At 74.6% G+C, this 56,820-nt stretch carries 54 protein-coding genes and 2 tRNA genes (1 of these 56 only partly in view); 24 read left to right on the top strand and 32 right to left on the bottom strand.

The features are described from left to right. Positions 1–630, top strand: a 630-nt coding sequence (locus tag GC157_07245; GenBank protein ID MBI1377261.1) for a hypothetical protein, incomplete at its 5' end; no start/stop codon positions are given. A 97-nt stretch (positions 631–727) separates the two neighbouring features. Here GC157_07245 and GC157_07250 read toward each other — a convergent pair. Continuing rightward, a tRNA-Gln gene (locus GC157_07250) sits at positions 728–807 on the bottom strand. A gap of 280 nt (positions 808–1,087) precedes the next feature. Here GC157_07250 and GC157_07255 point away from each other — a divergent pair. From GC157_07255 to GC157_07265, 3 genes are all read left to right on the top strand, one after another. Further along, positions 1,088–2,125 (top strand): acyl-CoA desaturase, encoded by a 1,038-nt coding sequence (locus tag GC157_07255; GenBank protein ID MBI1377262.1) that lies wholly within the window; start codon positions 1,088–1,090, stop codon positions 2,123–2,125. Between the two features lie 148 nt (positions 2,126–2,273). After that, complete coding sequence (locus tag GC157_07260; protein ID MBI1377263.1) at positions 2,274–2,876, top strand: TetR family transcriptional regulator; 603 nt, start codon at positions 2,274–2,276, stop codon at positions 2,874–2,876. A gap of 58 nt (positions 2,877–2,934) precedes the next feature. Then, positions 2,935–3,441: a MarR family transcriptional regulator gene (locus GC157_07265; GenBank protein MBI1377264.1), complete on the top strand. Its 507-nt coding sequence runs from the start codon at positions 2,935–2,937 to the stop codon at positions 3,439–3,441. Between the two features lie 32 nt (positions 3,442–3,473). On the opposite strand, the gene GC157_07270 is transcribed toward GC157_07265, so the two are convergent. From GC157_07270 to rsmA, 4 genes are read right to left on the bottom strand one after another with little or no spacing between them, the layout of a single operon-like run. Then, positions 3,474–4,607, bottom strand: a complete 1,134-nt coding sequence (locus GC157_07270; protein MBI1377265.1) for a SidA/IucD/PvdA family monooxygenase — start codon at positions 4,605–4,607, stop codon at positions 3,474–3,476. Positions 4,608–4,653: 46 nt separating this feature from the next. Beyond that, positions 4,654–6,516, bottom strand: coding sequence for an ATP-binding cassette domain-containing protein (locus tag GC157_07275; GenBank protein MBI1377266.1), 1,863 nt, complete (start codon positions 6,514–6,516; stop codon positions 4,654–4,656). Then, positions 6,516–7,439, bottom strand: coding sequence for a 4-(cytidine 5'-diphospho)-2-C-methyl-D-erythritol kinase (locus GC157_07280; GenBank protein ID MBI1377267.1), 924 nt, complete (start codon positions 7,437–7,439; stop codon positions 6,516–6,518). Before GC157_07280 ends, GC157_07275 begins: the two co-directional genes overlap by 1 nt. 54 nt (positions 7,440–7,493) lie before the next feature. Next, positions 7,494–8,363, bottom strand: a complete 870-nt coding sequence (gene rsmA / locus GC157_07285; GenBank protein MBI1377268.1) for a 16S rRNA (adenine(1518)-N(6)/adenine(1519)-N(6))-dimethyltransferase RsmA — start codon at positions 8,361–8,363, stop codon at positions 7,494–7,496. Between the two features lie 27 nt (positions 8,364–8,390). Here rsmA and GC157_07290 point away from each other — a divergent pair, with 27 nt between their 5' ends. Continuing rightward, the gene (locus GC157_07290) at positions 8,391–9,164 is read left to right on the top strand and encodes a maleylpyruvate isomerase family mycothiol-dependent enzyme (GenBank protein MBI1377269.1); all 774 of its coding nucleotides are present in this window, start codon (positions 8,391–8,393) and stop codon (positions 9,162–9,164) included. Between the two features lie 4 nt (positions 9,165–9,168). On the opposite strand, the gene GC157_07295 is transcribed toward GC157_07290, so the two are convergent. From GC157_07295 to rsmI, 3 genes are read right to left on the bottom strand one after another with little or no spacing between them, the layout of a single operon-like run. After that, positions 9,169–10,074 (bottom strand): YchF/TatD family DNA exonuclease, encoded by a 906-nt coding sequence (locus tag GC157_07295; protein ID MBI1377270.1) that lies wholly within the window; start codon positions 10,072–10,074, stop codon positions 9,169–9,171. A 13-nt stretch (positions 10,075–10,087) separates the two neighbouring features. Beyond that, complete coding sequence (locus GC157_07300) at positions 10,088–11,686, bottom strand: methionine--tRNA ligase (GenBank protein MBI1377271.1); 1,599 nt, start codon at positions 11,684–11,686, stop codon at positions 10,088–10,090. A gap of 41 nt (positions 11,687–11,727) precedes the next feature. Continuing rightward, on the bottom strand, positions 11,728–12,621 hold the full coding sequence (gene rsmI / locus GC157_07305) for a 16S rRNA (cytidine(1402)-2'-O)-methyltransferase (GenBank protein MBI1377272.1): 894 nt from the start codon (positions 12,619–12,621) through the stop codon (positions 11,728–11,730). A gap of 9 nt (positions 12,622–12,630) precedes the next feature. Here rsmI and GC157_07310 point away from each other — a divergent pair, with 9 nt between their 5' ends. Continuing rightward, on the top strand, positions 12,631–14,271 hold the full coding sequence (locus tag GC157_07310) for a phospholipid carrier-dependent glycosyltransferase (GenBank protein ID MBI1377273.1): 1,641 nt from the start codon (positions 12,631–12,633) through the stop codon (positions 14,269–14,271). Positions 14,272–14,286: 15 nt separating this feature from the next. Here GC157_07310 and GC157_07315 read toward each other — a convergent pair whose 3' ends face one another. Further along, positions 14,287–15,303, bottom strand: a complete 1,017-nt coding sequence (locus tag GC157_07315) for a sensor histidine kinase (GenBank protein MBI1377274.1) — start codon at positions 15,301–15,303, stop codon at positions 14,287–14,289. A 42-nt stretch (positions 15,304–15,345) separates the two neighbouring features. Beyond that, entirely contained in the window at positions 15,346–16,086 is a 741-nt protein-coding gene (locus GC157_07320) for a response regulator (GenBank protein MBI1377275.1), read from the bottom strand. A gap of 112 nt (positions 16,087–16,198) precedes the next feature. Between GC157_07320 and GC157_07325 the strand changes: the two genes are divergently transcribed. Further along, positions 16,199–17,746, top strand: a complete 1,548-nt coding sequence (locus tag GC157_07325; GenBank protein MBI1377276.1) for a molybdopterin-dependent oxidoreductase — start codon at positions 16,199–16,201, stop codon at positions 17,744–17,746. 4 nt (positions 17,747–17,750) lie between these two features. On the opposite strand, the gene GC157_07330 is transcribed toward GC157_07325, so the two are convergent. After that, positions 17,751–18,581 (bottom strand): alpha/beta fold hydrolase, encoded by an 831-nt coding sequence (locus tag GC157_07330; GenBank protein MBI1377277.1) that lies wholly within the window; start codon positions 18,579–18,581, stop codon positions 17,751–17,753. Between the two features lie 92 nt (positions 18,582–18,673). Between GC157_07330 and GC157_07335 the strand changes: the two genes are divergently transcribed. The 3 genes from GC157_07335 (at position 18,674) to GC157_07345 (ending at position 21,880) form a co-directional block, all read left to right on the top strand. Beyond that, complete coding sequence (locus tag GC157_07335; protein MBI1377278.1) at positions 18,674–20,332, top strand: response regulator; 1,659 nt, start codon at positions 18,674–18,676, stop codon at positions 20,330–20,332. Continuing rightward, positions 20,332–21,723 (top strand): cyclic nucleotide-binding domain-containing protein, encoded by a 1,392-nt coding sequence (locus GC157_07340; GenBank protein MBI1377279.1) that lies wholly within the window; start codon positions 20,332–20,334, stop codon positions 21,721–21,723. Before GC157_07335 ends, GC157_07340 begins: the two co-directional genes overlap by 1 nt. A gap of 84 nt (positions 21,724–21,807) precedes the next feature. After that, a tRNA-Ala gene (locus GC157_07345) sits at positions 21,808–21,880 on the top strand. Between the two features lie 188 nt (positions 21,881–22,068). Here GC157_07345 and GC157_07350 read toward each other — a convergent pair. Then, on the bottom strand, positions 22,069–23,307 hold the full coding sequence (locus GC157_07350) for an amino acid permease (GenBank protein MBI1377280.1): 1,239 nt from the start codon (positions 23,305–23,307) through the stop codon (positions 22,069–22,071). A 107-nt stretch (positions 23,308–23,414) separates the two neighbouring features. Beyond that, a complete protein-coding gene (locus GC157_07355) occupies positions 23,415–24,008 on the bottom strand; it encodes a TetR family transcriptional regulator (protein ID MBI1377281.1) in 594 nt (197 codons plus the stop codon). Positions 24,009–24,204: 196 nt separating this feature from the next. Between GC157_07355 and GC157_07360 the strand changes: the two genes are divergently transcribed. After that, a complete protein-coding gene (locus GC157_07360) occupies positions 24,205–25,590 on the top strand; it encodes a DHA2 family efflux MFS transporter permease subunit (GenBank protein MBI1377282.1) in 1,386 nt (461 codons plus the stop codon). Positions 25,591–25,623: 33 nt separating this feature from the next. Here GC157_07360 and GC157_07365 read toward each other — a convergent pair whose 3' ends face one another. The 4 genes from GC157_07365 to GC157_07380 all read right to left on the bottom strand — a co-directional run bounded on the left by GC157_07365 (position 25,624) and on the right by GC157_07380 (position 29,092). Further along, on the bottom strand, positions 25,624–26,634 hold the full coding sequence (locus GC157_07365; GenBank protein MBI1377283.1) for a hypothetical protein: 1,011 nt from the start codon (positions 26,632–26,634) through the stop codon (positions 25,624–25,626). Positions 26,635–26,734: 100 nt separating this feature from the next. After that, positions 26,735–27,340 (bottom strand): GNAT family N-acetyltransferase, encoded by a 606-nt coding sequence (locus tag GC157_07370; GenBank protein ID MBI1377284.1) that lies wholly within the window; start codon positions 27,338–27,340, stop codon positions 26,735–26,737. A gap of 16 nt (positions 27,341–27,356) precedes the next feature. Then, positions 27,357–27,794 carry a cyclic pyranopterin monophosphate synthase MoaC gene (gene moaC, locus GC157_07375; GenBank protein MBI1377285.1) on the bottom strand — a complete coding sequence of 146 codons (438 nt, stop codon included), beginning with the start codon at positions 27,792–27,794 and terminating at the stop codon, positions 27,357–27,359. A gap of 50 nt (positions 27,795–27,844) precedes the next feature. Next, a complete protein-coding gene (locus GC157_07380; protein ID MBI1377286.1) occupies positions 27,845–29,092 on the bottom strand; it encodes a molybdopterin molybdenumtransferase MoeA in 1,248 nt (415 codons plus the stop codon). Positions 29,093–29,128: 36 nt separating this feature from the next. Here GC157_07380 and GC157_07385 point away from each other — a divergent pair, with 36 nt between their 5' ends. After that, a complete protein-coding gene (locus tag GC157_07385; protein MBI1377287.1) occupies positions 29,129–29,791 on the top strand; it encodes a 5-formyltetrahydrofolate cyclo-ligase in 663 nt (220 codons plus the stop codon). A 9-nt stretch (positions 29,792–29,800) separates the two neighbouring features. Here the strand turns inward: GC157_07385 and GC157_07390 are convergent, their stop codons facing one another. From GC157_07390 to GC157_07415, 6 genes are all read right to left on the bottom strand, one after another. Beyond that, on the bottom strand, positions 29,801–30,448 hold the full coding sequence (locus GC157_07390; protein MBI1377288.1) for a hypothetical protein: 648 nt from the start codon (positions 30,446–30,448) through the stop codon (positions 29,801–29,803). A 62-nt stretch (positions 30,449–30,510) separates the two neighbouring features. Further along, on the bottom strand, positions 30,511–33,072 hold the full coding sequence (locus GC157_07395) for a penicillin acylase family protein (protein ID MBI1377289.1): 2,562 nt from the start codon (positions 33,070–33,072) through the stop codon (positions 30,511–30,513). Between the two features lie 30 nt (positions 33,073–33,102). Next, positions 33,103–33,486: a fluoride efflux transporter CrcB gene (locus tag GC157_07400; GenBank protein ID MBI1377290.1), complete on the bottom strand. Its 384-nt coding sequence runs from the start codon at positions 33,484–33,486 to the stop codon at positions 33,103–33,105. 11 nt (positions 33,487–33,497) lie between these two features. Further along, entirely contained in the window at positions 33,498–33,905 is a 408-nt protein-coding gene (locus GC157_07405) for a fluoride efflux transporter CrcB (GenBank protein MBI1377291.1), read from the bottom strand. Between the two features lie 79 nt (positions 33,906–33,984). Further along, entirely contained in the window at positions 33,985–34,782 is a 798-nt protein-coding gene (locus GC157_07410; protein ID MBI1377292.1) for a hypothetical protein, read from the bottom strand. Further along, complete coding sequence (locus GC157_07415) at positions 34,779–35,747, bottom strand: ATP-binding cassette domain-containing protein (GenBank protein MBI1377293.1); 969 nt, start codon at positions 35,745–35,747, stop codon at positions 34,779–34,781. The genes GC157_07410 and GC157_07415 overlap by 4 nt, the downstream gene beginning before the upstream one ends. Before the next feature lie 511 nt (positions 35,748–36,258). Between GC157_07415 and GC157_07420 the strand changes: the two genes are divergently transcribed. The 3 genes from GC157_07420 to mscL all read left to right on the top strand — a co-directional run bounded on the left by GC157_07420 (position 36,259) and on the right by mscL (position 37,917). Then, on the top strand, positions 36,259–36,618 hold the full coding sequence (locus GC157_07420; GenBank protein ID MBI1377294.1) for an FmdB family transcriptional regulator: 360 nt from the start codon (positions 36,259–36,261) through the stop codon (positions 36,616–36,618). 51 nt (positions 36,619–36,669) lie between these two features. Next, the gene (locus GC157_07425; GenBank protein MBI1377295.1) at positions 36,670–37,386 is read left to right on the top strand and encodes a hypothetical protein; all 717 of its coding nucleotides are present in this window, start codon (positions 36,670–36,672) and stop codon (positions 37,384–37,386) included. 147 nt (positions 37,387–37,533) lie between these two features. Then, complete coding sequence (gene mscL / locus GC157_07430; protein MBI1377296.1) at positions 37,534–37,917, top strand: large conductance mechanosensitive channel protein MscL; 384 nt, start codon at positions 37,534–37,536, stop codon at positions 37,915–37,917. A gap of 35 nt (positions 37,918–37,952) precedes the next feature. On the opposite strand, the gene GC157_07435 is transcribed toward mscL, so the two are convergent. After that, positions 37,953–38,177, bottom strand: a complete 225-nt coding sequence (locus GC157_07435) for a hypothetical protein (GenBank protein ID MBI1377297.1) — start codon at positions 38,175–38,177, stop codon at positions 37,953–37,955. Between the two features lie 158 nt (positions 38,178–38,335). Here GC157_07435 and GC157_07440 point away from each other — a divergent pair, with 158 nt between their 5' ends. From GC157_07440 to GC157_07455, 4 genes are all read left to right on the top strand, one after another. Continuing rightward, positions 38,336–38,983, top strand: coding sequence for a TetR family transcriptional regulator (locus GC157_07440; GenBank protein ID MBI1377298.1), 648 nt, complete (start codon positions 38,336–38,338; stop codon positions 38,981–38,983). 144 nt (positions 38,984–39,127) lie between these two features. After that, positions 39,128–40,615: an aspartate aminotransferase family protein gene (locus tag GC157_07445; GenBank protein ID MBI1377299.1), complete on the top strand. Its 1,488-nt coding sequence runs from the start codon at positions 39,128–39,130 to the stop codon at positions 40,613–40,615. A gap of 33 nt (positions 40,616–40,648) precedes the next feature. Next, complete coding sequence (locus tag GC157_07450; protein MBI1377300.1) at positions 40,649–41,590, top strand: 3-methyladenine DNA glycosylase; 942 nt, start codon at positions 40,649–40,651, stop codon at positions 41,588–41,590. Positions 41,591–41,633: 43 nt separating this feature from the next. Continuing rightward, positions 41,634–42,113, top strand: coding sequence for a hypothetical protein (locus GC157_07455; GenBank protein MBI1377301.1), 480 nt, complete (start codon positions 41,634–41,636; stop codon positions 42,111–42,113). Between the two features lie 33 nt (positions 42,114–42,146). Here the strand turns inward: GC157_07455 and GC157_07460 are convergent, their stop codons facing one another. Beyond that, positions 42,147–43,307, bottom strand: a complete 1,161-nt coding sequence (locus GC157_07460) for a hypothetical protein (GenBank protein ID MBI1377302.1) — start codon at positions 43,305–43,307, stop codon at positions 42,147–42,149. 38 nt (positions 43,308–43,345) lie between these two features. Then, entirely contained in the window at positions 43,346–43,897 is a 552-nt protein-coding gene (locus GC157_07465) for a hypothetical protein (protein ID MBI1377303.1), read from the bottom strand. A 545-nt stretch (positions 43,898–44,442) separates the two neighbouring features. On the opposite strand from GC157_07465, the gene GC157_07470 reads away from it, so the two are divergent. Then, the gene (locus GC157_07470) at positions 44,443–45,039 is read left to right on the top strand and encodes a cytochrome B6 (protein ID MBI1377304.1); all 597 of its coding nucleotides are present in this window, start codon (positions 44,443–44,445) and stop codon (positions 45,037–45,039) included. Next, positions 45,036–46,016 carry a hypothetical protein gene (locus GC157_07475; GenBank protein MBI1377305.1) on the top strand — a complete coding sequence of 327 codons (981 nt, stop codon included), beginning with the start codon at positions 45,036–45,038 and terminating at the stop codon, positions 46,014–46,016. The genes GC157_07470 and GC157_07475 overlap by 4 nt, the downstream gene beginning before the upstream one ends. A 69-nt stretch (positions 46,017–46,085) precedes the next feature. On the opposite strand, the gene GC157_07480 is transcribed toward GC157_07475, so the two are convergent. Continuing rightward, positions 46,086–46,961: a pirin family protein gene (locus GC157_07480; GenBank protein ID MBI1377306.1), complete on the bottom strand. Its 876-nt coding sequence runs from the start codon at positions 46,959–46,961 to the stop codon at positions 46,086–46,088. A gap of 179 nt (positions 46,962–47,140) precedes the next feature. On the opposite strand from GC157_07480, the gene GC157_07485 reads away from it, so the two are divergent. Continuing rightward, complete coding sequence (locus tag GC157_07485; protein MBI1377307.1) at positions 47,141–48,616, top strand: glutamate--cysteine ligase; 1,476 nt, start codon at positions 47,141–47,143, stop codon at positions 48,614–48,616. 9 nt (positions 48,617–48,625) lie between these two features. Here the strand turns inward: GC157_07485 and GC157_07490 are convergent, their stop codons facing one another. The 3 genes from GC157_07490 to GC157_07500 form a co-directional block, all read right to left on the bottom strand. Then, positions 48,626–49,774, bottom strand: coding sequence for an amidohydrolase (locus tag GC157_07490; GenBank protein ID MBI1377308.1), 1,149 nt, complete (start codon positions 49,772–49,774; stop codon positions 48,626–48,628). Between the two features lie 103 nt (positions 49,775–49,877). Beyond that, positions 49,878–50,780 (bottom strand): universal stress protein, encoded by a 903-nt coding sequence (locus GC157_07495; GenBank protein MBI1377309.1) that lies wholly within the window; start codon positions 50,778–50,780, stop codon positions 49,878–49,880. Positions 50,781–50,912: 132 nt separating this feature from the next. Further along, on the bottom strand, positions 50,913–52,088 hold the full coding sequence (locus tag GC157_07500; protein MBI1377310.1) for a DUF1524 domain-containing protein: 1,176 nt from the start codon (positions 52,086–52,088) through the stop codon (positions 50,913–50,915). Between the two features lie 630 nt (positions 52,089–52,718). On the opposite strand from GC157_07500, the gene GC157_07505 reads away from it, so the two are divergent. Continuing rightward, positions 52,719–54,185 carry a helix-turn-helix domain-containing protein gene (locus GC157_07505; protein MBI1377311.1) on the top strand — a complete coding sequence of 489 codons (1,467 nt, stop codon included), beginning with the start codon at positions 52,719–52,721 and terminating at the stop codon, positions 54,183–54,185. A gap of 581 nt (positions 54,186–54,766) precedes the next feature. Here GC157_07505 and GC157_07510 read toward each other — a convergent pair. Continuing rightward, positions 54,767–55,192, bottom strand: a complete 426-nt coding sequence (locus tag GC157_07510; protein MBI1377312.1) for a hypothetical protein — start codon at positions 55,190–55,192, stop codon at positions 54,767–54,769. 257 nt (positions 55,193–55,449) lie between these two features. On the opposite strand from GC157_07510, the gene GC157_07515 reads away from it, so the two are divergent. Next, positions 55,450–55,629, top strand: a complete 180-nt coding sequence (locus GC157_07515; protein ID MBI1377313.1) for a hypothetical protein — start codon at positions 55,450–55,452, stop codon at positions 55,627–55,629. Between the two features lie 309 nt (positions 55,630–55,938). Here the strand turns inward: GC157_07515 and GC157_07520 are convergent, their stop codons facing one another. Beyond that, positions 55,939–56,820, bottom strand: partial view of an AAA family ATPase gene (locus tag GC157_07520; protein ID MBI1377314.1) — the final stretch only. It continues 1,803 nt past the right edge of the window; 882 of the gene's 2,685 nt are visible here — the last part of the coding sequence; its start codon lies beyond the right edge, outside the window — the gene reads right to left on this strand; it ends in the stop codon at positions 55,939–55,941.

A 56,820-nucleotide genomic window follows, 5' to 3' on the forward strand; every position in this document is an offset into this window, starting at 1 on the left:
CAGACCGAGCTGCACGTCGTGATGGACCTCGACACCCTGCGCGGCGAGCGCGACGGCCTCGCTCTCCTGAACGGCACGCCGATCCCCGCACCCATCGCCCGTGAGGTCGCCGCGGTCGCCGACTGGTGGCGGCGTCTGGTCGTGGACCCGGTGGACGGGCACCTGCTGGACTACGGGACCCGCCAGTACCTGCCGGCCGCGCTGCGTGAGCACGTGCTGCACCGCGACCCCATCTGCCGGCGACCCGGTTGCACCCGCCACGCCCAGCAGATGGACCACGCCCTCCCGTACCCCGAGGGATCCAGCGACACCGCCAACTGCGGCGGGCTCTGCTCCCGCTGCCACCAGGTCAAGACAGCAGGACACGCCACCATCGAGGACAGCACCCCGGACGGGTCGGGCACCTGGGTCACCCGCTGGCGACAACGCATTCGCATCCCCGCCCAGCCGGTCCTCGAACCACCGCCACGCCGCCGGCCACCCGGGCGACCCGTGGCCGAGGAAGACGACGTCGGCCTCTCATGCCCCGGCCCCGGGCGTCCCGGAACCGAGGACCCCGGCCCCGAGCGCTGTGTCGACGACGAGCCCGGTGACGGCGGCGCCGACCCTCCGGATCACCCGCCGTTCTGACCCGCCGGCCCGATCAAGCGACGGCTCTCGTCCTGCGTCGTGGGCCCGACCGACCCATCGCCCCCGAGGCGGCCACCGGGCGTGTCTGGCTGCGGCCTGGCTCCCGGGGCAGGAATCGAACCTGCGTCGTACCCGCATTCAAAGTGCGGTCGCCCCTGCCAGCAGAGCAACCCGGGACCGTACGTGCCCAGGGTAGGCGCGCGGCGCCGGCACCCGGGCGACCCACGACGCCGGCCGAGCGATCCCGCGGGAGCGCGGCGGCGGGCACGTCCGGGCCGGACGGCGCGGCGCGGCGCGGCCGAGGCGGCACCGCAGCCCGCTCGGCGCAGCTCCTGACCGAGCCGTGACCCGCTGGCCGGGCGTCGCGCTTGACACGGTTACCCGAGCGTAGGTTACGGTGCCGTAGCACCAGAACCTACGGTTGCGTAACCGTAAGCCGAACCGCCCGAGGAGTGCGATGACCGCGACGCCCGAGCTCGACCTGACCGCCGACGAGCTCGCGGAGGAGCAGTCCCTCACGGGTCACTCGTACGCCGCCGCGCGCGAGGACGGCAGCGCCCCGATGTTCACCGGCTCGGACCGGCAGACCCTCGCCGAGCGCCTCACCGTCGGGCTCTTCGTCGCGGTGCCCCTGCTCGCGGTGCTCCTCGCCGTCCCGTTCGCGTGGGGCTGGGGGCTGGGCTGGAGCGACGTCGTGATCGGCGTCGTCATGTACGCGGTCGCCGCGCACGGCATCACGATCGGCTTCCACCGGGCCTTCACGCACGGCTCCTTCAAGCCGAACCGGCCGCTGAAGATCGCGCTGGCCATCGCCGGCAGCCTGGCCATCGAGGGCCCGGTCGCCCGCTGGGTGGCCGACCACCGCAAGCACCACGCGTTCAGCGACGCCGAGGGCGACCCGCACTCCCCCTGGGCCTACGGCGAGTCCACCCGCGGCCTGATCAAGGGCTTCTTCTACGCGCACACCGGCTGGCTGTTCGACGTCGAGCAGACCCCGATGCAGCGCTACGCCCCGGACCTGCTCAAGGACAAGGACCTCGTCCGGGTCTCGCGCCTGTTCCCGCTGTGGGTCGCCGTCTCCCTCCTGGCGCCGGCCGTCATCGGCGGCCTGGTCACCTGGTCGTGGCACGGCGCCGTGACGGCGCTCTTCTGGGCCTCGATCGTCCGCGTCGGCCTCGTGCACCACGTGACCTGGTCGATCAACTCGGTGTGCCACCTCTGGGGCAAGCACCCGTTCAAGACCCGCGACCGCTCGGGCAACGTGGCCTGGCTCGCGCTGTTCTCCGGCGGCGAGTCCTGGCACAACATGCACCACTCCGACCCCACCTCGGCCCGGCACGGCGTCCTGCACGGCCAGGTCGACACCAGCGCCCGGATGATCGAGCTGTTCGAGCGCCGCGGCTGGGCGCAGGACGTCCGCTGGCCGCGCGCCGAGCGCCTGCGGGCCCGCATGGTCGACCCCGAGAGCACGCGCCTGTCGCGCAAGGTCCGGTGAAGCCCGGCCGACCCGGCCACGCCACGACCCGGCGGCGCGGCATCATGACCCCGTGACCGACGAGACCCCCGTGCCCGTGGACGTCGAGCCGGCGATCGAGCCGGCCCGTCGCGCGCGCACCGACCGAGCACGGCCCGAGCGCGTCCGGATGAGCGGACGGGAGCGGCGCGAGCAGCTCGTCGACGTGGGCCGCAAGCTCTTCGCCGAGAAGGGCTTCGAGGCGGTGACCATCGAGGAGATCGCCTCGAAGGCCGGCGTGTCGAAGCCGGTGGTCTACGAGCACTTCGGCAGCAAGGACGGGCTCTACGCCGTCATCGTCGACCGCGAGATGAACACGCTGCTCGGCATGGTCACCGACTCGCTCACCGCCGACAACCCCCGCGCGCTGCTCGAGCAGGCCGCCCGCGCCCTCTTCGACTACATCGAGGGCCGCAGCGACGGCTTCCGCGTGCTCGTGCGCGACAGCCCCGTGGCGCAGAACACCGGCAACTTCGCCTCGCTGCTGCGCGACGTCGCCGGCCAGGTCGAGGCACGCCTGGCCAAGGAGTTCGACCGCAAGGGCTTCCCGTCCAAGTTCGCGCCAATGTACGCCAACATGCTCGTCGGCATGGTCGCGCTCACCGGCCAGTGGTGGCTCGACGTCCGCAAGCCGAAGAAGGACGAGGTCGTGGCGCACGTGGTCAACCTCGCCTGGAACGGGATCGTCGGCCTGGAGAAGAAGCCCCGCCTGGTCACCGATCGGCTCGGCTGAGGCACCGGCCGCCGCCCGAGGTATCTCGACGTCGAGAGACCACGGGTACCCTGGGCGCATGCAGCGGGAGCGCGCCGACGAGGTGGACGTGCTCGTCGACGCCTGGCGCCGGGAACGGCCCGACCTCGACGTGGCTCCCCTCGAGGTGCTCTCCCGGGTGAGCCGCCTCGCCCGCCACCTCGACCTGGCCCGCCGCGAGGCCTTCGACACCCACGACCTCGAGCCCTGGGAGTTCGACGTCCTCGCCGCGCTGCGCCGGGCCGGGGCGCCCTACGCCCTCTCCCCCGGCCGCCTGCTCCAGGTCACCCTCGTCACCAGCGGCACGATGACCAACCGCATCGATCGGCTGGCCGCCAAGGGGCTCGTGGAGCGCGTGCCGGACCCGAACGACGGGCGCGGCGTGCAGGTGGTGCTCACGGACGCCGGCCGCACGCGGGTCGACGACGCGCTGACCGACCTGCTCGCGCACGAGCGGGCGATCCTGGCCTCGCTGTCCGCCTCGGACCGCGACCGGCTCGCCGACCTGCTGCGCCGGCTCACCGTGCCGTTCGACAACGCGGGGTAGCGGCCCCCGCCGCGACCGCGTCGGCAGTCCGCTCAGGTGCCGGTGATCGCCGCCGCGATGCGCTGCGACTCCAGCCCGATCTCGCGCAGCATCCCCGCGGGGGACACGAACTGCCCGCAGAAGTAGAGGCCGGGCAGGGCGGTCGCCCCGCCGGACACCCGCGGGCGTCCGGACTCGTCGCAGACGGCGCGCCACTCGGGCAGGAAGTCCGCGAGCCCCGGCTCGTAGCCGGTGGCGAGCACGACGGCCGCGACCTCGAGCCAGGTGCCGTCGTCGAGCACGACGCCGGCATGGGTGAAGCGCTCGATGTCGCCGTGCACCTCGATGCGCCCCGCACGGATGTGCGCCATCGTGCCGATGTCGAGCAGCGGGATGTGCCGGTCGCGGCGGATCTGCGTGTTGGGCCCGTAGGGCAGCTTGCGCAGCCCGGTCGCGGTGATGTCGCCGACGGTGAGCCGCACCAGCGGTGCCGCGAGCGCGTCCGCGAGTCCTGTCGGCACGTGGCGCATGGCGATGCCGAGCTGGAGCACCGGCACCACCCCGAGCATGTCGCGCGGGATGACGTTGACCGGCGCGCGCACCGAGAGGTGGGGACGGGCGCCGCGCTCGACGAGGTCGATGGCCAGCTCGCACGCGGAGTTGCCGAAGCCGACCACCAGCACGTCGCGGCCGGCCCACGGGTCGCCGTTGCGGTACTCGCTGGAGTGCAGCAGGTCACCCTCGTACTCCGACATGCCCGGCCACGACGGGCGCACGGGACGCCGGGCCGCGCCGGTCGCGACCACCACGTGCCGGGCGGTCCAGCGCTCGCCGCCGGCCACGTCGGCCACCCATCGTCCGTCGGCGCGATCCAGGCGCGTCACGCGCCGGCCGAAGCGCGGCCGCAGCCCGAAGCGCTCGGCGTAGGCCTCGAGGTAGGCGACCACCTGGTCGCGCGAGGGGTAGCGCGGGTAGTCGCGCGGCATCGGCATTCCCGGCAGCCCCGAGCTCGAGCGGGGGGTGTGCAGGTGGAGCCGGTCGTAGTGGTGGCGCCAGGGCATCGCGACGGCGTCGGTGGCCTCGAGGATCTCGAAGCGCAGCCCGGCCTGCTGCAGCGCTCGCGCGGTGGCGAGCCCGGCGGCGGAGCCGCCGACCACGAGGACGTCGGTCTCCTGCGTCTCCAGCACGGCTCAGGCTAACTCCCCAGGTCAGGCCCGCCACGCAGCCGGGTGGTCACTCGAGCCGCGCGGCGAGATCGAGCCACTCCTCCTCGAGCTGCTCGCGCTCGGCGAGCACCGCGCGCAGCTCGGCGTCGAGCGCGAGCACCCGCTCGTGGTCGGTCGAGGCGGCGGCCAGGGCGTCGTGCAGCCGCGCCTCCTCGTCGCGCAGCCGGTCGGTGCGCCGCTCGATGCGGGTGAGCTCCTTGCGCACCGCCCGCGCCTCCCCGCCCGAGAGGCTCGCGGGTGCCGGCCGGCTCTGCTCGACGGGTGCCGGCCCCGGCGACGCCGTGCCGCCGGCCGCCGCGCTCGCGCGGGCGGTGGGGCGCGGCTCGCGCCGTCGGTCGAGGTACTCCTCGACGCCGCCGGGCAGGTGGCGGATCGTGCCGTCGCCGAGCAGCGCGTAGAGCGTGTCGGTGGTGCGCTCGAGGAAGTAGCGGTCGTGGCTGACCACGACCAGCGTGCCCGGCCAGGTGTCGAGCAGGTCCTCGAGCACGGTGAGCATCTCGACGTCGAGGTCGTTGGTCGGCTCGTCGAGGAGCAGCACGTTGGGGCCGCCGACGAGCAGGCGCAGCAGCTGGAGCCGGCGCCGCTCGCCGCCGGACAGGTCGCCGAGCCGGGTGGCGAGCCGGTCGCCGGTGAACCCGAAGCTCTCGAGCAGCTGCTGGGCGGTCAGCGTCCGGCCACGGCCCAGGTCCACGTAGTGCGCTTCCTGCTGGAGTGCCGGCAGCACCCGCTGCTCCGGGTCGACGGCGGCGACGTCCTGCGACAGGTGCGCCACGTGCACGGTCGTGCCCACGCGCACGAGCCCCGCGCGCACGTCGGGCGCGGCGGCCGTGTCGAGCACGCCGTCGTGGGCGGCGTCGAGCAGCCGCAGCACGGTCGTCTTGCCGGCCCCGTTGGGGCCGAGCAGGCCCACCCGGTCGCCGGGGCCGAGGCGCCAGGTCTGGTCGACCAGCACCGGCTGCGCGCCCGGTGCGGGCGCGAGCGTGAGGTCCTCGAGGTCGTAGACCTGGCGGCCCAGCCGTGCCGTGGCGAAGCGCTCGAGGGCCAGCCGGTCGCGCGGCGGCGGCTCGTCCGCGATGAGCGCGTTGGCCGCCTCGACGCGGAAGCGCGGCTTGCTCGTGCGGGCCGGGGCGCCCCGCCGCAGCCACGCGAGCTCCTTGCGCAGCAGGTTCTGCCGCCGCTCCTCGCTCGCCCGGGCCTGGCGCGCCCGCTCGGCCTTGGCCAGCACGTAGGCCGCGTAGCCGCCGTCGTAGCGCTCGACCCGCCCGTCGACGACCTCCCAGGTCTCCGTGGCGACGGCGTCGAGGAACCAGCGGTCGTGGGTCACCGCGACCAGCGAGCCGCGCCGCGGCACGAGGTGCGCGGCCAGCCAGGCCACCGCCTCGACGTCGAGGTGGTTGGTCGGCTCGTCGAGCACGAGCAGGTCCGGGTCGTCCACCAGCAGGGCGGCGAGCGCGGCCCGGCGGCGCTCACCGCCGGACATCGTGCCCACCACGGTGGCCAGCCCCTCGCGGTAGGCGGGCGCGTCCACGCCGCCGAGCAGGCCGGCGAGGACGTCGCGAACGCGGGCGTCGCCGGCCCACTCGTGCTCGGCCCGCTCGCCCACCACCACGGCGCGCAGCGTCGCGGCGGGGTCGAGGTCGTCGCCCTGCGGGAGCAGCCCGATCCGCAGGCCGCCGGCCGTGACCACGCGGCCGGAGTCGACCGGCCGGCGACCGGTCAGCACGTTCACGAGGGTCGACTTGCCGCCGCCGTTGCGCCCCACCACCCCGATCCGCGCGCCCTCGGTGACACCGGCCGTCACGTGGTCGAGCAGCGTGCGCGTGCCGAGAGCGGTGACGACGTCCTCGAGCGCGACGTGCGTGACCGGCATCAGGGCGCGGTCCGCTGGTCGACGACCCGGGCGCCGGCCACCGGGCCGACCGCCCGCTTCACCGTGCGGCACATGCCCGTGGCGGTGAAGGCGACGGCGAGGTCGACCGCGTGCTCGTCGTCGCGGGCCAGCAGCGCGACCGTCGGGCCGCTGCCCGACACCACACCGCCGAGCGCGCCGTACTCCTCGCCCATGCTCAGCACCTGGGCGAGGTGGGGGCGCAGCGACACAGCGGCGCCCTGGAGGTCGTTGTGCAGCGCACGGCCGAGCGCCTCGGCGTCGCCGGCCCGCAGCGCGGCCATGAGCGCGTCGGGCACCTCCGGCTCCGGCACCGGCCGCCCCGCGTGCAGCCGGTCGAACTCCTGGTACACCTGCGGGGTCGGCAGGCCCTGCTCGGCGAGCACGAACACCCAGTGGTAGCTGCCGCGCACCAGCGCGGTGGTGAGCCGGTCGCCGCGGTCCGCGCCGATGGCCGTGCCCCCGTGCAGGGCGAAGGGGACGTCGCTGCCCAGCGTGGCCGCGACGTCGTGCAGCACCTCGCGGCCGAGCCCGAGCTCGAACAGCGCGTCGACCGCGACCAGGGCGGCCGCGGCGTCGGCGCTGCCACCCGCCATGCCCCCGGCCACCGGGATGCCCTTGCGGATCACCACCGAGAGGTCGCGGCCTCCGCCGAGCCCGGTGAGCGCCTCCACGGCGCGCACGGCGAGGTTGCTGCCGTCGAGCGGCACCTGGTCGGCACCCTCGCCCTCCACCACGATCTGCACGCCGGACCCGGGGCTCAGGGGAGTCGCCACGAGGTCGTCGTAGAGGCCCACGGCGTGGAACACCGTGGCCAGGCCGTGGTAGCCGTCCTCGCGCGCGGGACCCACGCCGAGCGCGAGGTTGACCTTCGCGGGGGCGCGGACGGTGACGGACGAGAGCACCCTCCGACCCTATGCGGACACCTGCCGGGTCACCGCCCGAGCCGGGACCGGCGCTCAGACGGGCTCGACGTCGCGCGCCGCCGCGATGCGCGCGAACTCCGCGACGGTGAGCTGCTCGCCGCGAGCAGTGGGGTCCACGCCGGCGCGCACCAGGACCTGCTCGGCACGCACCGGCGAGCCCGCCCACGAGGCGAGCGCGGCCCGCAGCGTCTTGCGCCGCTGGGCGAACGCGGCGTCGACCACGGCGAACACCTCCTCGCGCGTGGCCGTCGTGGCCGGCGGCGCGGTGCGCGTGAGGGACACCAGACTGCTGTCGACGTTGGGCGCCGGCCAGAACACCGTGCGCCCCACGACCCCGACCCGGGCGACCTCGCCGTACCACCGGGCCTTCACGCTGGGGACGCCGTAGACCTTCGACCCGGGCGCCGCGGCGAGCCGGTCGGCCACCTCGAGCTGCACCATCACCAGCACGCGCCGGATGCTCGGGAAGGCCTCGAGCAGGGTCAGGATCACCGGCACCGACACGTTGTACGGCAGGTTGGCCACGAGCGCGGTCGGCGGGTCGCCGGGCAGCGCCCGCACGGTCAGCGCGTCCGCGTGCACCACGGCCAGGCGGTCGGCGAGGTCGGGGCGCCGCTCGGCGACGGTCTCCGGCAGGGCCTGCGCGAGGACGTCGTCGACCTCCACGGCCACCACGCGGCGCACCTCCGGCAGCAGCGCCAGGGTCAGCGACCCGAGGCCCGGCCCCACCTCCACCACGACGTCGTCCTCGCGCAGCTCGGCCGCCCGCACGATGCGCCGCACGGTGTTGCCGTCGATCACGAAGTTCTGGCCGCGCTGCTTGGTGGGGCGCACGCCCAGCCGGTCGGCGAGCTCGCGCACCTCGGCCGCGCCAAGGAGCCCGTCGGCGCTCACGGCGCGCACCCGGCGGCGGGCGGGGTCCGAGGCGGCATGGGCACACTCTCGCGCATCGCCGGCCGGGCCGGAGACCCGCTGTGCCACGATCGGCGCGTGCTGGACCGCGACGCGTACCTGACCTCGCTCGAACGCGACTCGGCGGCCTTCGCGGACCTGCTCGCCGAGGCCGACCTCGCCGCACCCGTGCCGCACTGCCCCGGGTGGACGGTGACCGACCTGGCGCTGCACCTGAGCGGGGTGCACCGCTGGGCGCGCACCGCGGTCGTGACCGCTGCCCCGGGCGAGGAGCCGGTCGGCCCCTCGGACCGAGACGGGCTGGTGGCGTGGTGCCGCGCCGGATCGGCCGAGCTGCTCGAGACGCTGCGCACCACGGATCCCTCGACGCCGGTGTGGCACTTCGGCCCCAAGCCGCGGGTCGCCTCGTTCTGGGTGCGCCGGCAGGCGCACGAGACCGCGGTGCATCTCGGCGACCTGCGCCGTGCCGCGGGGCGCGACGCGCCGATGGATCCGGAGCTGGCCGCGGACGGCGTCGACGAGGTGGTGACGGTCTTCTTCCCGCGCCAGGTGCGGCTCGGGCGCACGCCGCCGGTGGAGCTCGCGGTGGCCGTGACGCTCACCGACACGGGCGGCTCGTGGGTGGTGTCCGGCGACGGGCTGACGCCGGGGTCCGACCCGGTCGCCGGCGTCGAGGGCTCGGCGTACGACGTGCTGCACGCGCTGTGGCACCGGGCGGACGCAGATGCCCTGCGGATCGTCGGCGACGAGGCGGCCGCGCGCGCGGTGCTCGCCGCCGCGCTGGCCCCCTGAGCCCTCACCAGGGGCCGAACACCCGCTGGGCGTTGTCCGCGAGGGCGCGCGCCATGGTGTCCTCGTCGACCCCGGCGCTCTCGGCCATCACGCGCACGGTGAGCGGCACGAGGTACGACGCGTTCGGGCGCCCGCGGTAGGGCGTGGGCGTCAGGTAGGGCGCGTCGGTCTCCACCAGCAGCCGGTCGAGCGGCGCCGCGAGCACGGACTCCCGCAGCGCCGCCGCGTTCTTGAACGTGACCGTGCCCGCGAACGAGAGGTACCAGCCCCGCGCCGTGCAGTACCTGGCCATCGCGGCGTCGCCGGAGTAGCAGTGGAAGACCACGCGCTCCGGCGGGCCCTCGTCCTCGAGCACGCGGATGACGTCGTCGTGCGCGTCGCGGTCGTGGATGGTCAGCGCCTTGCCGAGCCGCTTGGCCAGGGCGATGTGCCGGCGGAACGACTCCTCCTGCACCTCGCGCCCCTCCACGCCCGTTCGGAAGTGGTCCAGGCCGGTCTCGCCGATGCCGCGCACCCGCGGGTGCTCGGCCAGCGCTGCGATCTCGTCGTACGCCGACTCCAGCGCGGCCCGGCCCTCGCGCTCGAGGATGCGCGGCGCCTCGTTGGGGTGCAGCGCCACGGTCGCCACGAGCGGGGGACGCCCCTCGAGCGCCTCGACGGACCACCGGGCGCTGGGCAGGTCGCAGCCCACCTGCACGATCCGGGTGACACCGGCCTCCGAGGCCCGCGCGATCGCGGCGTCGAGGTCGAGCCACTCGGCTCCGTCGTCGCCGTCGTGGATGTCGAGATGGCAGTGCGTGTCGGTCGTGGGCGTGCGCAGCGGCTCGGGCAGCGGCGGACGCTCGCGGTTGCGCGAGTGGCCGGACTCCTGCACGGCCGCGCGGGTGCGCACCGGCTCGTCGGGGCTCATCGGGAGGTGCCGGTCACTCGGCCGGCTCCTCCAGGCGCGGGAACAGGGCCGCGCCCTTGGTGACGGTCGAGCCCACCGGCAGCTGGCCCCAGCGGGCGGCGTCGGTGACGAGCTGCTCGCCGAGCGCGCCGAGGCCCTCGCGCGCGCCGAGCTGCTCCCACAGCGACTCGGTGGCCAGCGGCATCACGGCGTGGTGGAGCACCGCGACGGCCCGCAGGCACTCGCACACCGTGTAGAGCACGGTGGCGAGCCGGCCGGCGTGCGCCGGGTCCTTGGCCAGCACCCAGGGCTCCTGCTCGGTGACGTAGAGGTTCACGGCGTCGACGAACGACTTCACCGCGCCGATGCCCGTCGAGAAGTCCAGCCGGAGCATGGCCTCGTCGGCCGCGGCCACCGTGCCCTCGAGGTGGCGCTGGAGCGCGAGCTCGGGCTCCGCGTACTCGCCGGGCGCGGGCAGCGACCCGTCGAAGTACCGGCCGACCATCGCGGCCGCCCGGGAGGCGAGGTTGCCCAGCCCGTTGGCGAGCTCGGAGGTGTAGCGCGCGCTCATGTCCTCCCAGGAGAACGATCCGTCCGAGCCGAACTGGATCGAGCGCAGGAAGTAGTAGCGGAACGCGTCGGACCCGAAGTGGTCGACGATCTGGGACGGCGCGATGCCGGTGAGCTTGGTCTTGCTCATCTTCTCGCCGCCGACGAGCAGCCAGCCGTGGGCGAACACCTGGCGCGGCAGGGGCAGCCCGGCGGCGAGCAGCATCGCGGGCCAGTAGACGGCGTGGAACCGCAGGATGTCCTTGCCCACCAGGTGCACGTCGGCCGGCCAGGTGGACAGGAACTGGAGCGCGCCCGGCGTGCCGGCCTCGTCGCCGTAGCCGACGGCCGTCGCGTAGTTGAGCAGCGCGTCGAACCACACGTAGACGACCTGGTCCTCGTCCCACGGAAGCGGGATGCCCCACGACACCGAGGATCGCGACATCGAGATGTCCGTGAGCCCTTGCTTGATGAAGGAGACGACCTCGTTGTACGCCGACTGGGGCTGCACGGCCTCGGGGTGCGCCTGGTAGTGCTCGAGGAGGAGGTCCTGGAAGGCGGAGAGCCGGAAGAACCAGTTGTTCTCGCGCAGCTGCTCGACCGGGCGGCCGTGGATGGCGCAGACCTTGACGCCCTCGTGCTCGCCCGTGCCGTCGACGAGGTCGCCGGGCAGCTTGAACTCCTCGCACGCGACGCAGTAGGGGCCCTCGTACGGGGCGGAGTAGACGTAGCCCGCCTCGCGGACGTGCTCCCAGAACCGCTGCACGCGCACGCGGTGCCGGTCCGACGTGGTGCGGATGAAGTCGTCGTTGGCCGCGTCGACGGTGCGCAGCACGGGGAGCCAGGCCTCCTCCACGAGGCGGTCCACCCACTCCTGCGGCGTCACGCCGGCGGCGTCGGCCGCCCGCTGCACCTTCGTGCCGTGCTCGTCGACACCGGTGAGGTACCAGACGCGCTCACCGCGCTGACGGTGCCAGCGGGTGAGGACGTCACCGGCCGTCGTCGTGTACGCGTGCCCGATGTGGGGCGCGTCGTTGACGTAGTAGATCGGCGTGGTGACGTAGAAGGCCTTGGCGTCGGACACGCGTCAATCCTAGGGGCGGCCGGGTGCACGCCCCGACGCCGTTATGCGCCGCCCTCGCCGGTCTCGCCGCGGGTGGCCCGCTTCGCGGCGACCACGGCGTCGTAGACGGCCTTGCGGTCGAGGCCGTACGCCGCCGCCACGGCCGCGAGGGCCGCCTTGCGCGGGTCGCCGCCCTCCGTCGTCGGCGCCGGCATCGAGCCGGCCGGCGCGCCCTCGACGACCACGGTGATCTCGCCGCGCACGCCTTCGGCGGCCCAGGCGGCCAGCTCGGCCAGCGGGCCCCGGCGCACCTCCTCGTAGGTCTTGGTCAGCTCGCGGCACACGGCCGCCCGGCGCTGCGCGCCGAAGGCCTCGGCCATCGCCTCCAGCGTGGCGGCGATGCGGTGCGGCGCCTCGAAGAACACGAGCGTGCGCGGGTCGGACGCCAGGGCCGCGAGGGTCCGGGCGCGCTCGCCCGCCTTGCGCGGCGGGAACCCCTCGAACGCGAACCGGTCCACCGGCAGCCCGGAGAGGGCGAGCGCCGTCAGCACCGCGCTCGGCCCGGGCACCGCGGTCACGGCGTAGCCCTCGGCGACCGCGGCCGCGACGAGGCGGTAGCCGGGGTCGCTCACGCTGGGCATGCCGGCGTCGGTGACGAGGACGACCCGCTCGCCGTCGGCGAGGGCGCGCAGGATCTCGGGCAGGCGGTCGCGCTCGACGGCGTCGTAGTACGACACGATCCGGCCACCGATCGACACACCGAGGTCGTGGGCGAGACGACGTGCGCGCCGGGTGTCCTCAGCCGCCACGACGTCGGCCGCGGCGAGCTCCTCGCGCAGGCGCGGCGAGGCGTCGGAGGGGTCGCCGATGGGCGTCCCGGCGAGGACGAGGACGCCGCCGACGCGCGGCTTCGCACTCCCGCGGGCGACCACGGCGCCAGCCTGCCACGTCCGTATGCTGTCCGGGTGACGGCGACCCTCGAGCACCGCCCGCACGCGGCCGTGCCCCGGGGCGGCCCCCGCGAGTCCGAGCTCGCCGACAGGCTGTACCGCCCGATGCCCGCCGATCGCGGGACCTCCTGGCTGGTGACGATCGGGATCACCGTGTTCGGCGGCATCCTGCGGTTCTGGGACCTCGCGAGCCCGCACGCGGTCGTGTTCGACGAGACCTACTACATGAAGGACTCGTTCTCGCTGCTGCGCTGGGGCTACGAGCGGGAGTTCGTCGACAAAGCCAACGACGTCATCCTGGCCAGCGACGGCCACGACTGGCGCACCCTGGACGTCTTCAAGACCACGCCCGAGTTCGTGGTGCACCCGCCGGTGGGCAAGTGGACGATCGGCATCGGCGAGTACGTCTTCGGGCTCAACCCGTTCGGCTGGCGCTTCATGGTCGCGCTGCTCGGCACGCTGGCCATCCTGCTCACCATCCGCATCACGCGCCGCCTCACCCGCTCCACCCTCATCGGTGCGATCGCCGGCCTCCTGCTCGCCATCGACGGCATCGGCATCGTGCTGTCGCGCACCGGGCTGCTCGACAACTCCCTCATGTTCTGGGCCGTGGTCGCCTTCGGCTGCGTGCTCATGGACCGCGACCGCACCAGACGCCGGCTCGCCGACGTCGTGCGGCTCTACCCCGACGACCGCGCAGCCCTGCGCCGGCTCGGCGCGGGGATCGGGCCGTTCACCGGGCTGCGTCCGTGGCGGTGGGCCGCCGGCGTCGCGCTCGGCCTCGCCTGCGGGGTGAAGTGGTCCGGCGTCTGGTTCCTGCTCGCCTTCGGGCTCATGACCGTGTTCTGGGACATCGGGATGCGCCGCGTCATCGGCGTGCGCACCGCGCAGGCCTGGACCGGCGCCATCCTCGAGGGCCTGCTGGGAGCCGTCGCCATGGCCGGCACGGCGTTCGTGGTCTACCTCGTGACGTGGACCGGATGGTTCGTCACCGACGGCGGCTACGACCGCCTGTGGGCGGCCAGCCATCCGGCGGAACCGGGCTTCGGATGGGTACCCGACGCGTTCCGGTCGCTGTGGCACTACCACGCGGAGATGCTCAACTTCCACGTGCACCTGACCGTCGAGACCTCGCCGCACGCCTACCAGAGCAACGCGTGGAGCTGGATGCTGCAGACGCGGCCGACGAGCTTCTACTACGAGACGCGCGACCTCGGCCAGGACGGGTGCACCGTCGCCAAGTGCTCCACGGAGGTCCTCGCGCTGGGCAACCCGCTGGTGTGGTGGGGCGGCACAGCCGCGCTGGTCCACCAGGCGTGGCGGTGGGTCTCGGTGCGCGACTGGCGCGCGGGCGCCGTCGTCCTCGCCGTGCTCGCCGGCTGGATCCCGTGGCTGGCCTTCCAGAACCGCACGATCTTCACGTTCTACGTGGTGGCCTTCGTGCCGTTCGTCTGCATGACGCTCGCGCTCACTCTGGGTGCGCTGCTGGGCAAGGCCGACGCCTCGCCCCGTCGCCGCACCGTGGGCGCGGCCGTCGTCGGCACCTTCCTGCTCTTCGCGGTCGCGCTGTCCGGCTTCTTCTACCCGGTGTGGTCCGCGGGCGTGATCCCGTACCACAGCTGGAGCATCCGGATGTGGTTCCCCACCTGGGTCTGAGCGCCGACCGCGCCCTCACGCACCGGAAGGGGCGCGCGCGGGGAGCGTGATCGAGAAGGTGCAGCCCGGGCCCTCGTTCGACACGGACACCGTGCCGCCGAGCGCGTCGACGAGGCCTCGCACGACCGCGAGCCCGAGCCCCGCGCCCGACTCCGCGCCGGGAGTGCGCGCGGCCGTGCCCCGCCAGCCCGCCTCGAACACCCGCGGCAGGTCCTCCGCCGGGATGCCGCCGCACCCGTCGGTGACCCGCACCGTGGTGCCCGACGCCGTGGCCGCCGCCTCGACGTGGACCGCGCCGTCGGGCGGCGTGTAGCGCACCGCGTTGACGACGAGGTTGGTGAGCGCGCGGGTGAGGCCGGACTCGTCGACGTACGCCGTGACGTCCTCGGGGCAGGCGCCGGTGAGCCGCACACCGCGGCGCTCGGCGAGCACCGCCGTGCTCGCCAGCGTGTCGGACACGAGGTCGCGCAGACGCACCTCCTCGAGCTCGAGGGAGAGCTGGCCGGCCTGCAGCCGGGACACCGCCAGCAGGTCGTCGACCATCGCGGCGAGACGGTCCACCTCCTCGCGGATGCGGCGGTGGTAGGCGGCGGGGTCGGCGGCGACGTCGTCCTCGAGGGCCTCGGCCATGGCCCGGATCCCGGCCAGCGGCGTGCGCAGGTCGTGCGAGACCCAGGCCACCATCTCGCGCCTGCGCGCCTCGACCTCGGCGTCGCGCCGGCGCTCCATGGCCGCGCGCTCGGCGTCGCGCTGGAGGGTGCTCGTGCGCCGGGCCAGAAGGAGCCCGACGGCGAGCACCACGGGCACGGTGGCCACCAGCACGGTCCAGACCACCTGGAGATCGGAGCCCTCGAGCGCCATCGTCCGCGCCCCCGCGACCACGCCGGCGGTCACGGCGAGCACCACCGTCACCGGGGTGAGCAGCGCCGCCACCGCCGGCGAGCGGCGTCCCACCACCGTGACGACCAGCGCGCCGAGGACGCCGACCACGGCGGCGGCGAGCGCCGCCTGGAAGGCGAGCGACCAGTCCATGCTCACGTCCCGACTATCACAGGTCGCACGGGGCGGTGGGGCTCAGGACGCCGGGTCGCCGTAGGTCTGCACCAGCGCCTCGCCGGGCGAGGCTGGCGCCGGGTCCCACCGGTAGCCCACGCCCCACACGGTGACCAGCCGCACGGGCGAGGCGGGGTCGGCCTCGACCTTCTCCCGCAGGCGGCGCACGTGGACGGTGACGGTTGACTGGTCGCCGAACTCCCAGCCCCACACCTCCCGCATCAGCTCGTCGCGGCGCAGGGCCCGCCCCGGGCGGGCCATGAGGTGGGCCAGCAGGTCGAACTCGCGGGTCGTCAGCGCGAGCTCCGCGTCGCCGAGCCGGGCGCTGCGCGCCACGGTGTCCAGGCGCAGGTCGCCGTCGACGAGCACCGGCGCGGCGCCCCCGGCGGCCGGCTGCGGCTCGCTGCGGCGCAGCACGGAGCGCACGCGCAGGGCGAGCTCGCGCGGGCTGAACGGCTTGACGACGTAGTCGTCGGCCCCGACCTCGAGGCCGGCGATGCGGTCCTCCTCCTCGCCGCGCGCCGTGAGCATCACCACCGGGAGCCCCGGGTCGACCGCGCGCAGCCGACGGCACACCTCGAGCCCGTCGATGCCGGGCAGCATGAGGTCGAGGACCACGAGGTCCGGCGGGGCGGCCGCCGCGATCGCCAGCGCCGAGAGCCCGTCGGCCGCGTGGGCCGCCTCGAAGCCGTCGCGGCGCAGGTAGCCGAGGACCACCTCGGCCACGGTGGGGTCGTCGTCGACGACGAGCACGCGGGCCATGGCACGAGGTTAGGCCGCGCGGCAGGTCGCGGTGCTCCCGCGGGCCCCGCCGTCAGGGGTTCGTAAGAGCCGGCCGGGATGCGGCCGAGCGGGGCGAACGTACGATCCGGACGTGGCCACTGGTGAGCTCCCCGACGGCCGCGGCAGGGCGACGATCGCCGGCGCGGTCGCGGCGCTGGCCGGCCTCGCGGCCGCGGAGCTGTTCGGGCTCGTGCTCCCGGGACGTCCCAGCCCCGTGACCGCCGTGGCGGACCGGGTGATCTCCGCCATGCCCGACGGGCCGCGCGAGGCGTTGATCGGCGCGGTGGGCACGCTGGACAAGCCGCTGCTCGTCGTCGGCATCGTCGCCGTGGTGGTGGGCGGCGGCGCGCTGATCGGCCGCTGGTGCGCCCGCGTCCCCGGCCGGGCGCCCTGGCTCTTCGCGGCCGGCGCCGCGCTGGGCTGGCTCGTCGGCCTCGACGGCATCACCGAGGACGTGGTGGCGCTCGGGCTCGTGGTGGCCGTGGGCGCCACCGTGGCGTCCCTCGCGTGGATGCGGCTCGTGCCCGCGCCGGCGTGGTCGGACCGCGAGCCGGACGCCGGCCCGCAGGTGGACCGTCGCACGGTGCTGCGCGCGGCCGGGCTCATCGGCGTCGCCAGCGTGGTGGGGCTCGGCGTCGTGACGGTCGCCCGGCGCAGCGGCGCCGCCGCCGTCGACGCGGTTCGCACGGCGCTGCGGATCCCCGCGCCCACGCACCCGGCGCCGGCGCTGCCCACCGGCGTCACCCCCGACGTGCCGGGGCTCGCGCCGGCCGTCACCGCGAACGCGGACTTCTACCAGATCGATGTGTCGCTGACGCCGCCGACGGTCGACGTCGGGTCGTGGACGCTCACCATCGACGGCCGGGTCGACACCCCGCTCACCCTCACCTACGACGACCTGCTGGCCATGCCCAGCATCGAGCGCTACGTGACGCTGACGTGCGTGAGCAACGAGGTGGGCGGCGACCTCGTGAGCAACGCCCGGTGGCAGGGGGTGCGCCTCACCGACCTGCTGGCCAAGGTGGGCGTCCACCCGGACGCGGACCTCGTGCTCGGCCGCGCGGTCGACGGGTTCAGCGTCGGCTTCCCGCGCGCGGTGCTCGACGACGGCCGCGACGCCATGGTCGTGTACGCGATGAACGGCGAGCCGCTGCCGGTGCGCCACGGCTTCCCCGTGCGCATGGTGGTGCCGGGGCTCTACGGCTACGTGTCGGCGACCAAGTGGCTCGAGCAGATCAAGCTGACGACGCTCGACGACGACGTGCCGTTCTGGTTCGCCCGCGGCTGGTCTACCGACGGCCGCATCGAGGCGTCCTCACGGATCGACGTGCCCCGCGACGGCGACCAGGTGCGGGCCGGGACGGTCGCCGTGGGCGGCCGCGCCTGGCACCAGCACACCGGCGTCGGGTCGGTCGAGGTGAGCGTGGACGGCGGCCCCTGGCAGCCGGCCCGGCTGGCCGCCCCGATGGGCGTGGACACCTGGCGGCTCTGGTCGTTCGCCTGGTCGGCGTCCGCCGGCCGGCACACCCTGGCGGTGCGGATGCACGACCTCGACGGGACGGTGCAGTCGGCTCTGGTGCGGCCGGTGTTCCCGGGGGCGAGCAGCGGGCTGCACACCATCTCGGTCGACGTGCTCTGACCGCTCAGCGCGCCGCGGCCTCCCAGGTGCGGCGCAGCAGGGCGGCGACGCCCTTGGGCTCGGTCAGCTGCGGGCTGTGGGTGGAGTGCTCGAACACGACGCGCTCGGCTCCCGTGCCGGCGGCCACCTGGTCGGCCACGGCCGCGAACGCCTCGCCGCAGCGCGTCCCCTCCCCGGCCAGCTCGGCCGGCCAGCCACCGGTGGCGACCACCTGCGGCGCGGTGAGCGCCCGCAGCGCGGCGAGGTCGACCGGCGCGCGCATGGGCGGCTCCTCGCGCCGGCTGGCCTCCGCCGCGGCCCAGTCGGCGTCCGACCAGCCCGAGGTGAAGCGCTCGACGTCCTCGCGGGGCGTCCGCGTGAGGGTCCAGAAGAACCGGGTCGTGTACTCGCGGATGTCCAGGTGCGCGCCCTGGGCGCGCAGGTCGTCGAGGGCCGCCGTCAGCGCGACCGCCTCCGGGTGCCTGCTGATCGCGAACAGCGGCGGCTCGACGACGACCAGGGAGCGCACGAGATCCGGCCGCGCGCCGGCCACGAGCAGCGCCACCACGCCGCCGTAGGAGTGCCCGACGAGGTGCGCGCCGCCGAGCTCCTCGAGCAGCGCGGCGACGTCGTCCCGGTCGACCGGCCAGCCGGCCACGCCGGGCGCCGCGGCGGGCGACCCGCCGTAGCCACGGCGGTCGACGACGAGGAGCCGGTAGCGGTCGCGCAGGGGACGCAGCGCCGGAAAGGTGGCCGGGCCGGTGCTGAACGAGCCGTGCACGAGCACCACGGGCTCGCCGTCCTCGGGGCCCGAGGCGTGCAGGTGCAGACCGGTCACCCCGCCATCCTCACCCACCGCGCCCCTTGCCGGTGGTGCGCGGCTACAGTCGCGCCACCGGCGGTGCGTCGACCCGGCGCACCGTCTCCCGCTCGACGAGAAGCGGTCGCATGCCCAAGCCCACGATCCTCACCGTCGACGACGACCCGCAGGTGGCCGCGGCCATCACGCGCGACCTCCGCGCACGCTACGGATCCGACTACCGGCTCGTCAGCGCCTCGTCCGGCGCGGAGGCGCTCTCGGTGCTCGCCGAGCTCGCCCTGCGCGGGCGGACCGTCGCGCTCGTCGCCTCGGACCAGCGCATGCCCGAGATGACCGGGATCGAGCTGCTCGCCGAGGTCCGCACCCACGCGCCGGGCGCCAAGCTGCTCCTGCTGACGGCGTACGCCGACACCGACGTGGCGATCCGGGCGATCAACGACATCGGTCTCGACTACTACCTGCTCAAGCCGTGGCACCCGCCCGAGGAGCTCCTCTACCCCGTCTTCGACGACCTGCTCGGGGACTGGGCGCGCAGCAACCCCGATGCGGCGGTGGACGTTCGCGTGGTGGGTCACCGCTGGTCCGACCGCAGCCACGAGCTGAAGAACTTCCTCGCCCGCAACCACGTCCCCTACCGCTGGCACGACGTCGAGCTCGACCCCGAGGGGGCCCGGCTCGCCGAGCTCGCGCAGGCGTCGGTCGAGGAGCTGCCGCTGGTGCTGCTGCCCGACCGCGGGGCCCTGCGCAACCCGTCGACGCGCGAGATGGCCGAGGCGCTCGGGCTGCGCACGAGCGCGCTGCAGCCGCTCTACGACCTGGCCATCGTCGGCGGCGGACCCGCCGGCCTGGCCGCCGCCGTGTACGCGGCCTCGGAGGGGCTGCGCACGGTCGTGGTCGAGCGGGAGGCCCCGGGCGGGCAGGCGGGCACGAGCGCCGCCATCGAGAACTACCTGGGCTTCCCCCGGGGGCTGTCCGGGTCCGACCTCACCCAGCGCGCCGTCGCGCAGGTCACGAGGTTCGGCGCGGAGATGGTCCTCGCCCGCGAGGTGACGGGGCTCGAGAGCCGCGGCCCCGTGCACGCCGTCACCTTCGACGGCTCCGGCGAGGTCGAGGCGCGCGCGGTCGTCGTGGCCACCGGCGTCTCCTACCGCATGCTCGAGGGCGACGGGCTCGAGGCCCTCACCGGACGCGGCGTGTACTACGGCGCGACCGCGAGCGAGGCGGGACAGGTCGCGGGCGACGACGTCTACGTCGTCGGGGCGGCCAACTCGGCCGGCCAGGCCGTGCTCAACCTCGCGAAGCACGCCGCCCGCGTCGTGATGATCGTGCGGGGGCCACGGCTCGAGGACGGCATGTCGCAGTACCTCGTGGACCGCATCCACGCGACCTCGAACGTCGAGGTGCGCCTGCGCTCCGAGGTCGCCCAGGCCCGGGGGGACGGCCACCTGCAGCGCCTCGTCCTGCGCGACCGCGACACCGGTGCGACGGAGGAGGTCGAGACGTCGTGGCTGTTCGTGTTCATCGGCGCCGCACCCCGGACCGCCTGGCTGGGCGACGCCGTGGTGCGCGACGACCACGGCTTCGTCGTGACCGGTCCCGACCTGCTGGTGCACCACGCCGACGCATGGCCGCTCGCGGACCGACCGCCGTATCTGCTGGAGACCAGCGTCCCGGGCGTGTTCGCGGCCGGCGACGTCCGGCTCGACTCCATGAAGCGGGTCGCGTCGGCCGTCGGCGAGGGTGCGATGGCGGTCCACCTCGTCCACCGCTACCTGGCGGGCAGCTGATGGCCGGCGTCGAGGAGCTGCGGGCGCTCGCGCTCTTCGACGGCGTCTCCGACGTCCAGCTGGAGGCGCTCCTCGCCGCGGGCGAGGAGGTGCGCACCCACGCGGGCGACGTGCTGTTCCGCGCCGGGGACCCCGCCGACTCGTGGTGGGTCAACCTGGAGGGCACGCTCGACCTCCTGCGCCGCGTCGGCGGGGAGGACGTCGTCGTCGGCGGCTTCGCGGTGCCGGGCCGCTGGGCGGGCGGCTTCCGCGCGTGGGACGAGGGCGGCGTCTACCTGGCGACGGGCCGCGCGTCGAGCGAGGGCCGCGTGCTGCGCGTGCCCGCGACGGCGCTGGCCGGGCTGCTCGGCGAGCTGCCGCTGGTGCGCCACTTCATCGACGGGCTGTTCCGCACCGCCCGCACGATCGAGGAGGACGCGCGCCGGCGCGACGCCCTCGTCACCCTCGGCACCCTGGCGGCCGGCCTGGCCCACGAGCTCAACAACCCCGCTGCCGCGGCGGGTCGGGCGGTGGACCGGCTGCGCGGCGCGAGCGAGGAGATGCTCTCGGCCCTGGGGAACCTGGCCCTGGGCGGGATCAGCGCCGCCGACTTCCGGGCCCTCGACGAGCTGCGCCGCGAGGTCGAGCCGCCCTCGGGCCCCGTCGACGCCCTGGCCCGCTCGGACGCGGAGGAGGCGCTCGGCGACTGGCTGGACGCGCACGACGTGGGCCGCTCGTGGCTGCTCGCCCCTCCGCTCGCGGCAGCCGGGGTGGACGTCGCGTGGTGCGAGAAGGCCGCCGAGGTCCTCGCCGGGCACGCGCTGCAGGCCGGCCTCGAGTGGGTGTCCGCGACGATGTCGGTGAGCAGCCTGCTCGACGACGTGCAGGAGTCGACCCGGCGCATCTCCGAGCTGGTGACGGCGGTGAAGTCGTACTCCCAGATGGACCGCGCCTCGACCCAGGAGATCGACGTCACCGAGGGGCTCGAGTCGACCCTCGTGATGCTGGGCCACAAGCTGCGACAGGGGATCACCGTGGAGCGCGCGTACGCCGCCGACACCCCGACGATCGAGGCGCACCCCGGAGAGCTCAACCAGGTGTGGACGAACCTGGTCGACAACGCGATCGACGCCATGGACGGCTCCGGCACGCTCCGCCTCACGACGCGGGCCGACGGCGACGGGCTCGTCGTGGAGGTCGGCGACACCGGGCCCGGCATGCCTCCGGACGTCGCGGCGCGTGCCTTCGAGGCGTTCTTCACGACCAAGGACGTGGGCAAGGGCACCGGTCTCGGCCTCGACATCGCGCGTCGCATCGTGGTGGAACGTCACGGAGGCGACATCTCCATCACCTCCTCGGACCACGGGACCGTGATCCGGGTCCGCCTCCCCCGCCGCCCGCACGCCGGCTGACCCGGCCCCCGCCCCCGGTCCGCGTCGTCCGGCCACGGTTTGGGGCGACCACGGACCGCTTGCTACCCTGTGGCACCACCGCAAGGGGCTGTAGCGCAGCTGGTAGCGCACCTCGTTCGCATCGAGGGGGTCAGGGGTTCGAGTCCCCTCAGCTCCACGCATGAGTCTGGCGCCGGCCCCGCAGGGGTCGGCGCCAGACTCATGCTGGACCTGATGTGGACGTGGGCCCCCGCTGGCCGCTGACAAGACCGAGAGCCACACGCCACCGGAACAGCGGCCAGTAGGGGACCTCAGCTCCACGCATGGGAGAGCGTCAGCTCCACGCATGAGTCGGGCGCCGGCGTCTCAGTCCGAGCCGCTGCGCAGGGGCACCGACGGCTCGGGGCGGCCCAGGCGCCGGAAGGCTGCCTCCGCGCCGAACGACACCGCGACCATGAGCACGAGGACCCCCACGGCCGACGGCGTGCTGTACGCGATGAGCGCGGCGAGTGCCGCGGCGCAGGCGAGCGCGGCGACGATCGCGACAGCACCGGAGGACCCCGCCGTGCGCGACCTGCGGGCCTCGGCGAGGTTCACGATGCCGAAGATGATGAGGAACCCCGCGCTGCCCATCGTGGAGATGCTCTGCAGGTCCAGCACGTTCGCGAGCACGAGGGTGGCTGCGGCGGTGAGGAGCAGCCCCTCCAGCGGCCGGTTCCAGATGGGCCGCTCCAGCCCGGCGGGCAGCTCCCCCGACGTGGCGATCGTGTAGGTGAGCCGGGCCGAGCCGTAGAGCGTCGCGTTGATCGCGGACGCCGTCGAGAGCAGGGCGGCGACGGCGATGAGGACGAAGCCTGCCGACCCCAGCGCGGGGCGCGCGGCCACGGCCAGCGCGTAGTCGCGCGCGTCGACGAGCTGGTCGACCGGCACCGACCCGACGGCCACGACCGCCACCAGCACGTAGAGCACGATCACGAGGCCCACCGAGAGGTAGTACGCCCGGGTGAGCGTGCGACCCGGGTCGGCGACGTCCTCCGCCGCGTTGGCGATGAGCTCGAACCCCTCGTAGGCGAGGAAGATGATCATGCCGCCCGCGACGAGCGACAGCGGCGGGCTCCACTGGTCGGGGGCGATGCGCGCCGTCGAGACGCCGGCGAACCCCACGACGACGAACAGGACGAGGATCGCGAGCTTCACCGCGACCACCGCGCCCTCGGCCCGGGCCACCGTCGAGGCGCCGGCGGCGTTCAGCGCCGTGATGAGCACGACGATCGCGCTGAGGAAGAGGTGCTGGGCCAGGCCGCGGCCCGGCTCGGGCACGAAGCTGGCGGCGTAGCTGCCGAACGCCTCGGCGTAGAGGGCGAGCATCACGATGTAGCTGAGCCACAGCAGGACGTTCACCCCGCCGGCGAACAGCCCGGGACCGAAGCTGCGGTTCACGAACGTCACCGTGCCGCCGCGGCTGGGGTAGGCGCGGGTGAGGCGGGCGTAGGAGCGCGCCGTGAGCAGGGCGACGACGCCGGCGAGCAGGAACGCGACGGGCGCACCGCCCCCGGCCACGAGCACCGAGAGCCCGAGCACGGCGAAGATCCCGCCGCCGACCATCCCGCCGATGCCGATCGAGACCGCGCCCCACAGCCCGACCCTGGGCTGCACGGGACGCCGGTCGGTCACCGTCGCCTCCCCCTCGTCGCAGCCGCGCGCACAAACGGTCAGTGCGCGTCGAGGGGGCGCGTCCTCAGTCCGTCGAGGAGCACGGAGACCAGTCGTACGGCGCGGTCGGGGTGCTCCGGGTCGTCGGCCGACATGCAGATCGAGCCCATCGCCCGGGTGAGATCGTCGGCGTCGAGCACCGGCCGGATCGACCCGTCGGCGACGGCCGCGTCGAGCACGCGGGTGGCCGCGCGCCGGATGTTCTGCCGAGTCTCCGTGAACAGGTCGGGCTCTGCCGTCATCATGTCCTGCAGCGCTGCCGAGAGGCCGCGCTTGGTGGCGACGTACGACACGAAGTTGTGCATCCACGCGTCGAGCGCGTCGACCGGCGGTCGCGCGGCGAGCAGGCCGTCGACGGAGTCGCACAGCGCGGCCACCTCTCGACGGTAGACCGCTTCGATCAGCGCGCCGCGCGTGGGGAAGTGCCGGTACAGCGTCCCGATCCCGACGCCGGCCTCGCGGGCGACGTCCTCGAGCGGGTAGTCGACCCCATGGGCGGTGAACAGCTTCTGCGCCGCGTCCAGGAGCAGGTCGCGGTTGCGTGTCGCGTCCTTGCGCAGGGGGCGGGCCGTCGCGTCGTTCACCTGGTCCATCTCCCTCCCGAGCCGCGTGCCGCATCACGACTTGACGAAACGGAGGAACCCTCCGTATTGTTCCGGAGGAACCTTCCGTTTCCTCCGGACACGCTACTCGTGAGGAGCCCCCGTGTCGAACCTCTCCTCCCTCGCGCCCCAGCGGGTGCCGCAGCGTCGCGGCCTGCTGCTGGCGGTCATCCTCGTCGCTCAGCTGATGGTCGTCCTCGATGCCACGATCGTGAACGTCGCCCTGCCCGAGATCCAGGTCTCGCTGGGCTTCAGCACGTCGAGCCTGTCGTGGGTCATCAGCGCCTACGCCCTCGTCTTCGGCGGCCTGCTCCTCCTCGGCGCTCGCGCCGGCGACCTGCTGGGCCGGCGTACGACGTTCCTCGCCGGCATCGCCGTGTTCACCGCGGGCTCGGTCGCGGGCGGGCTCGCCGGGTCGTCCGGCCTCCTGCTCGCCGCGCGGGCCGCCCAGGGTGCCGGCGCCGCGTTCGCGGCCCCCGCCGCCCTCGCGCTGCTCACCACCCTGTTCCCCGAGGGTCGGGAGCGGCTCCGTGCGATCGGCTACTACACCGCCGTGTCCATCGGCGGCAGCGCCGTCGGCCTCGTGGCCGGCGGGATGCTCGTGCAGTGGGCGTCGTGGCGGTGGGTCATGTTCGTCAACGCCCCGATCGGCATCGCTCTCCTGGCCGTCGCGGCGCTCACCCTCCCCTCCTCGGAGCGGGTGCGCGGCCACTTCGACCTCGCGGGTGCGATGACGTCCACGCTCGGCATGGCCGGCCTGGTCTACGGGCTCACCCAGGCGGGGACCCAGGGGTGGACCGACCCGACCACCGTCTCCTCGCTGGTGCTCGGAGCCGCACTGCTCGTCGGGTTCGTCGTCGTCGAGCGTCGGGCCGAGTCCCCCATCACGCCGCTGCGCCTGTTCCGGCACCGCGACCGGCTCTTCGCCTATGTCGCCCGGCTGCTCCTGGTGGCTGCGATGTTCGGGATGTTCTTCTTCCTGACGCAGTTCCTCCAGGACGTCCTGGGCTACAGCCCGTTCGCGTCGGGTCTGGCCTTCCTCCCGCTCACGGTCTGCCTGTTCCTGTCCTCGCAGACCAGCGCGCGCCTGGCCGGGCGCGTGCCGCAGCGCGCGCTGCTCGTCGCCGGGTTCACCTCGTCCGCCCTGGGGCTGCTCTGGATCAGCCACCTGTCCGCCGCGAGCGGCTACGCCTCGGTGCTCGGGCCGCTCGTCCTGGTGGGGCTGGGCAACGGCCTGGCGTTCGTGCCGCTCACGGCGCTCGCGCTCAGCGGTGTGGAGCCGCGGGACGCGGGTGCGGCGTCAGGGCTCGTCAACGTCACGCAGCAGGTGGGCTCGGCGCTCGGGCTCGCTGTGCTGGTCACGGTCTACGACGCCGTCGCCGGCACCGGAACGACCGCCGGCGCGGACACGTTCATCGCCGGGACCGACCGCGCGTTCCTCGTCTCCAGCCTGCTGCTCGTGGTGACGATCGTGATGTCCGCGATCGTCCTGCGGACCCGCCGCGAGGTCGCGGCCGACGACCTCGACCTCGAGCTCGACCTGGAGCTCGCGGCGTCGGAGTCCGCGGTCTGATCCGAGCTGCCGGGCACCGCCGACCTGGTGGCGTCAGCCGTTGGCTGCGCGCCGCCAGGTCGGTCCGTGCGTGCCGGTGCGCGGGTCGTCGAGGAGCGCGTCGAGGTCCTCAGAGTCGGCCAGGGCGCTCACCTCGACGTCGTCCTCGACGTAGCGGTCGGCGTACGTCGTGGGCTCCACGAGGACGCCGGCCCGCACGTGCGGGTCGCGCGGCACCGTGATCTCGAAGGTCTCCACGAGCATGCCGCCCTCGTCGACCGGGGCCGACGAGCGCGAGGAGCGCGCCTGCTCCACCATCGCCGCGCCGTTCCACGACCCGGGGGTGGTGAGGTCGATGACGCGCGGCATGCGCGTGGCGCGCGGAGCCGTGACGTAGGTGGGCAGCGTGGTGGGCACCGCGTTCCACGAGTCCTCGGCGTAGACGGCCGCCACCTCGACCTGCTCGGACCGCGCCGCAGGCTGCTCGTGGGCGGGGGCGGGTGCCACGACCCGGCCGCCGCGACGGGCCTGGCCCTCGGCGGCGCCGTATCGCGCCTCGGCCGCACGCGCGGCCTCGGCGAGGGTGGCCCGGTGGGCCTGCCGGCGGCGCAGGCCCGCGGCGCGCGACCCCTGGCGGCCGGCGACGACGAGGAAGCCGAGCAGCAGCGCCGCCGGAACCGCCAGGCTCCAGCGCGGGAGGCGCCCGCTGAGCAGGGTGACGACGGTCCAGACCACGAGCAGGCCCGCCAGCACGGCGAGGACCACGCGGCGCCGGGCAGCGGCCGCGGCGGCCGGGGTGCGCTCGTGGTCGGAACCGGAGACCGTGACCTGGCGCTCGCGCGCGGCGGCCGGACGACCCGGCATCAGCACCTCGCGCGCGGTGGCCGATCGGGCACCCGAGGACGCGGTGTCGTCGCCGCGGCGCAGCGAGCCCATGGCCCGCGCGAACCGGTCGGCCGACCGCGTCTCCTGCGCCTCGTCGTGGCGCCGCAGCCACATGGGGACGAGGACGAGCGCCCACATTCCGATGATCCCCGCGTAGAGGAAGACGGAAGGGTTCGACACGACACCGAGGCTAGGACCCGGTGACGGCAACCACGTGCATCACACGCGTCACACGCCGTGGGCGTGTCGCTCGTCACGCGCGACATCGGCGGCCGAGGCGCTAGGTCGCCGACGACCGCTGCTGCTCCCAGCGCGCGAGCAGCCCACCGGGCACCTCGCCCTCGGTGAGTGCGAAGGAGAGATGGTCGCGCCAGTCGCCGTCGATGTGCAGGTACGACGGGCGCAGCCCCTCGGCGCGGAAGCCGAGCTTCTCGACGACGCGGCGCGAGGCGAGGTTCTCCGGGCGGATGTTGATCTCGACGCGGTGCAGCCCGATCGCGAAGCAGTGGTCGGTGGCGAGCGCCACCGCGGTGGGCGTGATGCCGCGGCCGGCGAAGCGCTGGTCGATCCAGTAGCCGATGTAGGCCGAGCGCAGCGACCCCCAGGTGATCCCGCCCACGGTCAGCTGGCCGACGAGGACGTCGTCGTAGGTCACCACCAGGGGCCAGGTGCGGCCCTGGCGCGCCTCAGCGCGCAGCCGGCGGACCATCGCGGCGTACGACGGCGGCGTGTCGGCGGCGGGCTCGGGACTGGTGGCCTCCCAGGGGCGCAGCCACTCGGCGTTGCGGGTGCGCACCTCGCGCCACTCCCGCGCGTCGCGCAGGCGCAGCGGCCGCAGCCCGACGCGTCCCGCTGCGAGCGTGACCGGCCAGACCGTGGGACTCATGACGGGGCGGTCCGTCTCATCCGACGCCGTCGCGGCGCCACAGCCCGGTCTTGCCGCCCGTCTTCTCCTCCACCCGCACGTCGGTGATCACGGCCGCGGGGTCGACCGCCTTCACCATGTCGACGAGCGCCAGCCCCGCGACGGCGACGCACGTGAGCGCCTCCATCTCGACGCCGGTGCGGTCCGCGGTGCGCACCTGCGCGCGCACGGCCACGTGGTCGTCGAGCACCTCGAGGTCGAGCGTGACGCCGTGGATCGCGATGGGGTGGCACAGCGGCACCAGGTCCGGCGTCCGCTTGGCCGCCTGGATGCCGGCGATGCGCGCCACGGCCAGGGCGTCGCCCTTGGGGACGCCGCCCCCGCGCAGCAGCGCGACCACCTCCGCCGAGACGAGCACACGTCCGGTCGCCGTGGCGGTCCGCACGGTGACGTCCTTCTCGGTGACGTCGACCATGCGCGCCGCACCGGCGGCGTCGAGGTGGGTGAAGCCGGGATCGCTCACGTTCACTCCTCGTCGAGACGCAGGACGGCCACCGCCGTCCCCGGCCTGACCTCGGTGACGTCCTCCGGCACGACCACGAGCGCGTTCGCGCGCGCGAGCGAGCCGAGCATGTGCGAGCCCTGTCCCCCCGCCGGCCGCACGACGTACCTGCCGTCCTCGACGGCGAGGTGCCCGCGCGCGAACTGCCGGCGCCCGGCGGGCGAGGGCAGCGGGTCGACCAGCACGGCGCGCACGACAGGACGGTAGATCCGATCGTGCCCCAGCATCCGGCGGATCACCGGACGCACGAACACCTCGAAGGACACGTACGCCGAGACCGGGTTGCCCGGCAGCGTGAAGATCGGCGTGCTGTCCGGGCCCAGGGTGCCGTGGCCCTGCGGCATCCCCGGCGTCATCGCCACGGTGGTGAACTCCACGGTGCCCAGCCGCGAGAGCACGCCCTTGACCGTGTCGTAGGCGCCGGCGCTCACCCCGCCGGTGGTCACGATGAGGTCGGCGCGCACGAGCTGGTCCTCGAGCGTGGCCAGCAGGGTCTGGGCGTCGTCGCGCAGCGGCCCCACGCGGTAGGCGATGGCGCCCGCCTCCTGCACGGCGGCGGCGATGGTGACGCCGTTGGAGTCGGCCACCAGCCCCGGCGCCAAGGGCGCTCCCGGCTCCACGAGCTCGCTGCCGATCGAGATGATGACCACGCGCGGTTGCGGGTGGACCGAGACGCGGCCCCGCCCCACCGCGGCGAGCAGCGCGATCTCGCGCGGGCCCACCACGGTGCCCTGACGGCACACCACCTCGCCGAGCGGAACGTCGTCGCCGCGGCGGCGCACGTGCTGACCGCGCACCACGCTGCGGACCACCTTCACCTCGGGCATCCCGCCGTCGGTCCAGTCCATGGGCACCACGGCCTCGGCGCCCTCGGGCAGCGGCGCACCGGTCATGATGCGGATCGCGCTGCCGTCGCGCACCGGGAGGCTCGCCCGGTAGCCGGCGGGGACGTCGTCGATCACGCGGAGGGTGACGGGCTTGCCGTCGCTGGCCGCGAGCAGGTCGGCGGCCTTGACGGCGTAGCCGTCCACCTGGGCGTTGTCGAAGGCCGGCAGCGGCCACGGCGCGGTGACGTCCTCGGCGAGCACGCACCCGCGAGCGTCGACGAGCGTCACGTCGAGAGGCGCGAGCGACTCGACGCCCTCCAGCACGGACTGCAGGTGCTCCTCGACGCTGCGCACGCACCCGACCCTACGGGGTCGCGTCATCATGGGTGCGTGACGCAGCCGCAGGACGCGCCCGACGACGTGCTCGAGGCCAAGCAGGCCCTGCGCGAGCAGCTCCGGGCGCGCCGTCGGGCCCGGACGCCGCAGGAGCGCGCGGAGGTGGCCGAGTCCCTGGCGGTCGCGGCGCGCGAGGTGCCCGTGCTCGGCGTGGTTCTCGCTCGCGCCGCCGACGACGGCCCGGCTCCGGGCGGCGTGCCGGCGGTGTGCGTCGCGGCCTACGCGTCGTTCGGCACCGAGCCGGGCACGGCACCCCTGCTGCGACTGCTCGCCGACGCGGGCGCGCGGGTGCTGCTGCCGGTGATCCACGACGACGGCTCGCTGGGGTGGGCGCCGTACGCCGACGACCTCGGGCCGGGGACGGTCTCCCCGGGGATCCCGGAGCCCACCGGGCCGGAGGTCGGGGTCGGCGCCGACGGGCTCGTGGCGCTGGGGTGCGCCGTGGTGCTCGTGCCCGCTCTCGGCGTGGACCACGCGGGCCGGCGGATCGGCAAGGCGGGCGGCTACTACGACCGGCTCCTGGCCGGCCTCGAGCGCCACGGCGCGGGCCGTCCGCTCACCGTCGCTGTGGTCCACGACGACGACGTCGTGGCCGCGGTGCCCACGCAGCCCCACGACCGGCGGGTCGACGGGATCCTCATGCCGTCGGGCTACCGGCGGGCGGAGTCGGCCACGGGCGACGGCTGAGGCACGGCCTCAGGGCCACACCCCGTCGCCGGGCGTCTTGTCCAGGCGACCGCCCTCCCGGCAGTCCGGGGAGCGGTAGTCGGGCGGCATGTCGGGAAACACCCGCAGCCAGTAGGTGGTCGCGAGCTGCCGGGCCTGGAGCGGGCTGGCCCCCAGCGCCTGCGCGGTGCGCGCGTCGCGCTGCATGGCGTCGCACTCCGCCACCGACTCGCTGCGCACCCCGGCGAGGTGGTAGCTCTCGTGCGAGAGCACGTGCACGGCCATGACCTCCTCGAGGCTCGGGCCGGACTTCTCCGACGCCGACGAGCGCCAGTACTGCGCGAGCGCCGTGCACGTCCCGTACGACAGCCACGCCGGCCCGGTGGGCACCCCGTCGGCGTCGTACTCGACGTGCCCGGCCTCGGCGCCGGCGTAGAGGAACGACTCGCCGATGCGCTGGCAGTGCACCCCCGGCGCCACCGGCTCGACCGTGCGCGCCACGGCTGAGAAGACGTTCTCCGCGCTCACCCACTGCCGCTCCGTCCAGCCCAGCAGCACGAGCGGGACGGCCAGCACGGCGAGCCCCACCCACGGGACCCGGCGCCGCACGACACCGCGGAAGAGCAGCCACCCCGCCCAGCCGGCGAGCGCCACCACCGCGATCGTGCGCAGTCCCATGCCTCAGGGATCGGCGCACGGCCCGCGGCGCTTGACGGCGCCGGGGCGGCGGGGGCGCCGGGTCAGGCCGGCTTGAGCGTGAGCGTGTCCCGGGTCGCGGCCTGCACCGCGGCCGGGCTGAACGGGAACGGGAAGGTCTGGCCGGTCTGCCAGGCGTCGAGCTGGTCGACGTAGTTGCGGTCGTAGACGTGGCCGCTGTTGCCGGTCAGGTTCACCCACGTGCTGCGGTCCAGGTCGCTGAAGTCCAGCACCATGCGCATCGACGGGACCCAGTCGACCTGGTAGCCGTCGGGCGGGTTCCAGCCGGTCGCGTTGACGATCGAGCCGCCGCCCGAGGTCGTGATCGGGCCGCGGTTGAAGATCCGCTCGATGGGCCCGATGCCCGACACCCCGAGGGTCTGGTTCTGCACCGTGAGGGTGTGCAGCTCGCCCCACTTCCAGGAGGTCGGGTCCGACCCCAGACGGCTGGTGAGCTCGTCGTCGGCCTCGGTGAGGGCGCGCACGACGGCGTCGTCGCGCGTCTCCTTCGTGCCCGGGGTGGTGACGTCGTCCCACCACGGGTCGTCGGGGGTGTCCCAGAGGTTGCGGACCACGGTGAACCAGCGGTCGCCGCCGTCGATGTCGTCGGTGCGCACCTCGTCGCCGAACGTGTCCAGCAGCAGGTGGCGCCAGAAGGCGTTGAAGAACGCGGCCGGGGCGGAGTCCGCCGGCTGGGTGAAGTCCCACGAGTCGAACAGGGCCATGGCGGGCTTCACGGAGTCCGGCACCGCGGCGTCCTTGATCCGCGGCACGAGGAAGGCGGCGTTCTCGTTCCAGGTGTCGAACTGGATCGAGCGCATCGTGTCGGCCGTGATCTTGGCGTTGCCCGACGTCGCCAGGCTCACGAGGTCGGTGATGCGCTGGCTGCGCGCGCCGTAGGACCAGTCGTCGGTGAGGAAGTAGGGGTAGCTCGTCCCGATCGCGGCGTTGTTCGCGGTGACGATCCAGCCGTCCGACGGGTTCGTCACGCTCGGCAGCGCCGAGAACGGGATGTAGCCCTTCCACGTCTGCTTCGGGTCCCATCCCTCCGCGGGGTAGGTGCCGTCGTAGCCGGTGCGGATGGGGATGCGGCCGGGGGTCTGGTAGCCGATCGTTCCGTCGGTCGAGGCGAAGATGAGGTTCTGCGCCGGCACCTCGAACTCCGACGCCGCCTTGCGGAATTGGTCCCAGTTGGTCGCGAGGTCGATGTCGGTCAGCGCGTCCATGGTGCGGCCGGGGGTGAGCGCGGTCCACCGCAGCGCGACCGCGTACCCGTCGCCTCGGGCCGGCGCCCCACCGGTCGTCGGTGCCTTCTGCCCCACCTGGGTGAGCTCGTCGGAGGCGTCGGAGACGATCGGCCCGTGCTCCGTGGAGCGCACCGTGATGGTCACGTCGTCGCCGCCCGCGACCTTGATGGTCTCCTGGCGCGTGGTGATCGGCTTCTGCGCCGAGCCCACCTGGTAGGTGTCGCCGGAGACCTTCTCGAGCACGAGGTCGGTGACGTCGGGCCCGAGGTTGGTGAAGCCCCAGCCGATCGTGGCGTTGTGGCCGATGATCACGCCCGGCACGCCCGAGAAGGTGTAGCCCGCCATGTCGTAGGGGCAGGACGCCGACACCACGCGGCAGTGCAGACCCATCTGGTACCAGATGCTCGGCATCATCGGGGCGAGGTGCGGGTCGTTGGCCAGCAGGGGCTTGCCGGTGGCTGTGTGCGCGCCGCTGACCACCCACGAGTTCGAGCCGATCTCGCTGCTCCACGGCCCCAGGATGCTGTCGAGCGAGCCGAGCGCCGTGCTGGTGCGCTCCAGCGCCGGCCGCACCGCGGCAGGCAGCCGCGGCACCGTGGAGCCGACCACCGGCAGCGGGCCGGAGGTGGCGGTGGCGTTCTGGTCGAAGACGCCGTTCACCACCGCGCCCTGGTTCACGATCGGCCGGTGCCGGTCGTAGGGGTACGGCGGGTAGAGCTGCGCGGTGCGCTTCTCCCCCACGGCCGCCGACGCCAGGGCCCGGCCGATCTCCGCCTGCATGTTGCCGCGCAGGTCCCAGGCCATCGCCTTGAGCCAGGAGATCGAGTCGACCGGGGTCCACGGCTCGATGGTGTAGCCCGGGTTCTGCAGCCCGAGCACGGCGTACTCGAACGACACCGCCGCGCCGGAGTGGTCCGCGAGGTAGGCGTTCACCCCGCGGGTGTAGTCCTCGAGGATGCGCTTGGTCTGGTCGCTGAGCAGCGAGTACTCCTGCTGCGCCACGCGGTACCAGCCGGAGATGCGCAGGAACTTGTCGGTGTCCACCTGGCTCTTGCCGAACATCTCCGAGAGGCGCCCCGACGTGATGTGCCGCCGGAAGTCCATCTCGTAGAAGCGGTCCTGGGCATGCACGTAGCCCTGGGCGAAGAACAGGTCGTCGGTGTTGTCGGCGTAGATGTTCGGGATGCCGCGGTCGTCGCGCAGGACGTCGACGGTGGCGGTGAGGCCCTGGAGGGTGATCTCGCCCGAGGTCTGCGGGAAGGACCGGCGCACCGTCCAGGCGCCGTAGGTCGTGACCGCGACGACGAGGAGGAGCAGGACGATGCCGATGATCCCGAGGACCTTGCCGAGTCTGCGCACGCCCGAACTCTACGGACTGCGCGAGGCGGATCAGGTCACGAGAGCGCGGGTGAGCACGTAGGCGGCGGAGGCCACCGCGACGCACAGCACGATCGATATCGAGGCGTAACCCAGGGCCCGGGCCGAACGGGCCGCCCGGGGCCGGCCGCCGCCGTTGACGGCGAGGTCGAGCACCTGCGCCGCGTAGCCGCCGAACGTCGTGACCGACCCGCAGAACCCGGTGCCCACCAGCGCGGCCAGCACGGCCACGGACGCCGCATCGCGGCCGGCCGCCCAGGCCGCGAGCGCGCCGAGCACCGCCGAGCCCGCGACGTTCACCAGGAGGGTGCCCCACGGGTAGGCCGACGCCAGCCGCCGCTCGACGGCGAAGCGCAGCGGCGCCCCCACCGCCGCCCCGAGCGCGACCGCGAGCAGCTCGGCCGCCGTCACAGCGCCTCGTCCTCGGCGAGGTCGACCGGAGCCGGGCCGAACACGGCGGCCCCCAGCTGCCGGCCCACGAGCACCAGGGCGACGCCGAGCGCCGCGCTCGACACCGCGTAGGCGACTCCGGCGAGCGGCTGGCCGTGCGAGAGGAGGCCGTAGGTCTCGACCGAGAACGTCGAGAACGTCGTGAAGCCGCCGAGCACCCCGCTGGCGAGCAGCGGCCGCGCGAGCCGGGCCCTCCGGGGATGGGTCACCAGCCAGGCCTCGTGGCGCGAGTCGACGGCGTCGAGCAGGACGCCGAGAACCAGGCAGCCGAGGAGGTTCGCGGTGAAGGTGGCCCACGGCCATGAGGCCGGGTCGTGGTGCGGCACGGCGAGCGAGACGGACCAGCGGGCGAGCGCCCCCACCATGCCGCCGACTGCCACGGCGGCGAGCTCGTCGGGGCGGGGGCTGCTCACCCGCGCGAGGCTACCGAGCCGGTGCCGGCGCTCAGGCGTCGCGTCGCAGGAACGCCATGGCCTCGACGGCGAGCAGCGCGAGCACCCACGCCCCGAACACGCCGAGCGCCTGCCAGCCGACCGGCAGCTGGTCGATCCCCAGGGAGCCCGCAGCGCCGCCCGAGTCCGACGAGATCGGGTCGACGTCCCAGCGCGTCGCCGTGCTCCACGGCAGGATCCTCACCAGCCAGTCGGCCCGGTCGCGCAGCACCACGGCGAGCAGCTGCTCCACCACGAGGCCCGAGACGATCGGCACCGCGATCCCCAGCGCCGTCTGCCGGGTGATGCCGGCGATCGCGAAGGCCGAGAGCCCCCAGAGGACGACGAACACGGCGCCCAGCACCACGATGGAGTGCTCCGGCGCGAACGTGCCCTCCGGCGGCGTGGGGAAGCCGCGCAGCGTCACGCCGACCTCGCTGCCGAGGAACGACACGCCCGTGAACACGACCATCGCGCCGACGACGACGATCAGCTTCGCCCCGAGCACCTGGAGGCGCTGCGGGAACGCGGTGAGCGTGAGACGGATGAGGCCGAAGCGGTACTCCTGGCCGATGGACTGGGCCGCCGCCACGGACGCGAGGATGGTCGCGAGCGTCAGCGGGGCCGAGAACGCCTCGTACCAGGGCACGAACACCTGCACGTCCGCCGGGTCGACGCCGGGTCCGGCGTCCTGAGGGTTCGCGATCTCCCACGCCAGGAACGCCACGAGCCCGAACGTGAGCGCGAGCAGGATGTAGGTCGAGCGGATCGTGCGGATGCGGACCCACTCGTAGCGCAGCGAGGCGATCACGCGCCGCCCCCGTCCCGCGGCGCGTCGCCGTCCGACGTGGGCGTCGGGGGCGGAGGCGCCGTCCCGCCGACGGCGAACTGCTGGTCGCCGCTGGTGAGCTCGAGGAACGCGTCCTCCAGCGAGGCGGTGCGCCGCGTGAGCTCGCGCACGGCGATGCCGGCACGGAAGGCCAGGTACCCCACGCGGTCGGTGTCGGCCGTGGCCACGGCCAGGCCGTCCGGCCCGGCCGGCGAGCTCGCGAGCCCGTCGGCGCGCAGCGCCTCGGCGAGGGCGACGGGGTCGGCGCAGCGCACGAGGACGTCGTTGCGCGTGCTGCGGGCGACGAACGACTCGAGCGACTCGTCGGCCATCATCCGCCCCGCGGTGATCACCACGAGGTGCTCGGCCATCAGCTGCATCTCGGAGAGCAGGTGGCTGGAGACGAACACGACGTTGCCGCGCGAGGCGTAGTGGCGCAGGAAGTCGCGCAGCCACTGGATCGACTGCGGGTCGAGGCCGTTCGCCGGCTCGTCGAGGAGCAGGACACGGGGCTCGGCGAGGATCGCGCCGGCCAGCCCGAGCCGCTGCCCCATGCCGAGCGAGAACCCCGAGGGCCGCCGCCGGGCCACCGCGTCGAGGCCCACCAGCGAGATCACCTCGTCGATCCTCGACGCCGGCACGGAGGCCTCGGTGGCCAGCAGGCGCAGGTGGTTGCGGGCCGAGCGCGACGGGTGGAAGAACTTCGCGTCGAGGTGCGCGCCGACCACCCGGGTGACGTGCTCGTGCTGCACGAGCGGCCGCCCGTCCCACAGCGTCGCGCCGTCGCCGCGGTCGAGGCCGAGCATGAGGCGCATCGTGGTGGACTTGCCGGCCCCGTTGGGGCCCAGGAACCCGGTGACGACGCCGGGCCGCAGGGTGAACGACAGCTCGTCGACGGCACGGGTCCTGCCGTAGGTCTTGCCGAGCCCGATCGCCTCGACCGTCATGGGGTTCCTCCTCGAGGGACCGACCCTAGGCGGTGGTCGGCTATCGGCACGGCAGGAACCCGTGCGTCGGCGCGGCTGCCGGCGTCAGGGGGCCTGGCGCGCGAACACGGCGTCGATCTCGTGTCGCTCGGCGGCGCTGGTGGCCTCCTCGCGCAGGCGGTCCCACAGCGCGTAGAGCTCGTCCACGCTGGAGACGGTGGTGTCGATGGCGGGCATGCCGGTCACCTCCTCGGGGTCACGGGGTCCGTCGTGCGGGGGTGCCCCGGCGCGGGACGGGTCGGCGTCCGCCCTGCGCCGGTCGTGCCCCTCCACGGTCGGCGGCCGAGGTCTCGGGACGGTTGTCGCGGCGTTGCCGGCAGGTGAACATCCCCGGGGCACGGCGCCGCGCTCACCCGCCCGGCGCAGCGGCGGCGGAGTTGGCGGGGCCGGGGCGGTTTGGCATCATTGGCACTCGGCCGCCGGGAGTGCCAGTTCGACCGCCGCCGGCGGCGTCGACCCGAGGAGAGCAACCGTGCCCACGTACCAGTACTCGTGCACCGCCTGCGGCGAGCCGCTCGAGGTCGTCCAGTCGTTCACCGACGACGCCCTCACCGAGTGCCCGGCCTGCGGGGGCCGGCTGCGCAAGCTCTACAACGCCGTCGGCATCGTGTTCAAGGGATCCGGGTTCTACCGCACCGACAGCCGCTCGGGCTCCACGGCCTCGGTGCCCGCCGGGTCGGACTCCTCCTCCAGCGCGTCCTCGTCCTCCGGCGGCGACTCGTCGTCGGGCTCGTCGGGCTCGTCGTCCTCGTCGGGCTCCACCGGCACCTCGACCCCGTCGTCGGGCTCCTCCTCGACCGGGTCGTCGGGCACCTCGGGCTCGGCCGCCTGAGCCTGTGGACGCCGGGCCGCGCCGGCCCCGGCGCGTCCCTACCGTGACCGGGTGCGCCTGCCCCTGACCACGCCCTCGCCGTCGCGGCGCGCCACCACCCGGGTGCCCGGCCGCCCGGCCCCCTGGGTGCGCCGCACCCGCCGCCACCGCCGCGTGCTGGCCGCGGGGCTCGCCGCGGTGGTCGTCTGGTCGCTCGCGGGCGCGCTGCGGCCACCGCCGGAGCCCTCGCGCACCGTGCTCGTCGCCGTGCGCGACCTCGCGGCCGGCTCGGTCGTCCGCGCCGACGACGTCGCCCCGGCCGCGCGGCCCGTGCCCGCGCTGGGCCCGGACCCGGTCACCGACACCGCCGACGTGGTGGGCCGGGTGCTCGTGACGCCGGTGCTGGCCGCGGAGGCGCTGCGGCGGCGCGACGTGCTGACCGCCTCTGCCCTCGACGCCGGCGGGGCGGGCACGGTCGCCGCGCCGCTGCGCGTGGCCGACCCCGGCGTGGCGGCCCTGCTGCGCACCGGCGACACCGTGGACGTCCTCGCCGCCACGGCGGACGCCGACGGTCGTGCCGTGGCGTCGGTCGTGGCCACCCGGGTCCGCGTCCTCGCCGTCCCCGGTGCCGCCGGCACCCCCGCCGGGGGCCTGCTGGGCGGCGGTGGCGCCGTCACGTCCGGTGACGGCTCGCTCGTGGTCGTCGCAGCCACTCCCGGCCAGGCGCTCGAGCTGGCCCGGGCCGCTCTGCGCGGCCGGATCTCGCTGTCGCTGCACGTGGACGGCTGACTCGTCGCCGGCGCCGGCCACCGCGAGGAGCGTCGCGCATCCGTGGCCGGGCGGCGCGAGCCTCGCTACAGTGCGTGAGCGCATGGGTGGCGCACCGCCGGGGCAGCGCCGTGGTCAGCCCGCGCCAGCGACCTCCGGGAGGGTCTCGTGCTCAAGGGATTCCGCGACTTCATCATGCGCGGCAACGTCGTCGACCTCGCGGTCGCGGTCGTCATCGGCGCCGCCTTCGGTGCCGTCGTGAAGGGCTTCACCGACGGCCTGCTCAACCCGCTGATCGCCGCGATCTTCGGCAAGCCCAACCTCGACAGCGTCGGCACCTTCACGATCAACGGGGCCGACTTCAGCATCGGGCTCGTGCTGACCCCGCTCATCACGTTCGTGCTCGTCGCCGCGGTCATCTACTTCCTGGTCGTGGTGCCGATGAACGCGCTGCGCGCCCGCTCCGCCGAGGCGCAGGGCGCCGCACCCGAGCCGGATCCCGAGGAGATCGTGCTCCTGCGCCAGATCCGCGACTCCCTCGCGCGCGACTGACCGGCGACCCACGTCGTCGGGCGCCCGGCGGCGCGTCAGTCGCCGTGGTGCGGCGGGGTCTCGTCGAGGTAGCGGCGCAGCACGGCCGCCGGGTCGCGGTCGCCCGCGGCCGAGGCGCCCCAGCCGTCGTCGGTGTCGTCGCGCGTCTGCTCGGGCACGAGGTCGACGTCGTCGAGCCGCAGCGGGCGCGCACCCGAGGGCGGCCGCGGGCCGGGCTCCGGCTCTGGCCGATCGCCGGTCGCGTCCTGCTCGGGGGTCACCCGCCCATCGTGCCCCACGCCGCGCCGGCGGACCCGAGCCCGGCGAGCGCGCCGACCGGCGGCCGCATGCGGGAGGATGGGCGGGGCACTGCCCGGCACCGCGGGGACCAGGCCGCGGAGCTGAACGACTGGTCAGGATCCGACCCCCGAGGAGCTCGATGACCTCTCGCTCGACCCTCGCCGCGAAGGCCCCCGAGGAGCGCCGCCGACGCATCCTCGCCGCCGCCGTCGAGGTGCTCAAGGACAAGGGCTTCGCCGGCGCCCGCATCGCCGACATCGCCGCCGTGGCCGGCACCTCCCCGGCGCTGGTCGTCTACCACTTCAAGACCCTCGACGGCGCGCTCGCCGAGGCGCTCGCCTCGGTGGAGGACGACTTCTACACCGACCTCGCCCAGGCGATCCCGCCCCGGGCGACCGCGGTCGAGCGGCTGCGCATCCTCGGCGAGCTCGGCTGCGACACCGGCCCGGCGGTCGGCAACTGGGCGCTGTGGATGGAGGTCTGGGTGCGCGCGCTGCGCGACGGTCAGGCCCGCGCGCTGCGACGGGCGCTCGACGCGCGCTGGCGCCAGACACTGCGCGAGGTGATCGACGCCGGCCTCGCCGAGGGCTCGTTCACCTGCGCCGACCCCGACGCCGCCGCGGTGCGGCTGGCCGCCCTGATGGACGGCCTGGCCGTCCAGGCGGCGCTGCGCGACCCGGACGTGCCGGAGGAGCGGATGAGCGAGCTGTGGCTCCAGTCCGCGGCCGCCGAGCTCGGCGTCCCGCTGCGCCGGCTCGTGCGCGCGCGGCGCCCGCAGGTCCGCTGAGCCGCGTCCGGCCACCCGCCGAGGACCCCCGCACGGGCTTGACAGCCCCCCGACGGCCCGGCGTAGTGTCAGGTACATCCTGAACGACCGTTCAGGACTACCTGAACCACCGTTCAGGTCCGGCGATGGATGCGAGGACTGGCCATGGCGGCCACGCACACCACCGGAGCCCCTTCCGCGGGGACCGTCCCTGGCGCGAGCGCGCCCGGCGCCGGCTCCCCGGCGGCCCGCCGACGCGAGACCGTCGGCGCAGCGCGTCGCGACCCGGCGCGCCTGAAGCGGGACCTCCGCGACCACCTGCTGCTCAACTTCACCGACATGTCGCGCGACCTGCCGGTCGTCGTCGCGGGCGACGGCTGCTACGTCGTCGACGCCGACGGCCGACGCTTCGTCGACGGCCTGTCCGGGCTCTTCTGCACCAACCTCGGGCACTCCTACGGTGCCGAGGTCGGCGCGGCCGCGGCCCGCCAGCTCTCCGAGCTGGTCTTCACCCCCACCTGGACCCTCGGGCACCCGGCGGCGATCGAGCTCGCCGAGCGCATCGCCTCGTACGCACCGGAGGGCATGGAGCACGTCTTCTTCACCAACTCCGGCAGCGAGGCCGTGGAGTCGGCGTGGAAGCTCGCCCGCCAGTGGCACGCCGAGCGCGGTCAGCCGCAGCGGCGCAAGGCGATCTCGCGCCGGTTCGCCTACCACGGCACCACGCTGGGGGCCCTGAGCTTCACCGGCTACGCCGCCGCCCGGGCCCCGTTCGAGCCGCTCGCGGTGCCCACGCACCACGTGTCGCCGACCTACGCCTACCGCCACCCCCTCGGCCACGACGAGGCGGCGTTCTGCGCCGCCCTGCTGGCGGAGGTGGAGGCGGCCATCGAGTTCGAGGGCGCCGACACCGTGGCGATGCTCATCGCCGAGCCCGTGCAGAACTCGGGCGGCTCGTTCATGCCACCGGCCGGCTACTGGACCGGCCTGCGCGAGATCTGCGACCGGCACGGCATCCTGTTGGTCGCCGACGAGGTCATCACCGGCTTCGGCCGCGTGGGGCACTGGTTCGCCTCGGAGCGGTTCGGCGTCGTGCCGGACATGATCACCTTCGCCAAGGGGGTGACGGCCGGGCACGCGCCCCTGGGCGGCGTGGTGCTGCACGGGCGGGTCGCCGAGCCCTTCGTCTCCGGGCGCACGTCGTTCGCCCACGGCCTCACGTGGGGCGGGCACCCGCTCTCGGCGGCTGTCGCCCTCAGCGTGCTGGACATCGTCGAGCGTGAGGACGTGCTCGCCAACGTCCGCGCGAACGAGCCGCTGCTGCAGGCCGGCCTGGACGAGCTGCGGGCGCTCCCCCTCGTGGGCGACGTCCGGGGCGCGGGCCACTTCTGGGCGCTCGAGCTGGTGAAGGACAAGGCGACCAAGGAGACGTTCACCGACGCCGAGGCCGACTGGCTGCTGCGCGACGCGCTCTCCGGCCAGATGTGGGAGCGCGGCCTGCTCTGCCGGCTCGACGACCGGGGCGAGCCGGTGATCCAGCTCTCGCCGCCGCTCGTGGCCGATCCCGCCCTGCTCCACCGGATGCTTGGAATCGTCGGGGAGGCGCTCGAGCACGTAGGCGCCCTCGTGGAGCGGGGTCGGCCCGCCGCCTGATACGCGACGCCGCCGTCCGGCGACAATGGGCGGGTGAGCCCGGGACTCTCCCCCACCACGCCGGACGGTGCCGTCGTGCAGGTGCTGGACGAGGCCGCGTGGCTGGAGCGGTCGCGGGTGCATGCGGCCCGTGTGGACGCCTGGACCCGCGACCGGCTCGACCGGGCCGCGCGGGGCCGGCGGCACCCCGTCGACGACTTCCTCTTCGACTACTACCCCACCCGTCCGGCGCAGCTGCGCCGCTGGCACCCCGGGGTCGGCGTCGCGCTCGCCGGGCCCAGCCCGTGGCGCGACGACCCGGCCTACCGCTCGCTCGTGGTGGGCGGGCGGCAGGTGGTCACCGCCGACCCCGCGCGACTGCTCGCGCGCCGCGACGGCCTGGCCTGGGTGGAGGGCCTCGTGCGCACCACGCTGGACCGGCCCGCGCGCTACGGCTGCTTCGGCCTGCACGAGTGGGCGATGGTCTACGGGCTCGAGCAGGGGCAGGTGCGGCACGAGTCGTGGCCGCTGCGGCTCGAGCCGGACCGGATCCGCGCCGTCGTCGACGAGCAGGGCCTGCACTGCACGCACTACGACGCCTACCGCTTCTTCACCCCCGAGGCCGCGCCGCGCAACGAGCGCGCCCTCGACCGCGCCTCGCAGCCCGACCTCGAGCAGCCCGGCTGCCTGCACGCCACGATGGACCTCTACAAGTGGTCGGCGAAGTACGTGCTGCTCGTGGGCAGCGACCTCGTGGCCGACGCCTTGGAGCTCGCGCGCGACGCACGGCGGCTCGACATGGAGGCCGCGCCCTACGACCTCGGCGCGCTGGGCTACTCGCCGGTGGCGGTCGAGACGCCCGCGGGGCGCACCGAGTACGCGCGCCGGCAGCGGGCGCTGGCCGGTCGCGCCGAACCCCTGCGCCGCCGCCTCGCCGACGCGCTGGCCCGGGCCCTAGCCGCCGTCGACGACGCCGCGCAGGCCGACGCCGGGTGAGCGCCCGGCGGCCCGGCGCCGTCGACTCTGGTTGGATCGCGCCATGGCCGAACCCGCACCTGCCGTGCTGGCCGCGCTCGCGGACGCCGGGCTGCCCTACCGAGTGATCGTCCACGAGCAGCCCGTGCACTCCCTCCAGGAGGCGGCGGCGGCCCGCGGGGTCGAGGTGGTCGACGTCGTCAAGACCCTCGTGGTGCGTCGCGGCGACGACGACTACCTGTTCGTCCTCGTGCCCGGGGGTCGCCAGATCTCCTGGCCCAAGCTGCGCGCCCTGCTCGGGGTCTCGCGCATGTCGATGCCGCCCGCGGACGAGGCCTTCACCGCCACCGGGATGCGGCGCGGCACCATCACCCCGCTGGGGTCGCTGCGCCCGTGGCCGGTCGTCGCCGACGCCGTCCTGGCCACGCGGAGCGAGGTCACGCTGGGCTCCGGTGCGCACGACGTCGCCATCGGCGTCGACGCCGCGGCGCTGCTGGAGGCGACGGCGGCGACGGTCGCCGACGTCACCGAGCCCGAGGGCTGAGCCACCGGACGGCGCCGGCCGGGACCGCGGCGGTCAGTTGATGAGCTGCGTGACGCGGGGACTGTCCTCGCAGATCACCGACGGGTTGCCGGTGAGGCCGCAGTAGGAGGACAGCTCGCCGATCGGGATGAACCGGTCGACGCGCACCTGGAAGGCGTTGACGTTCGAGCCGTTGCTGGTGGGCAGCGCGACGTTGGGGTTGCTGCTGTCGTAGCACGACGGCAGGTTGTAGAACGTGTTCGCGCCGGTGCCGCTCTGGTTGCCGATCTTCCAGCCGCACAGCCGCAGCCCGATGAAGCCGACCACGCGGTAGGTGGAGTTCGACCCGCTGCCGCTCACGACGTCGAATACCGGCAGCACGCTCGGGCGGTCGAGGATGTCGTTGAGCGCGCCGGCCAGCTTCACCGTCTGCACGCAGCCGTCGGTGGTGGTGCACTGGCCGCCGTTGGCGGAGGGGAAGCCGGGGTCGCCGGCGAAGAAGATCTGCAGCGTCGAGCCGAGGTCGATCGACAGGTTGTAGCCGACGTCGGTCCACAGCGTGGTGTCGCCGGCGGGGTTGGACCCGCCGTCGAAGTCGAGCGTCCCCCAGTTGCCCGGCGCCGAGCCGCACGGCGTCGCCACCGACGTCGAGCCCTGGAACACCTTGTTCAGGTCGATGAGCTGGGCGTCGCCGGGGTGCGACGCGTCGTAGGCGAGCAGCTGGTCGACGGCGGCGCTGCACACGGCGAAGGGCCGTAGCCCGGTGACGGCGGTGGCCGGCCCCATGGCCGCGGTGGCGTCGCGGCTGAGCTGGTAGTCCGAGACGCCGAAGATGCCGCCGAACACCGACGGGCTCGAGCCCACCTCCTGCACGCGCACCTCGGCGTTGCCGGTGGGGTTGCAGCGGATCGCCACGCCGGCGTCGCCGCTCCAGCCCGACGGCGCGGGGCCGGTGGCCAGCGTCGCGTCGGCCGGAGCGTTGGCCGCGGCGTAGGCCACGGCCGACGCACGCGCCGACGTCATGGCCGTGCTCACGACCGTGGCGCAGCTCAGGCCCGGCGTCGCGGCGTCCGCGAGGGTCTTGGCCGCGGCGAGGGCAGCGCCGTCCGACGCGGTCTGAAGCTGGCGCTTGCGCGCGTAGGCGAGACCGAAGTCGGTCGCGAACGCGGCCATGCCGGCCAGCAGCATCACGAGGATCGCGACGACGACGGCCACGGCGCCGTCGTCGGCCGGTCCACGGCTGCGGCGCAGCCTCACGAGTACTCGCACCGGAACACCCCCGTCCCCGTGACCGTGACGCTCGGCGAGCCCCACAGCGGGATCGCGAGCCGGCTGTCGAACGTGGCGGCGACCGACAGCTGGTCGGCCCCGCCGCTCACGCTGCCGGTGCACGGCGGCTTCGCGAGAGCCGGAGTGTTGGCCGACGCCGGCAGCGGGCTGCCCGCCGCCACGGAGCACACGGTGGTGCCGGACAGCGAGACCGTGACGCCGACCTTGGCCGGGTCCAGCCCGATCGCGACCGCCGCGGCACGCGTGCGGCTCAGCGCCTCCCAGCAGGTGCGGGTCGGCGAGCCGTCGATCTGGCGCACCACCGACGCGCGGGCCGCCTCGCGGGCGGCGTTGTTGAGCGACAGGTTCTGGGCGAACACGATCCCGAAGGCGATGATCCCGAAGACCAGCAGCACGAGGATCGGCACGATCAGGGCGAACTCCACCGCGGCCGCGCCGTCGTCGCGGCGCAGACCTGCCCGAGCGCCCGCCCGTGTGGCGCGATGGTTCTGCACGCGTGCGGAACGTGGCCCGATGACGCTCTGTTACGCGGCGGCGCCAAGGCGAGCCTTCGGTGGGAGCCGACGTCCTCCGCAGGTCCTAGGACCCTCCGGCGTGTCGCCACGGTGAGCGCCAGCAAGGTCACCCTGCGTGCCGGGACCCCCCGCTCCCGCACGCGCGTACCGCGGTGAGGCGAGGCTCACCACATCGCTGAGAAAACGCTCAGGATCACCATTCCTTTCCTTTACCGGATCGCCGCGACTGGCCCTGCCGCGCGGGGCGACGGTTCGGGTGTGGTCGTCACCGGACGACCGGACGAGGGAGGCGTCATGGACGTCCTGGGCGTGGACCTGAGCGGTCCCGCGAGCTACTGGCAGGTCTGGCAGTGGGTGTCGGTGTCGATCCCGAACCTGATCATGATCATCGTGATGCTGCTGCTCTTCGTGGGCGCGCTGGTCCTGCCGTTCCCGTCGGGCGGTGATCACTCGTGAGCCTCGACACCGACCCGGCACCGGCCCCGGCACCGGCCGCGGCCGAGGCCGCACCCACCACCTGGACCGGAGCGGTCCGTCAGCGCTGGATGCGCACGCTCCCGCCGGACAAGATGCTGCCGGAGACGCAGCCGGCGTACGTGGCCTCGTGGATCTACGTCTTCGGGATGCTCACCCTCGTCGCCCTCGGCCTCGTGCTGGTGTCCGGCGCGATCCTCACCCTCGGCGGCGTGCAGTGGTTCCACACGTCCTCGCTCGGGCGCTTCGTGAACAGCCTGCACTTCTGGGGGGTGCAGCTGTTCTTCCTCTTCATGATCGTCCACCTCTGGGGCAAGTTCTGGATGGCCGCCTGGCGCGGCAAGCGCGCGCTCACCTGGATGACCGGGGCCGTGGCGTTCCTCGGCTCGGTGGCGGTGGCCTTCACCGGCTACGTCATCACCACCAACTTCAACGCCCAGTGGATCGCCTTCGAGTCCAAGGACGTGCTCAACGCCGTCGGCATCGGCGCGGTCTTCAACGTCACCGACCTCGGCCAGATGGTGCTGCTGCACGTGGCCCTGCTGCCGGCGATCCTCGGCGTCATCGTCGTGCTGCACGTGCTCCTGGTGCGCAAGCACGGCGTCGTGCCCCCGCTGGAGGCCGTGGTTCCCGACGAGGGCGCCGAGGCGACGGAGGCCCGGTCATGACGACGACCACCGCACGGCGCGCCTTCGAGGCCCGTCCCTGGACCGGGCCCACCCGGCACTACGACATCCTCAAGGAGGGCGCGATCGCGCTCGTGGTCGTGACGCTGCTCGTCGTCGGCCTCGCCGCGCTGTTCTCCTCCCCCGACGACCCGGCGCTCACGTTCAAGGGCTGGGCCACCGACTCGCCCGACACCCTCTACGCCACGACGGTGTCCGAGCTCGCCGGCACCAGCGAGACCGCGGGGTACGGGCCGCCGTACAACACCAACAGCGACGGGCTGTCGGTGGGCCCGCTGTTCCTGCAGAAGCTCGGCGGCGTCACCCACCCGATCGACACCGCGCAGGACTTCGTCGTCACCCCGCTCCAGTCGACCATCGAGCCGGCGGACGTGACCCAGGCCCTCGGCACGTGGACCGCGGCCGGCGCCGACCAGCAGCAGGCGTGGGCCACGGCGTACGACGACGCCGTGCAGGCCACGGCCGACGACAACGGCGACCTGCACCTCGACGCCGTCGCGGCGGGCGACTACGGCCCGGTGCCCACGCTGGCGCAGGCGGTGGTCGACCTCGCGAAGACCGGCGGCTACGACAACGCCCTCACGGGGCAGGGCTCGTTCTTCCAGACCGACCAGACCAAGCAGCTGATGCTCATGGGCGACGGCGGCTACATGGAGGACCGCGCGGTCTCCTACAACCTGGGTGGCGACACCTGGGGGATGATGAACGAGGCGGGCAGCTGGCCGGGCCAGATCTGGCTCGCGTTCGCCTCGGTGTGGTACCAGCCGCCGGCGTTCAACACCGACGGGACGACGCTCACCGACAACGCGGACGCGATCATCTTCATGATCCTGCTGCTGCTGTGCGCGGTGTTCATCCTGACGCCGTTCATCCCGGGGCTGCGCTCGCTGCCCCGCTGGATCCCGCTGCACCGGCTGGTGTGGAAGGACTACTACCGGCGGTACGGCCGCGCGGCGTAGCCCGCGTCCACGACGGAGGAGGGCCGGCGAGCGCACCCGCTCCCGGCCCTTCGCCGTGCCCGGCGCGGGTCAGCCCGGGTTCGCCGTGGGCGGGTTGACGCGAGGCCGCAGCGTGACGTGCGGCAGCTCGGGTGCGGGCAGCCGCACGGGATCGCCGACGTACCCCTCGACGCTGCCGTAGCGCGCCGATCCCGACTGCCACGCGAGCCGCATCGCGGCGATCTCGTCGTGCGTGCGCCCGACGAAGTTCCACCACATCACGATCTGCTCGTCGAGCGGCTCGCCGCCCAGCAGCAGCATCCGCGCGCCCGCTCCCCCGACGTCCTCCACGACGAGTTGGCTCACCCCCGTGCCCACGTAGCCGATCCGGCCGGGGGCGACCGGGACGCCGGCGAGCGCGACCTGCCCCTGGTCGACGAGCAGCCCGTGCTCGTGCGCCTCGTCGACGTAGAGCGTGAGCCGGGCACCGGGCGAGAGCACCAGCTCGGCTCCGAGCACCGGCGAGAACGTGCGGACCGGCGAGGTGACGCCGCCGACCGTGCCGAGCAGCACGCGCAGCTGTGCGCCGCCGAGGTCGACCGCCTCGGTCTCGTGCCGCTCGAAGGAGCGCCCGACGTCGCGGGCCGAGTCCGGCAGCGCGATCCAGAGCTGCACGCCGTGCAGCACGCGGGTCTGCGGCGTGGACACCTCGGAGTGGCAGATGCCCGACCCGGCCGTCATGAGGTTCACGACGCCGGGGCGCACCACGGCGTGGGCGCCGCTGCTGTCGCGGTGCTCGATCTCGCCGGAGAACAGCCAGCTCACGGTCTGCAGCCCGGAGTGCGGGTGCGGCGGCACGAGCATGCCGCCCGTGCGCTCGACCTCGTCGGGGCCGTAGTGGTCGACGAAGCACCACGCGCCGATGAGCGACCGGCTGCGCTGCGGCAGGGTGCGGCGCACGGTCATCGACCGCACGCCCCCGAGGGGGACCTCGCGCGGCTCGATCACCTCGACGTGCACGACGCCGTCCTGACTGCCCACGCGCCCAGCGTGCCACGCCGCGGCCCTCCCGACGCGGTCGCGCAGCGGGCACGCATCCTGCCGTCCCGGGGACACCCGCGCCGGCCGTGCGCCACGCTGACCCCATGGGTGAGGACGTCGGCCCCCGGACGTTCACGCGGGAGGACCGCGCGCGCTACCGCGCGAAGGTGCACCGCTGCCTCGACGCGTTCGTCCGCATGCTCGCCGAGTCGCAGTTCGACTTCGACCGGCCGAGCACCGGCATGGAGGTCGAGCTCAACCTCGTCGACTCCGACGGGCGCCCCTCCCTCCGCAACGCCGAGGTGCTCGAGCGCATCGGCAACCCGGCGTTCGTGACCGAGCTCGGCCGCTTCAACCTCGAGATCAACGTGCCGCCGCGCGGCCTCACCGGCGACGGCGCGGCGCGCTACGAGCAGGACGTGCGCCTCGCCCTCAACACGGCCGAGGCCCGCGCCCGCGACATCGGCGCGCACATGGTGATGGTCGGCATCCTCCCGACGCTGTTCCCCGAGCACATGACGCCGGAGTCGCTGAGCAGCAACCCCCGCTACACACTGCTCGACGAGCAGCTGCTGCTCGCCCGGGGGGAGGACATCCACCTCGACATCCGCGGGGCCGAGACCCTCGAGACGACGTCGGACTCGATCATCCCCGAGGCCGCCTGCACGAGCGTGCAGTTCCACCTCCAGGTGGGCCCCGACGACTTCGCCCGCAGCTGGAACGCCGCGCAGTGCCTCGCCGCGGCGCAGGTGGGCCTCGGCGCCAACTCGCCGTTCTTCCTCGGCCGCCGGCTGTGGCACGAGACCCGCATCGCGCTGTTCATGCAGGCCACCGACACCCGGCCGGCCGAGCTCAAGGCGCAGGGCGTGCGGCCGCGGGTGTGGTTCGGCGAGCGGTGGATCACCAGCGTGTTCGACCTGTTCGAGGAGAACACCTCCTACTTCCCGGCGATCCTCCCGGTGATCGACGACGAGGACCCCTTCGAGGTGCTCGACGCCGGCGGCGTGCCTGCGCTGCACGAGCTGCGGCTGCACAACGGCACGGTCTGGCGCTGGAACCGCCCGGTGTACGACGTCCACGACGACGCGCCCCACCTCCGCGTGGAGAACCGCGTGCTCCCCGCCGGTCCGACCGTCGTCGACATCCTCGCCAACGGGGCGTTCTACTTCGGCGCGCTGCGCGCCCTCGTGGACCAGGAGCGGCCGATCTGGTCGCAGATGGCGTTCTCGACGGCGGAGCAGAACTTCGAGGCGGCCGCGCAGCACGGCATCGACGCGCTGGTGTACTGGCCGGGCTCGGGCGAGCTGCCGGTGAGCGAGCTCACCCTGCGGCGTCTGCTGCCGCTCGCCCATGAGGGGCTGCGCTCGTGGGGCGTCGACGACACGATCCGCGAGCGGCTCCTCGGGGTGATCGAGGGCCGGTGCACCACCGGGCGCAACGGCGCCACGTGGCAGGTCGAGACGGTGCGCCGGTTCGAGGCGGCGGGGATGGATCGCCGCGAGGCCCTGCGCCGTATGACGCAGGAGTACGTCGACCGCATGCACACCAACGAGCCGGTGCACACCTGGTCGTCGGTCTGAACGGCGTCCTCAGCGCGAGAGCGCGCGCAGCGCGTCGACCGCGGCGGTCGCCAGCACGCTGGCGCCGCACCGGATCGCGCGCTCGTCGACGTCGAAAGTGCTCGCGTGCAGGTCCAGGCGAGGCTTGCCGGACTCCGGGTCGTGGACGCCGAGCCGCGCGTAGGAGCCGGGCACCCGCTCGAGGTACCACGCGAACGAGTCGCCGCCCCACGACTGGTCGGTGCCCACCAGCCCGTCGTCGCCGAGCGCGTCGCGCACGGCGGCGTCGAGCACCGCGGTCATGCCGGGGTCGTTGACCACGGGGGGCACCCCGCGGCGGTGGGCGATGTCCCACTCCGCGCCGGAACCGTCGAGAAGCTCGCCGACCGCGGCCCGCAGCAGTGCCGGGGTGTCCCGCCACACCTCGGGGTGCGGCGTGCGCAGCGTCCCGCGCAGCACGCCCGACGACGGGATCACGTTCGCGGCGTCGCCGGCGTGCACCGCTCCGAACACGACCCGCAGCGCACCCGGCGAGCCGGTCCGCGCGTCGACGGCCGGCTGGACGCCGGTGAGCAGCCGCCCGAGCAGCGCGGCGAGGTCGACGGTGCGGTCGGGACGGGCCGTGTGGCCGCCGGGACCGCGGACGCTGATCTCGACCATGTCCGCCGCGGACGACAGCGGGCCGACCCGGGTGCCGACCCGGCCGACGTCGACCCGCGGGTCGCAGTGCACCCCGAAGATGGCGCCGACGCCGTCGAGGTGGCCCTCGCGCAGCACGTCGACCGCGCCGCCGGGCACGGACTCCTCCGAGGGCTCGAAGACCAGCCGGACGGTGCCGGTGACGCCGGCGTCGCGGCCGACGGCGTGCAGCGCGCGGGCCGCGCCGAGGACCGCGGTGGTGTGGACGTCGTGCCCGCACGCGTGCGCGACCCCCGGTGCCTGCGACCGGTAGCCGACGTCCTTCTCGTCGGGCATCGCGAGCGCGTCGATGTCCGCGCGGAGCGCGACGACCGGGGACCCCGGGCCGGGCGAGCCCAGGGGCAGGTCGCACACCAGCCCCGTGCCGACCGCCAGGCGGACCGGCGCGAGCCCGAGGTCGCGCAGGTGCTGCTCGATCCACAGCGTGGTCGACGTCTCGTGACCGCTCAGCTCCGGATGCATGTGCAGGTCGCGACGCATCTCGACGAGCAGGTCGGCGTCGGCGTCGAGCGCGGCGTCGAGGCGCAGGCGCAGCGGCCGTTCCGACGTCGACGTCACGGCCGTCACCCTACGAGGTGGGTGGTCAGCCGCGCGTCGCCATCCACGCCGCGCGCTGCGTCGAGTCCGGCCGCACGACCATCACCGGGCAGCCGCCCTCGTGCACGGCCGACGCGCACACCGAGCCCATCGTCATGCCGGCGAAGGCACCGCGCCCGTGCGAGCCCAGGACGAGCAGCTGTGCGCGGTGCGACACCTCCATGGCCGCGATGGCCGGGTGCTGCGGCGTCACGAGCGGCTCGACGGTGACCTCGGGGTACTTCTCGGACCAGCCGACGAGCGCCTCGCGCACGAGGTGGTCGGCCGCGCTGCGCAGCTCGTACTCGATCTCCGGCGAGACCGCCCACATCCCGTACCAGGACGGCACCGGCTCCTGCCACGCGTGGAACACGACCAGGCCGGTGCCGCGCAGGCGGGCCTCCTCGAAGGCCACCTGGAGCGCCAGGCGCGCGGTGTCCGAGTCGTCGATGCCGACCGCGACCGGGGCGTCCGGCTCGACCGGCGTGCCCCGCACGACGACGGTCGGGCTCGCGGCGAGCGTGACGACGTGCTGGCTCACCGACCCGAGCAGGAGGCGTCCGACGAAGGACCTGCCGTGCGCACCGACCACCACGAGGTCGGCCTGGTGGCTGGCCCGCACGAGCGTGTAGGCGGCGTCGCCCGGGACCGCCCGGACGGCGACCTCGACGTCCGGCTGACGGGCCACCACCCGCTCGCGGGCCTCCTCCGGGAAGCCGAGCGGGCCGGCGTCGAGGTCGACGCCCATGCCCGGCTGCGCGGCCAGGGTCACCCAGTTCGTGGAGTGGCCGTACAGCAACTGCAGGCGCGACCCGCGCAGGTGCGCCTCGTCGGCCGCCCAGTCGACCGCGGCCAGGCTGCCCGCGGACCCGTCGATCCCCACGACGATGGTGCTCGGTGAAGTCGTCATCGCACACCTCCACGGGAGGCTGCGGCACGCCGGGCCACGGTCGGAGCCGACTCTCGTGCCGAGCTCCCGCGACCAGTGTCGCGCCGCCGGGGTGCGCGTTGCGCGCCGCGGGCGTGCTCCCCGCGGGTGGGGTCACTCGCAGTCGACGCCGTCGCCGTCGGCGTCGCGGTACCACGCGTACTCCGGGTCGCGGCCGCGCACGTAGGGGCCGTAACCGGCGGCCTTGGCCGCGGCGCACGTCGCGAAGCGGGGGTCGAGGCCTGCGCCGCCCGGGCTCCCGGCAGCCGGGGCCGACGTCGTCGGCGCCGTGGCGGGGACGTCGCTCGGCAGGACGAGGGGCCCGGGCGGCAGGGCCCGCATGTCGGGGCAGGCGCCGAGCACGCGGAGGATCGCCGCCTTCTCCGCGGCAGTGACCCACAGGCCGTACTTCGCCTTCACCGCCGTCTGCCGCGCGACGTACGCGCAGCGGAAGGACCGGGCGGGCGGCAGCCAGGTGGCCGCGTCGCCGTCGCCCTTGCGCTCGTTGTTGGGACCGTCGACGGCCAGCAGGTCGAGCGGGTCGTTGGCCAGCGCCTCGCGCTTCGCCGCCGACCACGACTGCGCGCCCTTCTGCCAGGCGTCGCCCAGCGCCACCACGTGGTCGATCTGCACGCGCGAGGAGGTTCCCACGCCGCGGACGAAGGCGATGGTGGAGCCGTCGTAGGGGTCGCGCAGCGTGCCGCGCAGCACCACGCACGCGTCGCGCATCGTGAGGCCGGTCAGGTCGCGGCGCAGCACGTCGTTGCGGGTGTCGCACCCGTTGCCGTCCACATCGGCCCACGCCGGGCCGAACATCGCCCGGCTGTATCCGGTCATGGGGGCGCGGCCCTTCACCCGCAGCGTCTCGGCCAGCGCGAGGGCGGTGCCGGCCGCGGGCGGCGTGGACGGGCGGGCCGACGTCGAGGGCGCCGCCGCGGGCGCGGACGTCGCGGGTGCTGTCGCTGCGGTGGGGGACGCCGACGCGGCTGGTGCGGTGGAGCCGGCCGGGGTGGAACCGACCGAGGCCGGGGCGAGGGCCGCGGGCGGGCCGCCGCTCGGCGCGGACGGGGGGACCGCCGCGGAGGCGGCCCCCAGGATGGCGACGCCGCCCACGGTGGCGGCGGTGAGGGCGGCCTTGACCCGGGCCGAGCCGGGGCGCAGCCACAGGAGCACGAGACCGGGCACGACGCAGAGCACGAGCCCGGCCACCACGGCCGGCCACGACTGCCACCACGGCACCGCGGCCCGGGCACGCCGGGACCCGTCAGGTGGCGGACCCGTCCCCGACATCGCGACCTCGCCCCCGTGCCCCCGGATGCCTCGAGACTAGGGCCGACCGGGCGCCGCAGCGGTCAGCCGGACGGCCCGCGCCGCACGCCGGCCGGTGGCCCGGAGGTCGTCCGTGCCACCGGCCGGGGCGCCGGCCCGGTCAACCCGCACCGGGCGCATCGGGCGCGGCGAGGTCGTGCCGAGCGCGCGCGGGCCGTCGGGAGTGCGATGACGCAGGGTCGACGGTCGCCGCGCGGGGTGGTCGGCCCGGGCCGGGGGTCCGGGTGCCCGCACCGAGCACCAGGGGGTCCCGCCCGGGACGGCGGTCCGCCGTCAGCAGCACCACGTGGGGCCGGCGACGGCGTGGGTCTCGCTCGCGCTGGCCACCGACGTCGGCAGCGCCAGGGCGGCACCGAGGACGAAGGTGGCGAGGACGACGACGATCTTGGACGTGCGGTTCATGAGGGTTACCTCCATGCCCTGAGCGGCGGTGCCGATCACCACCGCTTGTCAGCACAGAGTCACGGATAGTCATAGGTTCTGTCATGCCCCTGTTCGGCCAGCGTCGGTCGTCCAGACGGCGCGTCGGTGAATCCTGAACAACCGTTTACGTTCGTGGTTGACTGCGCCCATGACTGACGGGCGCACCGCGTGACCGCGCGCGCCGGCGTACGGCCGGGCGCGACCAGCTCCGAGGCGGAGACCTTCGGCGACCGGCTGCGCCGGCTGCGCGAGGAGGCCGGGCTCACCCAGTCCGCGCTGGCCGGCGACCGGCTGCACCCCAGCTACGTGAGCCTGCTCGAGGCGGGCCGGCGCTCCCCCACCCGCGAGTCCGTCGAGGTGCTCGCCCAGCGTCTGGGCATCACGCCGGCCCAGCTGCTCGGCGAGGTGGACGCCGCGTGGGAGACGCCGCTGGCGCTGGCCGAGGCTGCGCTGGGCCTGGGCAAGACCGGCGACGCCCTGGACCTGCTCGAGCCGCACGTGAGTGCCGTGACGGTCGGGTCCGTCGCCGGGGGCGGCCTGTACCACCGCCTGGGGCTTGCCTACGCCACCGCGCTGGAGCGGTCGGGGCGTCCGGGCGATGCCGTCCCTGTGCTGGAGACACTCGCTGCCGGGATCGAGGCCGCCCACGGGGCGCTGCCCTGGCTGCCGACCACGGTCGCGCTGGTCCGCTGCTACCGCGACTCCGGCGACCTGGCCCGCGCGATCGACGTCGGCGAGGCGGCGCGCGCCCGGTGCGCGGGCGTCCTCGCGGCCGACCACCAGGGGCACGCGGCGCTGGTCTCGACCCTGGCCAGCGCGTACGGCGAGCGCGGCGACCTGCTGCGCGCCCAGATCCTGCTCGACGAGCTGCTCGAGCGACCCGCGGCCGGCACGGACCTCGACGAGCATGCCTGTGCGCTGTGGAACCGCTCCATCGTGGCGGCGGAACGAGGCGACGCGGTGGCCGCTCTGGACTTGTCGGAGCAGGCGTCCACGCTGCTCGGCCTCGGCAACAACCTGCGGGCGCGCGCCCTTCTCCAGGTGTCGAGAGCGTGGATCCAGCTCGCCCAGCGGCCGCCGCAGGCGGAGGAGGCGCGCGACGCGCTGCGCGAGGCGATGCCCCACGTCCGCCAGCACGCCGGCGCCATGGGGATCGCGAGTGCAGAGACCGAGCTGGCCCGCGCCGAGCTGCTGCTCGGCCGGCCCGAGGTGGCGCGCCGCCACGCGACGAGCGCGCTCACCCGCCTCGGCGACGACTACCCCATCGAGCGGGCGCGGGCCCTCGTGGCGCTCGGCGCCGCGGTGCTCGAGCTCACCGACCGGACCGAAGGGACCGACCTGCTGGAGGAGGCCGCCGGCCTGCTGCGGGCGGCGCGCGCCGGCCGGCAGTGCGCCGTGGTGTGGCGCCAGCTCTGCGAGGTCTACCGGTCCCTCGGCGACTTCGAGCGCGCGATGGCGGCCAGCGACCGCGCCCTGGACTGCGCGGGCCTGGCCCGCGAGGCCGTCGTGGACGTGACGGCGTCGGCGGCCCGCACGGGGCACCGGCGCCGCTCCTCCACCGGCTCGCCGACGGGCGCCGTCGGTGGCCGCCCGGGCACGCGGGCCCGCACGGCCGACGCCGTGCTCGCCCGCTGATCCGCTGACCGCAGCCGCACCGCGCAGGCCCGCCCCGGCGACCGGCGGCGCGGCCGCGCCCACGGCAGACGTCGTCCTCGCATCCCCCGGACCTGCTCGCGGGCATCCCGAGCGCCCCGGGGCCGACCGGGGCCTTCCCGACCCGGCGATCCCGCGCCGACGGCGTCCGCGACCGCCGTCCGACACGCCGGTCACCAGGGGAGCGCTCCCATCGTCCGCTCGTCACGACTCGCGCTTGACTTCAGTCACTACAGTTGTCAAACCCCTGCTAGCCTGCGGCTGCGGACCTCCAGGGATGCCCCTGGTGCCGTCGGACCGGCCGCCGCACACCCCAGTCCGCGGCCGGGCCGAGCGGGGCCCTTCGCGTCCGATTCAGGGGCACGACGGGCCCCGCACCGCATTCCCGGGGCAGGCCGTCGCGCCGCCATCGCCGCGAGCGACGTCCTCTCGCCTCGCCCACACCTGTGCCGGATCGGCTGACACCACGGGCTCGGCTCGCTACCGTCCCGCCTGGGTCCTCGCCTGCTCCTGAATCGCAGGCGAGGGCCCGCTGCCGCCGCAAGGCGTGCGGCGCGGGGTGCTCAGAACCGGAACGGCTTGGGCGGGGCGGCCAGCTCGGCCCGCGGGCAGGTGGCGAGATCGAGCCCGCCGAAGCCCAGCGCCTCGTTCGACAGCGACGCGACGGTCCAGCCCAGCGCCGCGCCGGTGTGGGTCACCGTGACCCGGTAGATGGTGATCTCGTAGCGCGACGGCGTGCCGTAGGCGACCTCGATCGAGCCGATCTGCTGCGCCGAGCCGGGCGCGGCGGGGCCGGCCCACGGCGCGGTCCAGCGGGTCCACCGCCGCGGGTCCGAGGTCCACAGGCCGCCGCGCGAGGCGTCGTTGAGCGTCAGCTCCACCAGGATCGCCCGCGCGGACTCCTCGGTCACGATCGCCGCCGGCCGGATCACCTCGGTGACGGCGACGTCGTCGTAGACCTCGGAGGCGAAGATCTCGGTGTCGTCCACGGGGCAGCACGGTCCTTCCGAACGCCGGGGGGTGCGTTCCGGCATCCGCCGGTACCCCATCCTTCGGCGCGCCCGGCGCGGACTTCAGGGCTCGCCGCCGGCCACCGCGCGTCGTTACCTACTTGTGACCTTGATCGTGACTGGAGTCATGCGCCGACCTGACCGATCGGGCGAGCCCCGGGCTCGCGGCCTCAACCCGGGCGCGCGAGCGCCGATACGACCTCTGGACTGGGGAGTCCCGCGTGGAAGGCTGCCCCGTGACCGTCGACCGACAGCTCCTGCGAGCCGTCGTCCCGCCCGTGCTCGCCCTGGGCCTCGTGGCGCTGCTGACCCGCCCGCTGCCCGCGACGGACGCCCCGGTCGTCCCTGCGCACCCCTGCGCGTCCCCGTGCGTGCCCGGCGCACCGCCGGCGCCCCCGTCGGGCCGCACCCCCTGACCCGGCGTCGCACGCCTCCCACCAGCAGGCTTTACCATTTCGTGACACGAGTCACGTCAAGAGTCACACGGGCGCACCGAGAACCCTGGTACAACAACGCCAGGAGATCGGGCCACCCAGACAGTCCCCTCGGCCAGGTCTTCCTTCCGGAAGAAAGGTCCGCCCGGACCGTCCGCACCCTCGGGTGCGGGCACCGGCGGTGCACAGTGACGGCGGCCAGGACGGTGATGGCATCCCCCTGCGGCCCGTGACACGTCGCCGTCACCACGGCGGGGCCCCGCTGCTCATTCAGGGAGCAGCGGGGCTTCGTCATGCCGGCGCCGTGGCGTCCCCGCCGAGCAGGCCCTCGCGCCGCAGCGCCACCGCGAGGCCGCCTCGCGACCGCACCGCGAGCTTCCGGAAGACGTTGCCCAGGTGGTACTCCACCGTCTTGACCGACACGAACAGGGCCGCAGCCACCTCGGCGTTGGTGCCCCCCTCGGTGACGGCGAGGGCGACGCGCAGCTCCTGAGGGGTGAGGACCCGGTCGCGGGAGGGACCGTCCCGCCCCGCTGCGCCGGCCGCCGGCCGACCACCGGCCGCCGCCAGCTCGCGCCGGGCCCGCTCGACCCACGGCTGGGTGCGCGTCCGCTCGAACCCCTCGAGCGCCCGGCGCAGCGGGTCACGCGCGCGGGACGGCCGCTGCGTGCGGCGCAGGTGCTCGCCGAGGAGCAGCTCGGTCCGCGCCGTCTCGAAGACCTCCTGCGTCTCGGCGAAGCGCTCGAGCGCCTGCGCGTACTCCGTGTCGGCGTCGCCCAGACCGGACACTGCGCGGGCCCGGTGCACGAGGGCGGTCCCCTGCGGGTCGTGGACGCCGTGGAGCCGTCGGGCCAGGTCCTCCGCGGCCTGCCGTGCCTCGGCGACGCGCCCGAGCGCAGCGCGCACCTCGGCGAGGTCGGCGAGCCCGAGCGCCACCGCGTCGCGCGCCCCGCGCCCGACGTAGGGCCGGGTCGCCAACGGCGCGAGCAGCTCGGCGGCCTCCTCGAGGCGGCCGAGGCCGAGCGCGAGCACACCGCGCGCCTCGGACACCCAGTCCTGCTGCCAGGGGGAGGCGCCGCGCCGGGCGAAGTCGTCGCGGGCGGCCTCGACGGCCTGCTCGACCCGCACCTCGTGGCCCTGGCACGCCAGCAGGCTGGCCAGGCGAGACCACTC

The sequence above is a fragment of the Frankiales bacterium genome, assembly GCA_016125335.1.
Lineage (GTDB): Bacteria > Actinomycetota > Actinomycetes > S36-B12 > CAIYMF01 > Longivirga.

Coding starts and splice junctions, on each gene's coding strand:
- GC157_07355 (MBI1377281.1), bottom strand. CDS start 24,008: ATGGACCAGGTGAACGACGCGACGGCCCGCCCCCTGCGCAAGGACGCG.
- GC157_07255 (MBI1377262.1), top strand. CDS start 1,088: ATGACCGCGACGCCCGAGCTCGACCTGACCGCCGACGAGCTCGCGGAG.
- GC157_07480 (MBI1377306.1), bottom strand. CDS start 46,961: ATGACCGTGCGCCGCACCCTGCCGCAGCGCAGCCGGTCGCTCATCGGC.
- GC157_07380 (MBI1377286.1), bottom strand. CDS start 29,092: ATGATGACGCGACCCCGTAGGGTCGGGTGCGTGCGCAGCGTCGAGGAG.
- moaC (MBI1377285.1), bottom strand. CDS start 27,794: ATGGTCGACGTCACCGAGAAGGACGTCACCGTGCGGACCGCCACGGCG.
- GC157_07490 (MBI1377308.1), bottom strand. CDS start 49,774: ATGCGTCGCGACCTGCACATGCATCCGGAGCTGAGCGGTCACGAGACG.
- GC157_07405 (MBI1377291.1), bottom strand. CDS start 33,905: ATGGTGGGGGCGCTCGCCCGCTGGTCCGTCTCGCTCGCCGTGCCGCAC.
- GC157_07455 (MBI1377301.1), top strand. CDS start 41,634: ATGGCCGAACCCGCACCTGCCGTGCTGGCCGCGCTCGCGGACGCCGGG.
- GC157_07340 (MBI1377279.1), top strand. CDS start 20,332: ATGGCCGGCGTCGAGGAGCTGCGGGCGCTCGCGCTCTTCGACGGCGTC.
- GC157_07390 (MBI1377288.1), bottom strand. CDS start 30,448: ATGGGACTGCGCACGATCGCGGTGGTGGCGCTCGCCGGCTGGGCGGGG.
- GC157_07290 (MBI1377269.1), top strand. CDS start 8,391: ATGGGCACACTCTCGCGCATCGCCGGCCGGGCCGGAGACCCGCTGTGC.
- GC157_07470 (MBI1377304.1), top strand. CDS start 44,443: ATGCGCACGCTCCCGCCGGACAAGATGCTGCCGGAGACGCAGCCGGCG.
- GC157_07485 (MBI1377307.1), top strand. CDS start 47,141: ATGGGTGAGGACGTCGGCCCCCGGACGTTCACGCGGGAGGACCGCGCG.
- GC157_07315 (MBI1377274.1), bottom strand. CDS start 15,303: ATGGACTGGTCGCTCGCCTTCCAGGCGGCGCTCGCCGCCGCCGTGGTC.
- GC157_07370 (MBI1377284.1), bottom strand. CDS start 27,340: ATGAGTCCCACGGTCTGGCCGGTCACGCTCGCAGCGGGACGCGTCGGG.
- GC157_07275 (MBI1377266.1), bottom strand. CDS start 6,516: ATGCCGGTCACGCACGTCGCGCTCGAGGACGTCGTCACCGCTCTCGGC.
- GC157_07475 (MBI1377305.1), top strand. CDS start 45,036: ATGACGACGACCACCGCACGGCGCGCCTTCGAGGCCCGTCCCTGGACC.
- GC157_07350 (MBI1377280.1), bottom strand. CDS start 23,307: ATGGTCGGCGGCGGGATCTTCGCCGTGCTCGGGCTCTCGGTGCTCGTG.
- GC157_07265 (MBI1377264.1), top strand. CDS start 2,935: ATGCAGCGGGAGCGCGCCGACGAGGTGGACGTGCTCGTCGACGCCTGG.
- GC157_07495 (MBI1377309.1), bottom strand. CDS start 50,780: ATGACGACTTCACCGAGCACCATCGTCGTGGGGATCGACGGGTCCGCG.
- GC157_07445 (MBI1377299.1), top strand. CDS start 39,128: ATGGCGGCCACGCACACCACCGGAGCCCCTTCCGCGGGGACCGTCCCT.
- GC157_07260 (MBI1377263.1), top strand. CDS start 2,274: ATGAGCGGACGGGAGCGGCGCGAGCAGCTCGTCGACGTGGGCCGCAAG.
- GC157_07320 (MBI1377275.1), bottom strand. CDS start 16,086: ATGGCCCGCGTGCTCGTCGTCGACGACGACCCCACCGTGGCCGAGGTG.
- GC157_07335 (MBI1377278.1), top strand. CDS start 18,674: ATGCCCAAGCCCACGATCCTCACCGTCGACGACGACCCGCAGGTGGCC.
- GC157_07360 (MBI1377282.1), top strand. CDS start 24,205: ATGGTCGTCCTCGATGCCACGATCGTGAACGTCGCCCTGCCCGAGATC.
- GC157_07415 (MBI1377293.1), bottom strand. CDS start 35,747: ATGACGGTCGAGGCGATCGGGCTCGGCAAGACCTACGGCAGGACCCGT.
- GC157_07500 (MBI1377310.1), bottom strand. CDS start 52,088: ATGTCGGGGACGGGTCCGCCACCTGACGGGTCCCGGCGTGCCCGGGCC.
- GC157_07440 (MBI1377298.1), top strand. CDS start 38,336: ATGACCTCTCGCTCGACCCTCGCCGCGAAGGCCCCCGAGGAGCGCCGC.
- GC157_07295 (MBI1377270.1), bottom strand. CDS start 10,074: ATGAGCCCCGACGAGCCGGTGCGCACCCGCGCGGCCGTGCAGGAGTCC.